This window comes from Bradyrhizobium sp. Crot121 (assembly GCF_059512385.1).
The window spans coordinates 1-57671 of sequence record NZ_JCAMOR010000050.1; the positions used below are offsets into that span (position 1 = coordinate 1).

The 57671-nt window shown below is 63.2% G+C and carries 41 protein-coding genes (1 of these 41 running past the window's edge); 20 read left to right on the top strand and 21 right to left on the bottom strand.

Annotated elements, in window-relative coordinates; genetic code table 11:
- Window positions 1–71 precede the first annotated feature (71 nt).
- On the bottom strand, window positions 72–1544 hold the full coding sequence (locus tag AC5ZGW_RS31535; protein WP_496114018.1) for a putative Ig domain-containing protein: 1473 nt from the start codon (window positions 1542–1544) through the stop codon (window positions 72–74).
- 347 nt (window positions 1545–1891) lie between these two features.
- Window positions 1892–3916, bottom strand: coding sequence for a sensor histidine kinase (locus AC5ZGW_RS31540; protein WP_130231364.1), 2025 nt, complete (start codon window positions 3914–3916; stop codon window positions 1892–1894).
- A gap of 40 nt (window positions 3917–3956) precedes the next feature.
- Here AC5ZGW_RS31540 and AC5ZGW_RS31545 point away from each other — a divergent pair, with 40 nt between their 5' ends.
- Window positions 3957–4700 (top strand): response regulator transcription factor, encoded by a 744-nt coding sequence (locus tag AC5ZGW_RS31545; protein WP_165435634.1) that lies wholly within the window; start codon window positions 3957–3959, stop codon window positions 4698–4700.
- A 54-nt stretch (window positions 4701–4754) separates the two neighbouring features.
- Here the strand turns inward: AC5ZGW_RS31545 and lipP1 are convergent, their stop codons facing one another.
- Window positions 4755–5705, bottom strand: a complete 951-nt coding sequence (gene lipP1 / locus AC5ZGW_RS31550) for a LipP1 family hormone-sensitive lipase (protein WP_130231360.1) — start codon at window positions 5703–5705, stop codon at window positions 4755–4757.
- Window positions 5706–5949: 244 nt separating this feature from the next.
- Here lipP1 and AC5ZGW_RS31555 point away from each other — a divergent pair, with 244 nt between their 5' ends.
- A complete protein-coding gene (locus AC5ZGW_RS31555) occupies window positions 5950–6957 on the top strand; it encodes a DUF2155 domain-containing protein (RefSeq protein WP_456646148.1) in 1008 nt (335 codons plus the stop codon).
- 97 nt (window positions 6958–7054) lie between these two features.
- Here the strand turns inward: AC5ZGW_RS31555 and aat are convergent, their stop codons facing one another.
- From aat to AC5ZGW_RS31605, 10 genes are all read right to left on the bottom strand, one after another.
- Entirely contained in the window at window positions 7055–7735 is a 681-nt protein-coding gene (gene aat, locus AC5ZGW_RS31560) for a leucyl/phenylalanyl-tRNA--protein transferase (protein WP_130229463.1), read from the bottom strand.
- A 46-nt stretch (window positions 7736–7781) separates the two neighbouring features.
- Window positions 7782–8873: a sensor histidine kinase gene (locus tag AC5ZGW_RS31565; RefSeq protein WP_130229462.1), complete on the bottom strand. Its 1092-nt coding sequence runs from the start codon at window positions 8871–8873 to the stop codon at window positions 7782–7784.
- Window positions 8870–9310 carry a response regulator gene (locus AC5ZGW_RS31570; RefSeq protein ID WP_130229461.1) on the bottom strand — a complete coding sequence of 147 codons (441 nt, stop codon included), beginning with the start codon at window positions 9308–9310 and terminating at the stop codon, window positions 8870–8872. The genes AC5ZGW_RS31565 and AC5ZGW_RS31570 overlap by 4 nt, the downstream gene beginning before the upstream one ends.
- Complete coding sequence (locus AC5ZGW_RS31575; protein ID WP_130229460.1) at window positions 9307–10836, bottom strand: sensor histidine kinase; 1530 nt, start codon at window positions 10834–10836, stop codon at window positions 9307–9309. Before AC5ZGW_RS31575 ends, AC5ZGW_RS31570 begins: the two co-directional genes overlap by 4 nt.
- Window positions 10837–10998: 162 nt before the next feature.
- Window positions 10999–12351 (bottom strand): acetyl-CoA carboxylase biotin carboxylase subunit, encoded by a 1353-nt coding sequence (gene accC, locus AC5ZGW_RS31580; RefSeq protein ID WP_028164174.1) that lies wholly within the window; start codon window positions 12349–12351, stop codon window positions 10999–11001.
- Window positions 12352–12434: 83 nt separating this feature from the next.
- Complete coding sequence (gene accB / locus AC5ZGW_RS31585; protein ID WP_130229459.1) at window positions 12435–12926, bottom strand: acetyl-CoA carboxylase biotin carboxyl carrier protein; 492 nt, start codon at window positions 12924–12926, stop codon at window positions 12435–12437.
- A gap of 41 nt (window positions 12927–12967) precedes the next feature.
- Window positions 12968–13435 carry a type II 3-dehydroquinate dehydratase gene (gene aroQ, locus AC5ZGW_RS31590; RefSeq protein ID WP_130229458.1) on the bottom strand — a complete coding sequence of 156 codons (468 nt, stop codon included), beginning with the start codon at window positions 13433–13435 and terminating at the stop codon, window positions 12968–12970.
- Between the two features lie 309 nt (window positions 13436–13744).
- Window positions 13745–14536, bottom strand: a complete 792-nt coding sequence (locus AC5ZGW_RS31595; RefSeq protein WP_130229457.1) for a DUF1236 domain-containing protein — start codon at window positions 14534–14536, stop codon at window positions 13745–13747.
- Between the two features lie 194 nt (window positions 14537–14730).
- Window positions 14731–15498 carry a DsbA family protein gene (locus AC5ZGW_RS31600; protein WP_130229456.1) on the bottom strand — a complete coding sequence of 256 codons (768 nt, stop codon included), beginning with the start codon at window positions 15496–15498 and terminating at the stop codon, window positions 14731–14733.
- A 68-nt stretch (window positions 15499–15566) separates the two neighbouring features.
- Entirely contained in the window at window positions 15567–16970 is a 1404-nt protein-coding gene (locus tag AC5ZGW_RS31605) for a M48 family metalloprotease (protein WP_456646155.1), read from the bottom strand.
- 135 nt (window positions 16971–17105) lie between these two features.
- Here AC5ZGW_RS31605 and AC5ZGW_RS31610 point away from each other — a divergent pair, with 135 nt between their 5' ends.
- From AC5ZGW_RS31610 to AC5ZGW_RS31640, 7 genes are all read left to right on the top strand, one after another.
- On the top strand, window positions 17106–18293 hold the full coding sequence (locus tag AC5ZGW_RS31610; RefSeq protein WP_028164180.1) for a pyridoxal phosphate-dependent aminotransferase: 1188 nt from the start codon (window positions 17106–17108) through the stop codon (window positions 18291–18293).
- A gap of 91 nt (window positions 18294–18384) precedes the next feature.
- Window positions 18385–18942, top strand: a complete 558-nt coding sequence (locus AC5ZGW_RS31615; RefSeq protein WP_130229464.1) for a biotin transporter BioY — start codon at window positions 18385–18387, stop codon at window positions 18940–18942.
- Between the two features lie 103 nt (window positions 18943–19045).
- Complete coding sequence (locus tag AC5ZGW_RS31620; RefSeq protein WP_130229455.1) at window positions 19046–20383, top strand: dicarboxylate/amino acid:cation symporter; 1338 nt, start codon at window positions 19046–19048, stop codon at window positions 20381–20383.
- Window positions 20384–20689: 306 nt separating this feature from the next.
- Complete coding sequence (locus tag AC5ZGW_RS31625) at window positions 20690–21727, top strand: 2-keto-3-deoxygluconate permease (RefSeq protein WP_130229454.1); 1038 nt, start codon at window positions 20690–20692, stop codon at window positions 21725–21727.
- Between the two features lie 2 nt (window positions 21728–21729).
- Window positions 21730–23037: a four-carbon acid sugar kinase family protein gene (locus tag AC5ZGW_RS31630; RefSeq protein ID WP_130229453.1), complete on the top strand. Its 1308-nt coding sequence runs from the start codon at window positions 21730–21732 to the stop codon at window positions 23035–23037.
- Window positions 23034–24032 (top strand): 4-hydroxythreonine-4-phosphate dehydrogenase PdxA, encoded by a 999-nt coding sequence (gene pdxA / locus AC5ZGW_RS31635; RefSeq protein ID WP_130229452.1) that lies wholly within the window; start codon window positions 23034–23036, stop codon window positions 24030–24032. The genes AC5ZGW_RS31630 and pdxA overlap by 4 nt, the downstream gene beginning before the upstream one ends.
- A gap of 176 nt (window positions 24033–24208) precedes the next feature.
- Window positions 24209–24976 carry a DeoR/GlpR family DNA-binding transcription regulator gene (locus tag AC5ZGW_RS31640; protein WP_130229451.1) on the top strand — a complete coding sequence of 256 codons (768 nt, stop codon included), beginning with the start codon at window positions 24209–24211 and terminating at the stop codon, window positions 24974–24976.
- 162 nt (window positions 24977–25138) lie between these two features.
- Here the strand turns inward: AC5ZGW_RS31640 and AC5ZGW_RS31645 are convergent, their stop codons facing one another.
- On the bottom strand, window positions 25139–27655 hold the full coding sequence (locus AC5ZGW_RS31645) for an Rne/Rng family ribonuclease (RefSeq protein ID WP_463328049.1): 2517 nt from the start codon (window positions 27653–27655) through the stop codon (window positions 25139–25141).
- A gap of 33 nt (window positions 27656–27688) precedes the next feature.
- On the opposite strand from AC5ZGW_RS31645, the gene AC5ZGW_RS31650 reads away from it, so the two are divergent.
- The 4 genes from AC5ZGW_RS31650 (at window position 27689) to prfB (ending at window position 34306) form a co-directional block, all read left to right on the top strand.
- A complete protein-coding gene (locus AC5ZGW_RS31650; RefSeq protein WP_283813293.1) occupies window positions 27689–28390 on the top strand; it encodes a hypothetical protein in 702 nt (233 codons plus the stop codon).
- Between the two features lie 664 nt (window positions 28391–29054).
- On the top strand, window positions 29055–30350 hold the full coding sequence (locus AC5ZGW_RS31655; protein WP_130227887.1) for an N-acetylmuramoyl-L-alanine amidase: 1296 nt from the start codon (window positions 29055–29057) through the stop codon (window positions 30348–30350).
- A gap of 229 nt (window positions 30351–30579) precedes the next feature.
- Entirely contained in the window at window positions 30580–33066 is a 2487-nt protein-coding gene (locus AC5ZGW_RS31660) for a penicillin-binding protein 1A (RefSeq protein ID WP_130227886.1), read from the top strand.
- Window positions 33067–33174: 108 nt separating this feature from the next.
- A protein-coding gene (gene prfB, locus AC5ZGW_RS31665; protein ID WP_130227885.1) for a peptide chain release factor 2 occupies window positions 33175–34306 on the top strand; the annotation gives its coding sequence in 2 pieces (ribosomal slippage) (window positions 33175–33243 and window positions 33245–34306; 1131 coding nt in all).
- Window positions 34307–34323: 17 nt separating this feature from the next.
- On the opposite strand, the gene AC5ZGW_RS31670 is transcribed toward prfB, so the two are convergent.
- From AC5ZGW_RS31670 to AC5ZGW_RS31680, 3 genes are all read right to left on the bottom strand, one after another.
- The gene (locus AC5ZGW_RS31670; RefSeq protein ID WP_245474885.1) at window positions 34324–36480 is read right to left on the bottom strand and encodes a carbamoyltransferase C-terminal domain-containing protein; all 2157 of its coding nucleotides are present in this window, start codon (window positions 36478–36480) and stop codon (window positions 34324–34326) included.
- A gap of 204 nt (window positions 36481–36684) precedes the next feature.
- Window positions 36685–38046, bottom strand: a complete 1362-nt coding sequence (locus AC5ZGW_RS31675; protein ID WP_130227884.1) for a M23 family metallopeptidase — start codon at window positions 38044–38046, stop codon at window positions 36685–36687.
- A gap of 99 nt (window positions 38047–38145) precedes the next feature.
- On the bottom strand, window positions 38146–38850 hold the full coding sequence (locus AC5ZGW_RS31680) for a peroxiredoxin (RefSeq protein WP_130227883.1): 705 nt from the start codon (window positions 38848–38850) through the stop codon (window positions 38146–38148).
- Between the two features lie 227 nt (window positions 38851–39077).
- Here AC5ZGW_RS31680 and AC5ZGW_RS31685 point away from each other — a divergent pair, with 227 nt between their 5' ends.
- From AC5ZGW_RS31685 to AC5ZGW_RS31700, 4 genes are all read left to right on the top strand, one after another.
- Complete coding sequence (locus tag AC5ZGW_RS31685; protein ID WP_130227882.1) at window positions 39078–42812, top strand: hypothetical protein; 3735 nt, start codon at window positions 39078–39080, stop codon at window positions 42810–42812.
- 387 nt (window positions 42813–43199) lie between these two features.
- The gene (locus AC5ZGW_RS31690) at window positions 43200–45605 is read left to right on the top strand and encodes a phosphoketolase family protein (protein WP_130227881.1); all 2406 of its coding nucleotides are present in this window, start codon (window positions 43200–43202) and stop codon (window positions 45603–45605) included.
- A 104-nt stretch (window positions 45606–45709) separates the two neighbouring features.
- A complete protein-coding gene (locus AC5ZGW_RS31695) occupies window positions 45710–46465 on the top strand; it encodes an HAD family hydrolase (RefSeq protein WP_130227880.1) in 756 nt (251 codons plus the stop codon).
- Between the two features lie 35 nt (window positions 46466–46500).
- Complete coding sequence (locus tag AC5ZGW_RS31700; protein ID WP_130227879.1) at window positions 46501–48882, top strand: glycoside hydrolase family 65 protein; 2382 nt, start codon at window positions 46501–46503, stop codon at window positions 48880–48882.
- Between the two features lie 79 nt (window positions 48883–48961).
- On the opposite strand, the gene AC5ZGW_RS31705 is transcribed toward AC5ZGW_RS31700, so the two are convergent.
- A complete protein-coding gene (locus tag AC5ZGW_RS31705; RefSeq protein ID WP_130227889.1) occupies window positions 48962–50734 on the bottom strand; it encodes a CYTH and CHAD domain-containing protein in 1773 nt (590 codons plus the stop codon).
- Between the two features lie 581 nt (window positions 50735–51315).
- On the opposite strand from AC5ZGW_RS31705, the gene AC5ZGW_RS31710 reads away from it, so the two are divergent.
- Window positions 51316–51711 carry a nuclear transport factor 2 family protein gene (locus AC5ZGW_RS31710; RefSeq protein ID WP_130227878.1) on the top strand — a complete coding sequence of 132 codons (396 nt, stop codon included), beginning with the start codon at window positions 51316–51318 and terminating at the stop codon, window positions 51709–51711.
- A 40-nt stretch (window positions 51712–51751) separates the two neighbouring features.
- On the opposite strand, the gene AC5ZGW_RS31715 is transcribed toward AC5ZGW_RS31710, so the two are convergent.
- The 3 genes from AC5ZGW_RS31715 to tyrS form a co-directional block, all read right to left on the bottom strand.
- Complete coding sequence (locus tag AC5ZGW_RS31715) at window positions 51752–53446, bottom strand: methyl-accepting chemotaxis protein (RefSeq protein WP_130227877.1); 1695 nt, start codon at window positions 53444–53446, stop codon at window positions 51752–51754.
- Between the two features lie 102 nt (window positions 53447–53548).
- A complete protein-coding gene (locus AC5ZGW_RS31720) occupies window positions 53549–54790 on the bottom strand; it encodes an MFS transporter (protein WP_130227876.1) in 1242 nt (413 codons plus the stop codon).
- A gap of 55 nt (window positions 54791–54845) precedes the next feature.
- Window positions 54846–56102, bottom strand: coding sequence for a tyrosine--tRNA ligase (gene tyrS / locus AC5ZGW_RS31725; protein ID WP_130227875.1), 1257 nt, complete (start codon window positions 56100–56102; stop codon window positions 54846–54848).
- Window positions 56103–56266: 164 nt separating this feature from the next.
- Between tyrS and AC5ZGW_RS31730 the strand changes: the two genes are divergently transcribed.
- Both AC5ZGW_RS31730 and AC5ZGW_RS31735 read left to right on the top strand, forming a co-directional pair.
- Window positions 56267–57370, top strand: coding sequence for an anhydro-N-acetylmuramic acid kinase (locus tag AC5ZGW_RS31730; RefSeq protein ID WP_130227874.1), 1104 nt, complete (start codon window positions 56267–56269; stop codon window positions 57368–57370).
- Between the two features lie 90 nt (window positions 57371–57460).
- Window positions 57461–57671: the 5' portion of a glutathione S-transferase family protein gene (locus tag AC5ZGW_RS31735; RefSeq protein WP_130227873.1), read on the top strand. 464 nt of this gene lie beyond the right edge of the window; the window shows 211 of its 675 coding nt (coding positions 1–211); its start codon is at window positions 57461–57463; its stop codon lies beyond the right edge, outside the window.

Here is a 57671-nt window from a genome sequence, read left to right on the forward strand (position 1 = left end):
GTGATCTTCGCAATCACCGGACTTACCATGACCGCTCCAGCCTCTCAGCCTTTTGCAGAACCTTCCGCACACTACCTGTAGATGAGTGGCGCCGCGCCACCCTTGGCGGATAGTGACTGCCTGTATTCCTCGCCCGCCATGGCTTCCGGCAGGCTGCCGGCCGGAGGCGTAAAAGTGAACGACGCAGCGGAGGCCGAAATCGCGATTGTGTAACCTGCCGACCCCGTAGTCCTGTTGGCATCCGTAGCTGTAACGGTGAAGCTGGAATTGCTTGCCGCCGTCGGAGTACCGCTGATCTTTCCGGTGGACGGATCGAGCGACAGGCCGGCCGGAAGCGAACCGGACGTGACGGCGTAGCCATAGGGCGCTGTTCCGCCGGATGCGGTGACGGTCTGGTTGTAGGCAACGCCAATCGTACCGCCGCCCAGTGCGCCTGCCACAGGCGAGAGCGAAAGGGCGCCGGGAGCAGAGATCGTCAGCGTGTAGGCCGCCGAGCCGGTAGCTCTATTGGCGTCGGTCGCGGTGATGGTGAAGCCAGAGTTGCTCGGGGTCGTCGGAGTACTGCTGATCTTTCCGGTAGACGGATCGAGCAGCAAACCGCTCGGTAACGAGCCGGAGGTGACCGCATAGGTATAGGGGGCGGTCCCGCCCGAGGCTGTTACCGTCTGGCTATAGGCGATCCCGGTCGTGCCGCCTGTCAGCGCTCCCGCGGCAGGAGAGAGCGTCAGAATAGCAGGCGGGTTCACAACGATCGTGTAGCGAGCCCCGTTCGAGAAGGTGAAAACGTAGGTCCCGGCCCGTTGCGGAGTACCGCCCAGAACGACCCTCACCCCCGTCACTTGCGTTAGCGTCATCCCCGGAGGGATGCTCCCCGAGGTCGGAGTGGTTTCGGCAACCACACGGACAGGATCGTAGGCTACGCCGACGGTCGCAGGCGGCAGCGTGGTATCGGCGCCGACCAGGATTTGATAGGTCGCAGATGCGGTACTAGCAGCGCTGTCGGTGACGGTTACCGTAAAAGGCTCGATGCCGGCTATTGCGCGTGTCAGCATCCCGGTGATGGCGCCGGAAGCTGCGTTGAGCGTCAAGCCATCCGGGAGTGATCCCGAGGTGACCGCGAACGTGTACGAGCCGGTACCACCCGAGGCACTCAGGGTTAGACTGTAAACGTCTCCCACAGTTCCTGCGGTTAACCTGCCAGCAGCAGGAGAGAGGGTGAGCAGGGGCGAAGCCGGTCCGCTGCACGTGGCACGAACGTCAATTATAGCGGGCCCCACACTGACGCCCGTGTACAAATTGAATTTCTGACTCCCTGAGGAGTTGATAGCCAAACTTCCCGTAGTCGATGGCGTATTTATTGAATTGCCCGTCGTGAGGTTCGCTAGAATTGTGTTGGTGTAGAGAGTTGAGTTGTTGACAAACGATATTGTTTCTCCCGCTTCGAACGTAGCTGGGCCGTATGTCATGCTCTGACTGCTTCCGCTCAGCGCACCACCTGCAACAGCGATACATCCCGCCGACAGTGCATGAGCCTGCCCGCACATGGCGAAAACCGTAAGAATGAGCGCGACGAATAATGCGAGCGCACCAACCCCAGCAGGCCTTGCCCGCAACGCGCGATCGTCGCGCAATTTTGCCGGATACTTTGCGCCCACTCATTGCCCCCAAGTCCCACGCCTGAGCTGGCTCTCGTGCGCAACGCGCAAGCCCGAGCCGCATGGGGGAAAATAGCGGAAGCCCCAGGAAAACCTTAGAAACCAATCGTAACGTTCATAACGCAACGAAACGGAACGCAACGAAAACCGTAGCGAATTCACAACACTCGCGATGGCGTAGATTCAGACCAACGCAATGGTCAGGTGGCATCGGGTTTGAGATGCGTGAATCTTGCTCAGGCCTCGCGAGCGGGCAAATTGATTCGTACCGTGGTGCCTTCGCCTTCTCGGCTTTGTACGGTGGCCGAACCGCCATGCGCAGTCGCAATCTTGGCAACGAGGAAGAGGCCAAGCCCTGAACCATCAGCCCCTTTCGCATTCGAGCCGCGCACGGAATTCTCGAACACATGAGGGAGATCACGCTCCGGAATACCTATGCCATGATCGGTTACGATTATCGCGATGCCCTCCGTTGTCTTGTCGAGGGATAACGCGATCGGGGAGGCGCCCTTCAGGGCGGCATATTTGACGGCATTCTCCAACACGTTGAGGATCGCGAGTTCGAGCATATCCGTATCGGCAGCGAGTTTGATGTCGGCGGCATCGGGCGCAATACGAAGGTTGATCTCCGGACCTGTCAGCAGATCGCGGCTGCGTTGATGTGCGGCGACGACAATGGACCCGGCAGTTGCTGGCGCGAGGCGAACTCGAAAGGCGGGCCCTTGCAGGCGGCTGCGTGCGAGATTGGTCTCAAGAACTTCCACCAGTTGCGCTACGGAACGTCGTATGCGCGTGATGCGGTCATGGTTCGCCTGATCACTCTTTGCCAGTGAAAGGCCGATGCTGTCGATGCTGGAGCGGATCGCCGCGAGCGACGCGCGATATTGGTGTGATACGACTTCCAGAAAGCGGACCTGCCGCAATTGCGATTGCATTTCAGCTTGCAGGGCTTCCTCCGCGACGCGCCTCTCGGTCGCCTGCGCAAGTGAGAGGACTTCGGCCTTTCGAAGCCACGCCGCCAGCGAGCCGGTGAGCAGAATCGTCATGATCAGACCCGAAACGCCGTAGGCGTGATAACTCCATTCCGGCAACAGGTCGAAGCCCAATCGGTCCCCAAGTGAGATGAGAACGCCTATGGCGACGGCCGCGAATGCGGCAGCTCGAAGTCGACTGACCGCTCCGTCTTCGTTCAAGTACCGCAAGCCCAAGAGCAAGTTGACGATTGCGGCCAGCATACTCACCGACGAGCCGATAGGACCGAAGACGACGTTACCTCCCGAGAGCGCGAAGCCCGTGCCCACTATCCCTGTGGCGGCGAAAGCGAGGTAAAGCCCGTGAAGCCAGGTCGATTTTTTTCGCAGATCAAGCAGGCTCGAACAGGCGAGAACGCTAAATGCCAACCCCATCCAGGCGTTGAAGCCCAGAAAGAGATCGTTGGCCCACCCGGTGCCACGGAACAATAACACATGACTAAGCCCGAGATTGCCCGCGTAGACCAACATCACACCAAGTGTGCTGAGGGCCACGAGCAGATACTGCCTTTTGCGGTCGAAGCAAAAGAACACGAGGTGAATGACGAACAACACGCTCATGCCACCGAACCAGACGCCATAGATGCCGCCGATGACGGCGGCCGACCGCGTATGGCCCTGGACCGTTTCGAGTCTCAGATTCATTTGGGTGAACGAATTGAGATTCAGCAGGCGGATATTGACAACAGTCTTTTCGCCCGCGGCAAACTCGAGACGTACCGCATTGTCCAGCCCGGAAAAGCTATCGTGCGGGAGTGGCCGATGGTCTCCCGCCTGATGGAGGGTAAAGTCCTCCTTGGAGGATCCATCACCTGGCTTGGCCACATAGATGTCGATCGTGTCAACAAAGTTCGGTGTGAGGGATAGAAGGCCTTCGGCATTGGCCGGGGCGGGTAGGGTCAGTCGGAGCCATACGGCATGAGTGATGTAGCCAAAGTTGATGTTCTGGCCAGGAGCGGACCGAAACGCCGTTTGGCGGGCCGGCGTCAGGACGTCCTGCAGCGTGAGAGTCGATGAAGGATCAGTGAGCACGGCCACGTTCCCCCGGATAGATGGAAGGTGGGAGGCAGCTTCCGCGTTGACGGAGAGAATGCAAAACGTCAGCAATGACAGGGAGAGGTAATAGGGCGTGCCGCGCCGAACGTGAGCCATCCGCCGCTCTCGTGCAGCATCCGTTAAAATTGTTATTGTTTTGGCTGGGACAAATCGCAAGAGCACTGCTGCAAACATCGTAGAATCTTCTTCACCACTCCTGGTCTAATTCTTTATGATGACTGAGAATTCATTCATACGGGAATCAGAGGGGCCGATCGTCTCGCAGAACATCAGCATCCTGCTTGTGGAAGACCACAGCGATTTTCGCCAGAGTATCGCGGATTATCTGCGGCTTCGCGGTATGCGGGTGACCGAGGCGGCGTCCGGCATCGAATTTTACAGAGCGTTACGTCAAGCCCGCTTTGACGTCGCCGTGCTTGACATCAACTTGCCGGACACAAGTGGATTTGATCTCGCGGCCGAACTTTCGGCGCGCGAGGACATGGGCATCATTATGCTGACCGCGCGCAAGGACCGAGAGGACCGCTTGCGCGGATACGGCGATGGCGCGCATCTCTACTTCACCAAGCCCGTCGATAGCGAGGAATTGGCGCTGGCCATCGAGAATCTCGCACGACGCGGCAGACAGCAGGTCAATCGTGCCGTTGGGAATTCCAGCAGCACGTTGCGTCTCGATCGAGCCCGCCAGACGCTTCATGATCCAGCGGGACGATTCGTCAGGCTGTCCGGCCGAGAGCTGGTGCTGCTTGACTACTTGGCAACCCGCCCGAATATCACGGTGTCGCGCGAAGAAATCGCCGGACTCTTTGGACATATAGAGCCAGACCCCGAGAGCCGTGCCCTGGACGCCGCCCTCACTCGGCTCCGCGCCAAGCTCAAGGCCAAGGATATTGAGTTGCCGTTCCGGGTCATCAAAGGTGTTGGCTTGCGACTGATGGTGAACATTAAAGTAGAATGATCATCGACCAGTTTCCCTGCGTGAACTTAGTTGCCTTGACCGTCGCCCGCCCGGTTACGCGTTCAGTCGTTTCAGCCACGCGCCGATATCGGTCGCCGCGACATTGGCCTGGTTGAGCAATTTGCCCATGGTGAAAAAGCCGTGGAATTGGCCGGGAAAGTGCTTGTAGGTCACGGGCACGCCGGCTGCCTTCAGGCGTTCGGCATATTCGTCGCTTTCATCGCGCAGGGGATCCGCGCCGGCGGTCAGCACATAGGCCGGCGGCAGGCCGATCAGGGTCGTCGCACGCGCCGGCGACGCGCGCCAATCATGCGCGTCCGCGGCGCTGCTGAGATAGTGATCGCGAAACCAGCGGATGACGGAGTGGGTGAGGAGGATGCTGGTCTCCGGCTCGCTGTGCGAGGGATGCGTCATCGCGAAATCGACCGCCGGATAGATCAGCGCTTGTCCCGCGATCGCAGGACCATTGCCGTCGCGCGCAGCGATCGCCACGACCGCGGCGAGATTGCCGCCGGCGCTGTCACCGCCGACGCAAAGGCGCGCGGCATCGATGCCGAGCTGCTTCGCGTTTGCCGCCACCCATTTCGTCGCCGCGATGGCATCGTCGACGGCCGCAGGGAATTTGTGCTCTGGCGCAAGACGGTAGTCGACGGAGATCGCGATCAGCTCGCCTTCATCGGCAAGCTTCCGGCAGACCACATCATGGGTGTCGAGATCGCCGATCACCCAGCCACCGCCGTGGAAGAACACCAGCGCCGGTGACAGGCCGTCCTTCTGGCGCAGCTTCTTGGGCCTGTAGACCCGCGCCGGGATCGTGCCGTGGGGCGCGGGGATCGACAGCGGTTCGACCTGTGCCAGCTCCGGCGGCTCAGGATTGCTGACAAAGCGCGCCTGCGAATAATACGCACGCGCTTCCGGGGCGGTCAGCGTTTCGTAAGCGGGGCGGCCAGCCTCCTGAAAGGCCTTGAAGACGGCGGCGGCATCGGGATCGAGAACGATAGGCATATTGAACGGGCTTCCTCTGGATCATCCGGTCCGGTTTTCCGGATTTTTTGCTGTTTTCCGCGTGGCGTCCGCAGACCTCGGCGAGTGCCGGAACTATCTCATGGGGCAGGGAGCCTGACCAGTGGCGGAGGCCCGCCCTTTCCCCGCCGTATTCGGCGTGTTAACCGGTGAACCTGCGAGCGGCATGTAGCCAATAATTGATTAGTATGTTCAAAGCCCGATTCGTTCCTTGAAGCCGCGCGAGATGCTCCGAACCGTTGCCCTGACTGGCTTTGCGGCCCTGATCGCCGCCTCAACCCTCCCGCTTGCGCAGCCTGCGCGCGCGCAGATCGGTACTATTTTCTCCGATCCCGCCCCGCGCCCGCCGGGCGCGATTCCGCGTGGCGGCCAGCAGGCGGCTCCCGACGATGAAGAGGAAGTGCCGGAATTGCCGCGCGGCCGATTGTTGCCGACACCGAACCGGCCGCCGCCGGGGCAGGGGGTGCCGCCACCGGGCAGCTTCCAGTCGCAGCCTCTGGCGCCGCCGCCGGGCACCCAGGGGCCTCCTCCGAATGCGCCGCCCGCGGTCGCCGTGCAGCCGCCATCGCCCGGGGCGCCTCCTAATGTCGCCAATGCGCCGCCCGGTGCCAATCCGTTGCCGGGATTGCCGCCCGGACAGCGTCAGCCCAAGAGCGTGCCGCAGACGCCGGCAACGCTGCAGCCCGGCGACGAGGTGGTGAGCGAGCCGCCGTCGACCAAGATCGCGAACAAGAAGGCGACCTTCTCCGGGCTCGACAAGATCACCGGGCGCATCATCAATTTCGAGGAGGATATCGGCGAGACCGTGCAGTTCGGTGCGCTGCGTGTGAAGACGGACGCCTGCTACACGCGGCCCTCGACGGAAGCCGCCAACACCGATGCCTTTGTCGAGGTCGACGAGATCACGCTGCAGGGCGAGGTGAAGCGGATTTTTTCGGGCTGGATGTTCGCTGCAAGTCCGGGCCTGCACGGTGTCGAGCATCCGATCTATGATATCTGGCTGACCGACTGCAAAGGGCCGGAGCAGACCATCGTCAACGCGGCGCCCGATCTGCCGAAACAGCCGGCCCCACCGCCGGCGGCGCAGAAGCGGCCGCCCGCGCAAAAGCAGGCGACCCCGCGTCCGCCGCCGCAGCAGCAGCCGCAATACCAGCAGCCGCCGGCGCAGCCCCAACCGCCGCCCCCTCCACCGCAGCAGCGGCCCGGCGGGCTCTTCAGCATATTCGGGAACTGAGTGGAGATGGCTTAGCCCGGATGGAGCGAAGCGCAATCCCGGGTTCGCGCCATTTGAGAGATGTCCCGAGTTGCGTTGCGCTCCGGGCTACGAGGGTTCATGTGCGCGCTGCGATGATCGCGAGCGCATCACCGCCCTTGACTGGTTGATCGGTCGGCAACTTCAGGAAATCAGCGGGCGCACCCGAGATCGCCTGGTCGAGCAGCGCGCGATAGCGGCGGCGCGGGATTTCGAGCGCACCGAAGCTGCGCAGGTGCTCAGTGACATATTGCGTGTCGAGCAGCTGAAAGCCGCCGGCAATCAGCCGCGCCACCAGATGGACCAGGGCGACCTTCGAGGCGTCGCGCGCCGTATGGAACATGCTCTCGCCGAAGAAGGCGCGCCCCAGGCTGACGCCGTAGAGACCGCCGACCAGTTCGCCGTCCTGCCAGGCCTCGACGCTGTGGCAGTGGCCGAGCCGATGCAGCCCGACATAGAGCTCGCGGATGCGGTTATTGATCCAGGTGTCCTCGCGTCCTTCCGCCGGAGCGGCGCAGCCGGCGATGACGGCCTTGAACGCGGTGTTGACCGTCACGGTGAACGCATCGCAACGCACCGTGCGCGCCAGCCGCGAGGTGATGCGAAAGCCGTCGAGCGGGATCACGCCGCGCATTTCCGGCTCGACCCAGAACAGCGTGGGGTCGTCGGCGCTCTCGGCCATCGGAAAGATGCCGCAGGCATAGGCGCGCAGCAGCACGTCGGGTGTGATCTCGGATGCGGCGGAGTCGCGCGATGTCATGGTTGGAGAATAGCAGGCGAGCGAGAGCGGCGCGATAGGGGCCGAGCTAGCTCGCGGCGGCGCTGGCGGATTTCGCCGTTGCGGTGCTGGCACGGGGAAAGCGTACCAGGATGCGCGTGCCACTATGGTCGGGGTCGCGCTCGACGCTGGCCTCGAGCTTGGAGGCCATGGCGCTGACGATCCGCTGGCCGAGGCCCGTGGAGCGCGGGTCGGCCTTGACGTTGAGGCCAACGCCGTCGTCGGAAATCGCCAGCAGCACATCATCGCCCTCGGTCTTGAGCTCGACATGGATCGGGCCGGCGCCGTCAGGATAGGCGTACTTCACCGCATTCATCACCAACTCGTTGACGATGATGCCGATCGCGACAGCACGATCCGGATCGATCTCGATCGGTTCGGCCTTCAAGGTCAGCCGCGACATCCGGTTGCCTTCGGCCGAGCGGCGGAGATCTTCGAGCAAGGATTCCAGATATTGGTTCAGCAGCACGCTCTTCAGGTCGTGCGAGGTGTAGAGCCGACGGTGGACCTGGGCGACGGCAGCGACGCGGCCCATCGCGTTGGTGAGCGCCGCCTTGACGTCGTCCTGTGTCGCCGAACTCGCCTGCAGGTGCAGGAGCGAGGCGATGATCTGCAGCGAGTTGCCGACGCGGTGATTGACCTCACGGAGCAAGACCTCGCGCTCGGCGGCGAGCGCAGCGAAGCGGTCGCGCGAGGCGTGGATCTCGGCTTCCGCCTCGTCGCGCGCCCGCTGCAATTCCGCCTGACGTAGCGCGCCGTTGACGGCGACCTGGAGCAGCGGAATGAATTCGCCGTGGATGTCCTTGACAAGATAGTCCGCCGCGCCGGCCTTCAGCGCGGTGACGGCGATCGCGGAATCCTGTGAGGCCGTGACGAACACGACCGGTGGCGCGTCGGGAATTTTCAGGATCTGCTCGAGCGTCTCGAGCCCGTCGAGACCCGGCATGTACTGGTCGAGCGCGACCACGTCGATGCCGCCTTGTGCGATGCGATCCAGCCCCTGCTGGCCGCTTGCCGCGTGCACCACCTTCAGCCCGAGCCGCGTCAGGCCGCGGTCGACAAGCCGCGCCAGCGCCTCATCGTCGTCGATGTAGAGCAGGGTGGGGCTCGTGGTGCTCATGCTGCTGCTGGCGGAACCTGAATGACCGAGAAGAACAGTCCGAGCTGGCGGATTGCGTTGGCGAAGCTCTCGTAGTTCACCGGCTTCGTGATGTAGACGTTGCAGCCGTACTCGTAGCATCGCTTGATCTCCTGCGAATCGTCCGTGGTGGTCAGCACCACCACCGGGGTCGACTTCAGGTGCTTGTTCTCCTTGACCCGTTTCAGGATATCGATGCCGGTCATGTCGGGTAGGTTGAGATCAAGCAGGATGAGCAGCGCGCGGCCCTTTTGGTCGATGCCGCTTCCATCCGGGCCGAAGAGATAGCCGACCGCATCTGTACCGTTCCTGAACGGCACGATCTCATTGTTGACACCGGATCGGCGAATATTCCGCTCAATCAGCCGCGCGTGGCCTTCATCGTCTTCGATCATGATGATGGTGACTGGATTGCTCATACATCTGCCTTCCGCTTGGCGGCCCAGTTGACTGGAAGTGTTATCGTGAATGTGCTGCCCTTGTGAAGTTCCGAGGCGACCGACATGGTTCCCCCAAGACGCCGCACCAGCGCCCGCACATGCGCGAGCCCGATGCCCTGGCCGGGCTTGTCCTGAGTTCCGGCCCGGCGGAACAGCTCGAAAATGCGCTGGTGATCCTTGGGATCGATACCGCGGCCATTGTCGCTGATTTCGAAGATCGCAAAGCCAAGCTTGGTGCGTCCGCGGATTGCGATGTCGCCGGGAACACCGTCCCTCAGATATTTGAGCGCATTGTCAATGAGATTGGAGAAGATCTGCTCCAGCGCAAGACGGTCGCTGGTGATATCAGGCAATGGCTCGATGCGGATTTGCGCATTCGCCTCGGCCGCCTGATGCGCGACGGTCGCGGCGACGCCCTCGATCAGCTCGCGAGTGTTGATCCGGTCGGGACTGAACTCGCGCCGACCTTCGCGGGTGAGATTGAGGATCGCGGTGATCAGGCGATCCATCTTGGCGATCGAGGATTTGATGAAGCCGAGCGCCTCGGAAAAATCGTCGGAGAGCTGCTTGTCGGCGCTCTCGAGCACAGGCTCGGCGCTGTCGGTGGCGTTCTGCGGCAATGCGGCAGCTTCCGAGGCGCTGTGGCTCAGGGCGGCGATCCGCTTGAAGATGTCGCCGCGCAGCTCCTCGAGCTCGCCGGTAAAGCCCATGATGTTGACGAGCGGCGAGCGCAGGTCGTGGCTGACGATATAGGCAAAGCGCTGGATCTCGTCATTGGCCTCGCGCAGATCGGCGGTGCGCTCCTGCACGCTGGTCTCCAGGGTGACGTTGAGGTCCCGGAGCTTGGTCTCGGCCTCGTCGCGGACGCGCGTGGAGCGGCGCACCTGGAACGCCGCGATCGCGCCAAGCGCAATCACGATGCACGATCCGGCGATGGTGACGGAGGACGCCAGTATCTGCGAGCGGTCGGCATTGGCCGTCCGCAAATCGAACAGCCGCTCTTCCTCGGCGTGCATCTTGTCCGTCACGTCGCGGATGATGGCATTGGTGTTGCCGGCGGCCGCCTCGCGGACCAGCGCCGCTGCGCTGGCGGGTTCGTCCCGCTTGATGAAATCCATTTCGCGCCTGAACTGATCGAGCCGGATGTCGATTGCCGCACGCATCTTCTTCACGTTCTCGACCTGAAGCGGATTGTCGACCGTGAGCTGCGCCAGCTTATCCGCATAGGGGACGACGTTGGCCACCGCCTGCTCATGGTCGGTCAGGAATTCCGGCCAGCGGGTCAAGAGATAGGCGCGGGCCGCGCTTTCGGCACGGCGGAGCTCGAGCAGTACGGCATTGATCTGGTTTTCCACCTCGACGGTGTGGACCACCCAGGCGCTATCCTGGCGCGCCTTGTTCACCAGCAGGACCGACCCGGCGCTGATCGCAACCAGCACCAGGAGCCCCGCCGCGAGCAGCAGGATCTGCCCCAATGCGCGCCGGCGCTTGGCGTCAGACGTCACGGGTGCCTCGTGTCATGGATCCAGTGGAATGCAAGCGGTCCTCGGGGATGGGAAATCCCGGTCGCTGCAAACGCACGGTTCCGTGCTTTGTTCCATGCGAAATGGAACTGGCTTAGGATGTCTGACTTGGGCCGTCTGACTTGCGGCGTCTGATTTGGGCCGTCAGCCGATGGTCGGCTGCCCGGCGAGATACTGCTCCAGCCAGTGGATGTGATAGTCGCCATCGATGATGGAGGGCTCGCGCACCAGGGCGCGGAACAGCGGCAGCGTGGTCTCGATTCCGTCGACGACCATCTCGTCCAGCGCCCGGCGCAGCCGCATCAGGCATTCGCCACGGGTCTTGCCGTGCACAATCAGCTTGCCGACCAGCGAGTCGTAATAGGGCGGGATGACATAGCCCTGGTACACGGCGGAATCGATCCGGACGCCCAGGCCGCCGGGCGGGTGGTACTGCGAGATGCGTCCAGGCGAAGGGCGGAAGGTCTGCGGGTTCTCCGCATTGATGCGGCATTCGATGGCGTGGCCGATGATCGCGACCTCGTCCTGCTTCGCGGGCAGGTCGCCGCCGGCGGCAATCCGGATCTGCTCAAGCACGAGGTCGATATCGGTGATGCTCTCGGTGACGGGATGCTCGACCTGGATGCGGGTGTTCATCTCGATGAAATAGAACTCGCCGTCCTCATAGAGGAATTCGATTGTGCCGGCGCCGAGATATTTCAGGTCCCGCATCGCCTTCGCGCAGGTTTCGCCGATCTTTGCGCGCTGGGCGGCCGAGAGGACCGGCGAGGGACCTTCTTCCCAGACCTTCTGGTGGCGCCGCTGCAGCGAGCAGTCGCGCTCGCCGAGATGAATGGCGCCACCGCGGCCGTCGCCGAGCACCTGGATCTCGATGTGGCGCGGCTTCTGCAGGTATTTCTCCAGATACACCGACGCGTCGCCGAAGGCGGATTTCGCTTCGGTTGCGGCGGTGGAGAGCGCCAGCGCCAGATCGGCTTCGCTGTGCGCGACTTTCATGCCGCGCCCGCCGCCGCCGGCGGCGGCCTTCACCAGCACCGGGAAGCCGATCGACCTGGCGATCGCCATTGCATCGTCATCAGAGCTTACGGCGCCGTCGGAGCCGGGAACGACGGGAATGCCCAGTCGCTTGGCGGTCTTCTTGGCCTCGATCTTGTCGCCCATCAGGCGGATGTGCTCGGCCTTCGGACCGATGAAATGCAGATTGTGCTCGGCCAGGATCTCGGCGAAGCGGGCGTTTTCGGAGAGAAAGCCGTAGCCGGGGTGCACCGCCTCGGCGCCCGTGATCTCGCAGGCCGCGAGCAGGGCGGGAATGTTGAGATAGGAGTCCTTCGACGGCGGCGGCCCGATGCAGACGCTCTCGTCCGCAAGCCGCACATGCATGGCATCCGCGTCAGCGGTCGAATGCACGGCCACCGTCGAAATGCCGAGCTCCTTGCAGGCGCGCAGCACGCGAAGCGCGATTTCACCGCGGTTGGCTATGAGGATCTTGTCGAACATGTGCTTCCAGCTCGCGGGCGGCGAATGGCGACTAGCGAGTGGAGTTGTCTCTTCACCATTCGCTATCCGCTACGCGCCATTCGCTATTCGATAATTACCAGCGGCTCGCCGAATTCGACGGGCTGGCCGTCCTCGACGAGGATCTGCGTCACGGTGCCCGCGCGTGGGGACGGAATCTGGTTCATCGTCTTCATCGCTTCGATGATCAGCAGCGTCTGTCCGGCTGATACCTTGCTGCCGACCTCGATGAAGGGCTTTGCGCCCGGCTCCGGCGCCCAATAGGCGGTGCCGACCATGGGCGAGGGCACTACGCCCGGATGTTTGGCGAGGTCGGTCGCGGCAGCGGCAGCCACGGGTGCAGCCACCGACAGGGCCGGCGCGACGGCCGCCGGCACGGCCGCGGCAATGCTGACATTGCGCGCGACACGCAGGCGGACGCCCGCACGCTCGATCTCGATCTCGGTCAAGTGGGTCTCGTCGAGCAGGAGCGCGAGTTCGCGGATGAGCGCGGCGTCATCCTTGTCGTTGTCTTTGCCGGGCTTTGCGGCGGATTTGTCGTCTGGCTGGCGCGCCATGATCTTGGTCCGAAACTCTCTGTCTGATGACGGGGAATGCGTCAGGCTGTCGCCTTGGCGCCGATCCTGGCGGCGAGGCCTGATATCGCGAGGCGATAGCCATCGATACCGAAGCCGCAAAGCGACGCAAAGGCGGCTTTAGCAGTGAAGGAATGATGCCGGAAGCTCTCGCGGGTATAAATGTTGCTGATATGCACTTCGACGGTCGGAATTTTTACCCCGATCAGCGCGTCATGCAGCGCGATCGAGGTATGGGAATAGGCCCCCGCATTGATGATGATGCCGACCGCCTGCTTCGCCCGCGCCTCATGGATGAAGTCGACCAACTCGCCCTCGCGATTGGACTGCCGGCAGTCCGCGGTCAGGCCAAACTGGGCCGCGGTATCCCTGCAGAGCTTCTCGACGTCGGCGAGCGTGGCATGGCCATAGGTCTCGGGTTCACGGGTCCCGAGCAGATTGAGGTTCGGGCCGTTGAGCACATAGATCGTCGCGGCAGGGGCCTGGGCCATCCGGAGTTCCAAGAAACAGCGCTAAATCGTTCTGGGCAGGATCGTTTCGGAAACGGGGTTCCGGATCTCGCTCCAAGTCGCGGGTTTATAGGTAACAACGGACCAGAGGGAAAGCTTAGGTTTGTCGCAAACCGGTTCAAACGGCTCATTTGGACCGTCAGGTTGCCTGGCTAACCCACGGAAAACGCTAATTAACCAACTTTTGTGGAAAAGCGACATGGGTGCGCCCGCCGTTCGGCGGTGACCTGCGTACGGCGAAGGGGATAAAAACGAGGGCGGGTTGGACCCGCCCTCGCGTGAGGGCTGCCGTTAGCCCTCAATGATGTAGACGATCTGGTGCGTCTCGGGTTGGACGATCACGTAGCGGCCGTTGACGAGGATGAAATCATAGCCGCGCCATTCCGGATAGATTTCGACGATCCGGGATGGAAGCGGATGGAAGCGCACGCTCGTTGGCACGGTGGTGCCGACCGCAACGTTGAAGTTCACGTTCTTGACCTCTTCAACCCGCTCCGACTTGATCGCGGAGACGATCTGGGTCCGCTTCTCGGCCGGCGGGGCGGCTGTTGCCGAGGTCCCGGCGTTGCCGGTCGTGGTCTGCGAGCGGCTGGTGTCGGTCGCGCCCTTCTGCTTTTCCATGGTGCCGCTCTTGTCGCGGCTTTCGGCGGCGGTGCCGCCGCTCTTGTCGCGAGTCTCGGCATTCATGCGGTCACGATCACGGCCTTCGCGCCCTTCAGCCTTCATGTCCTTCTCGCCCTTGGTCCTCTCGTTCTCCGAGTTCATGCTCTTCGACTTCTGACCCGGGGCGTTGGTGTCCTGGGCGTTCCTGTCGGCCGCGCCACTTCTATCGGACTCCGACTTCATGCCGGAAGAGCCCGAGCTCTTGCCGGACTGCTCGGCGCCATTCATGCCTGTGGTGCCGCCGTGTTCACGGTTCATCGTGCCTGAAGACGCGCCGCCACTGGATGGCGCGCTGTGCTGCGTCGTCGCGCCGCCACCGGACGGCGACTCGCGGCTCATGCCGGTGCCCTGCGCGTTCGCAAAGCCGGTTCCGGCGATCAAGGCCGCAGTCGCGACTGAAATCAACAAGCGGTTCGTCATTTCGATTCCTCCTCAAGAAGTCCTGCATTGCCCACGCCAACAACGAAAGGAGGAGAGCGGCGTTCCGAACTGAGAGCGGTTCCACGCGGTTTGTTTTGTGAATGCGCGATGAACGGAAGCGTGCAGAAACGCTCAAACAAAAAGGCCGGCTACGAAGCCGGCCTTTGCGCATCCGAGATTGTCTCGCAGTGATGTCAGCACGTCGCCTTGCCGCAACGGGCGATGCCGATCTTTTCCTTCAGGTTCTCCAGCCCGACTGCGCCGATCACGACCTGCTTGCCGATCACGTAGCTTGGCGTGCCGTTCATGCCCATGGCTTCCGCGAGCTTGAAGTTCTCCTCGATGGTCGCTTTCGCTTCCGGGCCCGCCATGTCCTTCTCGAGCCTGGCCATGTCGAGGCCGACTTCCTTGGCGACCGCCATCGCGCGTGCCTTGTCGGCGGCGCCACGGCCGCCGAGCAGCTTCTGGTGGAAGTCGAGATATTTCTTGCCCGTCGGATCCTGCATGCGCACGGCGACGGCGACTTGCGCCGCTTCCACCGAGCCCTGGCTCAGCACCGGAAATTCCTTCAGCACGACTTTCAGCTTGGGATCGGCCTTCATGAGGTCGATCATGTCGACCATCGCGCGTTTGCAGTAGCCGCAGTTGTAGTCGAAGAATTCCACGAAGGTGACGTCGCCGTCCTTGTTGCCGAGCGTCACGCCGCGCGGCGAGTTGAAGATCACATCCGCATTCTTCGCGATGCTCGCCTGATGCTTCTCGGCCTCGGCCGCGGCCTGGCGCTTGGTCAGCTCGGTCATCGCCTCCTCGAGCACCTCGGGATGCGTGATCAGGTAGTTGCGCACGATGCTCTCGATGTCGCTGCGTTGCGTATCGGAGAAGCCCTGCGCGGATGCGGGCAGCGGGGCGCCAGCGAGCGCTGCGGCGAGCAGGGCGGGAGCGAGAAAACGGAGCGGGCGCATGGGCAAATCCTTGTACGGCTTGGGTTTAGTGCCGGTTGGCAATCGTTGTAGACGATTTACGTTGATGGCTAGTTGTTTTTCTGACCCGGCAGCGGCTTAGCGCTCACAATATCGTCAGCCTTGACCCAGCCGGGGGTTCCGATGGCAAAGCGCGTCTTGGCACGCGAGGCCAGCTCGCGCGCGGTCTTGCTGTCGCCGCGCAGATAGGCGGCCTGGGCAGAAGCGAGGTCCGCTTGCGCATAATCGCCCTTGCGGCCATAGGCCATGGCAAGCTGGGTATAGCCGATCGGCGCCTCGCTCTCGCGCGCCACCGCGGCGCGCAGGATGTTGATGGCTTCATCGGTGTAGGCGTTGTTGCTGGTCGCGACCAGCGCCTGGCCCAGCAGCATCTCGATCAGGGGCGCGTTGCCCGAGAGCTGCACCGCCCTTCGCAATGGCGCGATCGCCTCCGCCGGCCTGCCGCCCTCGAGCAGCGCCTGGCCGCGCAATTCGTAGAAATAGGCGTTGTTGGGCTGCGCCTGAATCAGGCCGTCGATTTGGGCCAGCGCACTGCGGAGATCGCCGTGCAGATAGGTCGAGATCGCCCGCGCATAGCGGGCGGGCAGGCCGTTGTTGGACGAAGGATAGCGGCGATAGACGGTGTCCTGCCGCTCCATGAAAGCGGAGATCTTGGCGCGCACCATGTCGTGGCGCATTTGCAGCGCGGGATCGTCCTTCTTGTCCCAATAGGGGCTGGAGCGCGCGATCTCCGCCAGCGCGGCCACGCGATCAGCGGGCATTGGATGCGACATCAGATACGGATCGGCGCCGCGAGCTGCGAACAGGCTTTCGTCGGTGAAGCGCTTGAACGTTTCGTACATGCCCTTGGCGGACTGGCCAGTCGCGTTCAGGAATTTCACGCCGGCGCGGTCGGCGTTCTCTTCCTGCTGGCGCTGATAGGAGAGTAGCGTTCGGCGGATCACTTCCTGCGGCGCCGCGACCGCCGCGGCACCGGCATTGGCGAGGCCGTTGCTGCTGCCACCGCGTGCGCCTGCGACCATCGCGCCGGCGCCGAGCAGCATGGCGATGATCATCTGGGTCTGCGCCTGCGCCAGTTGCTCGCGGAGCTTTGCGAGATGGCCGCCGGCAAGATGTCCTGTCTCGTGCGCGAGCACGCCGATGATCTGGTTCGGCGTCTCCGACTGCATGAGCGCGCCGTAATTGACGAAGATACGCCGGCCGTCCGCAACGAAAGCGTTGAACGTGCCATCGTTGATGATGACCATCTGGATGTTCTGCTTCTCCAGTCCCGCAGCGCGCAGGATCGGCCTCGTATAGTCGCGCAGCAATTGCTCGGACTCGGTGTCGCGAAGGATCGGCGGGCCCTTGTTCTCCTGCGCCAGCGCCATCGTCGGCGCGACCGCCAGCGCGATCGCGGTGGCGAGTGCGGTCAATTTCAGGGTCTTCTTGCGAAGCGCGAAACGGAGCAGCATGGAGCGGTCTTAGCGATTGGCGGCGGGCCACGGACAATATATGCCCTAACAAACCGCCGAATGCGGCCAGTCTGGGGCGCAACCGGTCGTTACGGAACCCGAAACCGGCGACGCCGGCCCAAATAGCAGATATCCATGCCCGAAGCGACATTTAGAGACCGCGTGAATCACCTTTTGACCGCTTCGGGAAGGAGCGAGGTTCCGCCCTTCATGGTGATGGACGTGATGGCGGCGGCGGCGCGAATCGAGGCGGCCGGCGGGCATGTGATCCACATGGAGGTCGGCCAACCGGCGGCGCCAGCGCCGAAAGCGGCGATCGCGGCAGCTCACGCGGCGCTCGACGATGGACGCATCGACTACACCTCCGCGCTCGGTATTCCCTCGCTGCGTGCGCGCATCGCGCGGCATTATCGCGAGACGTATGGATGCGAGGTCGATGCCGAGCGCGTCGTGATCACGACGGGCTCGTCGGGCGGCTTCATCCTGGCGTTTCTCGCAATGTTCGAGCCGGGCGATCGCGTTGCGGTGACCGTGCCCGGCTATCCGCCGTACCGGCATATCCTGAGTGCGCTCGGCTGCGAGCCGGTGCTGATCGAGACGACGAACGAAACGCGGCATGCGCTGACCGGCGAGGCCCTGCTCGACGCGCATCGCAAGGCGCCGCTCAAAGGCGTTCTGGTGGGCAGCCCCGCCAATCCGACCGGCACGATGATGTCGCGCGAGGCTCTTGCAAGCCTGATGGCGGCGGCCGAGAGCGCCGGCATCCGCTTTATCTCGGACGAGATCTATCACGGGCTCGACTACGCCTTTCCGGCGGTGACTGCAGCCGAATTGTCCCCACACGCCCTCGTGATCAACTCGTTCTCGAAATATTTCTGCATGACCGGTTGGCGGGTCGGCTGGATGGTCGTGCCCGAGCCGCTGGTGCGCCCGATCGAGCGGCTGCAGCAGAACCTCTCGATTTCGGTGCCGACGCTGTCGCAGATTGCAGCCGAAGCCGCCTTCGATGGCCGCGAGGAGATGGAAGCGATCAAGCGCGGCTATCAGGAGAACCGGCGTATCCTGATCGAGGGGCTGCCGAAAGCGGGGCTGACCAAGTTCCTGCCCGCGGATGGCGCATTCTACCTTTATGCCGATGTGTCGGACTTTACGTCCGACAGCTTCGAATTCGCCCGCCAGATGTTGGAAAAGGCCCATGTCGCGGCGACGCCGGGTGTCGATTTCGACCCGATCCATGGCCGCGCCTTCATCCGTTTTTCCTATGCGCGGTCCGCAGAGGAGATGCAGGAAGCGGTTGCGCGGATCGCTGGTTGGCTTAAATAGCGCGCCAGTTTGTCACACCCCGGAGTTGGCCTTGTCCGTCAGATCGGTATCTGTTTCCGCCGCCGCCAGGCATTTTCCTCTTGCTTCGGTGCTGTGGCCGAACCGGTCGGGTGATTTCTCGGGATTGTTGCGCGGGATCGTCCTGGTATTCCTGGGCACGGCGCTGCTGACGCTGTCGGCCAAGGTCAATCTGCCGCTGCCCTATGTGCCGATGACGCTGCAGACGCTGGTGGTGCTGATGATCGGCGCTGCCTACGGCTCATGGCTCGGAACTGCGACCGTGATCGCCTATCTGGCGGAAGGCGCGATCGGCTTTCCGGTGTTTGCCGGACCGGTCGGCGGCCTCGCACCGCTGATGGGGCCGACGGCCGGCTATCTGTTCGGCTTCGTGGCCGCGGCGTTCGTCGCCGGCTGGCTCGCCGAGCGCGGCTTTGACCGAAGCGTCGTCCGGCTGTTTGCAGCGATGGCGCTCGGCCACATCATCATCCTCGCGGCCGGTTTTAGCTGGCTCGCCTTCGGTGTCGGCCTGGGGGCCGAGAAGGCATGGCTGGTCGGGATCGTGCCGTTCATCGCGGGCACGCTCGTCAAGACCGCGCTCGGGGCCGCGCTGCTGCCGGCCGCACGGCGGCTCGCCGATCGCCGCCTGTAAGCGAGCCTCGGGCGAGGCGGCTGCCAATCTGATTTTCCGAGATGGTCATCGCCGCATCGCTCGGCCGATCGACCTTGCGCATCTTCGAGTAGGAGTGAGACCCATGGCAACGATTGCGACGAGCGAGCCTGCCGAGGCCAGCACATCAAAACCGTGGTACCGAATCCTCTATGTCCAGGTGCTGATCGCGATCGTGCTCGGCGTCGTGGTCGGCTGGTTGTGGCCGGCGCTCGCGACAAATGACTGGATCAAGGCGCTCGGCGACGGCTTCATCAAGCTGATCAAGATGGTGATCGCTCCGATCATCTTCTGCACAGTGGTCTCGGGCATCTCCCATATCCAGGACGCCAGCAAGGTAGGGCGCGTCGGCATCAAGGCGCTGCTCTATTTCGAGATCGTCTCCACCTTTGCGCTGATCCTCGGCCTGATCATGGGCAACCTGTTCCAGATCGGCCATGGGCTCGCAGCAAAACCCGGGGCGGCGGACGTCGCGAACGCCACCAAATACGCGGATCAAGCGCACGCTCAGAAGTCGGTCGATTTCGTCCTCAACATCATCCCCGACAGCGTGTTCGGCGCGTTCGCGCGCGGCGACATCCTGCAGGTGCTGCTGTTCGCGATCCTCTTTGGCTTCGCGCTGATGGCGATGGGCAAACGCGGCGAGCGGCTGCGCGATATCATCGACGATAGCGCACATGCGGTATTCGGCGTGATCAGCATCGTCATGAAAGCGGCGCCTGTCGGCGCGTTCGGCGCGATGGCCTTCACCATCGGCAAGTTCGGTCCTGCGGCGCTCGGTAACCTGATCGGCCTGATCGCGCTGTTCTACGGCACCGCCGCGCTCTTTGTGGTGCTCGTGCTCGGCCTGATCGCTCGGGTGATGGGCTTCAGCATCTTCAAGTTCATCGCCTACATCAAGGATGAGCTGTTGATCGTGCTTGGCACCAGCTCGTCCGAGAGCGCGCTGCCGCAATTGATGGAAAAGCTGGAGCGGCTCGGCTGCTCCAAGCCGGTGGTGGGGCTGGTGGTGCCGACCGGCTACTCCTTCAATCTCGACGGCACCAACATCTACATGACTCTGGCGACGCTGTTCATCGCGCAGGCACTTGGTGTCGATCTCTCCTTCGGCCAGCAATTGACCATCCTGGTCGTCGCGATGCTGACCTCGAAGGGGGCGAGCGGCGTCACCGGGGCGGGTTTCATCACGCTCGCGGCGACGCTGAGCGTGGTCAATCCGGCGCTGGTGCCGGGCATGGCCATCGTGTTCTCGATCGACAAGTTCATGAGCGAGGTGCGCGCACTGACCAACATCACCGGCAACGGCGTCGCCGCGGTGTTCGTCTCATGGTGGGAGGGCGAGCTCGACCACAAGAAGCTGCACGCCAACCTGAACAAGCAGATCGATCCGTCCGACGTCGAGACGGCGATCACCACGGACTGACCTGCCAGCGAGCTTCTCGGCGCGGCAAACGCAACGATAGCGGGGCGCACCATTTCCATGGTGCGCCCCGTTCCGCATGGAGCAAATCGTTCTGAAGGAAGCTAGCTAGGACTGGCGGTAGATGGCACGCCCGAAGATCAGGCCCGCCGACACTGCGTCCAAGATCATAACAGCCCGTTTTGCGCGAAATGCGCAATAAGCCTTGAATGTCGCGTGATGTGAGCATATACGGCGGCCGTTTGCTCGTTTCTCTGGCGGAAATGCGCAAAATGATCGGATGAGCGCTTTGCGCGGGAGAAAACAGAAATGCAGGTTCCAATTAAGCGGGCGATCGAAAAGGTGCCTGGCGGGATGATGGTGGTCCCGCTGCTGGTTGGGGCGCTTATTGCGACCTTCTTTCCCGATACTCCGAAGTTCTTCGGCTCCTTCACCGGCGCGCTGTTCTCTGGCGCACTGACGATTCTCGCCGTGTTTTACGTTTGCATGGGCGCGGGCATCGACTTCCGCGCGACCCCCTACATTGTGAAGAAGGGCGGCACCCTGCTGATCGTGAAGGTTGGCGTTGCCGTTGTCCTCGGTCTGATCTTCGGCCGCATTTTGGGAGAAGCGCCGGTCGCTGCTGGCATGTTCGCGGGTGTGTCGACTCTCGCGATCGTCGCCGCCATGAACGACACCAATGGCGGCCTCTATATGGCGTTGATGGGTCAATATGGACGTCCGCGTGACGTCGGCGCCTATACCATCATGTCGCTGGAGAGCGGTCCTTTCCTCACCATGATCACCTTGGGCGTCGCCGGCCTCTCGGCATTTCCATGGCAGACCCTCGTGGGCGCTATCTTGCCTCTGATGGTGGGCATGATCATCGGCAATCTCGATCGCGAGATGCGCGACTTCCTGAGCCGCGCGGTGCCTGTGATGATCCCGTTCTTCGCCTTCGCGCTCGGCGCCGGCCTCGATCTGTCGAAGGTCTGGCACGCCGGTCTACTCGGCCTCGGCATGGGAGTGGCCGTGGTGGTTCTGACCGGCGTCCCGCTGTTCTTGGCCGATCGCATCACTGGCGGGAATGGTGTCGCGGGTGTTGCGGCGGCCTCGACAGCCGGTAATGCGGCGGCAGTCCCGGCGATTGTCGCCGCGGCCAATCCGGCCTATGCAGACGCGGCGCGGCCTGCGACCATTCTCGTCGCGGCATGCGTCGTGGTTACCGCAATCCTCGTGCCTATCGTTACGGCCTGGACGGCCCGCGTTGTTGGTCGCGACGTCGAGGAGCCTGCAGAAAAGGACCAGGCTTCTGCCGGCAACATGACCCCCGCGGTGCGCTCGGCTGTCACTGAGGCAGGTCACTGAAGATGGCCCTTAAAGCGTTTTCGAGCGAAGTGGATACCGGTTCGCGTCAAGAAAATGCGCCATGCCAGAGCTGGCTGATCGTCGCTGACGATCTCACCGGTGCCGCGGATTGTGCGATCGCCTTCGGCAGAAGGGGGCGTGCGGCTGCGGTGACGTGGGGTGAGGTGACCGACGCGTCGGGTTACCAGCTGTCCGTCCTGGCCTACGATGCAGCGAGTCGCGGCCTTTCGGGCGGAGCCGCTGCAGCCCGCCATGCCGATGTGCTGGCGCGCCTCTGCGAACCCGGACGTATTCTTTTCAAGAAAATTGACTCGACGCTGCGGGGGCAACCTGCAGCGGAGACTGCCGCCGCGCTTGCGCATCTCAAGTCGCGGTCGGGTCCGGCCTTCGGCGTGTTCGCGCCGGCCTTTCCGGCCACCGGCCGCGCCACAATCGACGGGCGCATCCTGGTCAAAGGCCGCCCCCTCGAGGAGGCCGAGGTCTGGCGGCGCGACCACACCTATACGAATGCCGATCTTGTCGACGTTCTCGCGACCGCGGGCATTCGCGGTGCGAAGGTCAAGCTCGCTGCCGTGCGCGGTGGCGATCTCAAAGCCACATTCGCGAGACTGGCCGGGGAGGGCGATGTGGTCGCGGCCTGCGACGCCGAGACCGAACACGATCTGCATTTGATAGCGGAGGCGAGCCTGCATGCATCGCCCGCAACTTTCTTCATCGGCAGCGCCGGCCTCGCGCATGCGCTGGCCGGCCTCGAAGACAGCCATGTCGTCGAGCCGCTGCGCATTCCGACGAGCGCATCCGGCACCCTGATCGTGGTGGGCTCGCTCGCCGGCGCGTCTCGCACTGCCGCGCGCGAGCTGGAGGCGACCGGCACCGTGGCGCATTTCCCGGTCGCGCCGGAGACGCTGCTCAACGATGGTGCCGGCCGGGCGGCGCTCGCCGCGGACGTGATGAAGCGACTTGCCTGCGGCGGCGATGCACTGGTTGAGATCATGATGGATGATCATCCCGACATGTCGCTCGGCCCACAGCTCGCCAACGGTCTCGCCGAGGCCCTGGAGGCCGTTGCACCCGCGATCGGCGCCTTTGCTGCGACGGGTGGCGAAACTGCCGCGGCGCTGCTGTCGCGCTTCGGCGTCAACGGCATCCGTCTTGCCGACGAAATCGAGCCGGGCGTGTCGCTCGGCCTCACTCTTGGCCGATTATCCGTCCCGATCGCCACCAAAGCGGGCGCGTTCGGTGACGAGCACAGCCTCATCCGCATCAGCGAGCGCCTTCGCGCCGTCCGAACCAGAGGAAGTTTCATATGACCAGTCCGACCATTGCGATCACCATGGGAGATCCGGCCGGTATCGGGCCCGAGGTGATCATGAAGGCGCTGGCGCAGCCGGAGGTGCAGGCGATCTGCAATGCGCTGGTGATCGGCGATGCCAACCGTTTGCGCAAGGCCGGTCAGATCGTCGGCCTCTCGCTTGAGGTCGATGCGTTGAGCGACGCGAACGAGGCGAATTTTGCGTCGAAGGCGGTGCAGTGCGTTGACCTGAAGCTGGTGCCGGACGATCTGCCGTTCGGCAAGGTTTCGGCAACGGCAGGTGAGGCGGCTTATCGCTATATCGAGAAAGCCGTGCAGGTGGTGCAGGCAGGGCTCGCTCAGGGCATCTGCACCGCGCCGCTCTCCAAGGAAGCGCTGCATGCGGCCGGCCACAAATATCCCGGCCATACCGAGCTCCTGGCGCATCTGACCGGCACGCCGGAAGTGTCGATGATGCTGGTGTCGCCGAAACTCCGCGTCATTCACGTGACCACGCATATCGGCCTGCTCGATGCGATCGAGAAGATCGAGCCCGGCCTCGTCGAGCGTGTCATCGCACGCGGACATGACGTGCTGGTGCGCGCCGGCATCGCCAATCCGAAGATCGGCGTCTGCGCCATCAATCCGCATGCCGGCGAGAACGGGTTGTTCGGTCGCGGCGAGGAAGCCGCCAAGATCACGCCGGCCGTGGAAGCCTGTCAGCGCAAGGGCTGGGACGTGCGCGGCCCCCTGCCTGCCGACACGCTGTTCTTCCTGGCCGGCCGCGGCGACTACGACATGGTGGTCGCGATGTATCACGATCAGGGCCATGGACCCATCAAGGTGCTGGGGCTGGAAGCCGGTGTGAACATCACTGTTGGCCTGCCGGTGATCCGCACCTCGGTCGATCACGGGACCGCCTTCGACATCGCGGGCAAGGGCATCGCCGACGAACGCAGCCTGATCGAGGCGCTGCGGCAGGCGGTCGATCTCGCGCCGAAGAAGGCGGCTTGAGGGGCTGGGCCTTATCGTTCGAGACGCCCGGTACGCGGGCTCCTCAGGATGAGGAGCTCGATGTGGGTTAAGCGCTTGTATTGCGCGGCCGATGCATCGTGGTATCCATCGGCCGTGCCGCGGAGCCGATACGGTCGAGCTCGGCTGACGGCAATGAATCTGTGGGCTGAGGTTCGATGTCGATGCGCAGCAAGGAGCGTCACGCTCGTCTGTTGGAGGCACTGAACGCGGGAGAGATCGATGTCGACGATCTCGCGCGGCGCTTCGACGTCTCCGCCTCCACCGTGCGGCGCGACCTGCAGCATCTCTCCAAGAACAATGCCGTGCGCCGCACCTATGGCGGCGCCATTCTCACCGCCCACGCCAACGAGACGACGCTCGAGCAGCGCCTTGCGGTTCAGGGCAAACAGAAGCAGGCGATCGCGCACGCAGCGATCGATCTGATTGAGGACGGCGACACGCTGATTCTCGATGCCGGCTCGACGGTCGCAGCCTTCGGCCGACTGCTGCAGCAGCGGCGGCTGCGCATCATCACCAACAATCTCGCGCTGCTGCCCTTCCTCGCCAAGGCTCCGACCATAGAGCTTGTGGTGCTGGGCGGCGCGCTGCGCACCACCAGCATGAGCACCATGGGGCCGCTCGCCAACGAGGCGCTGCGCCGCATGACCGCGGACCGCGCCGTCATGAGCGCCGACGGCGTGGTGGATGGCCGTGGCCTGTGCGAAGCGGATCTCGAGCAGGTCGCACTGAAGTCGCTGATGATGCAGCAGTCGAAAGAAGTCATCGTTCTCGCCGACGCCAGCAAGCTCGGCCGCGCCGAACAAATGGCCTGGGCGCCGCTGCCGCCGCGCTGGACGCTGGTGACTGATCTCGGCGCATCTGACGAGCAGTGCAAGCGCCTCGCCGATGCGGGAGCGCGCTTGATCGTTGCTGGCGTTCGCTAGAGCATTTTTCGGTTCTGATGGAATCAGAACCGAACTCTAGATTCTAATTTTGACCCGTTTTCTGCGCAGATAAGTCTACGCAATCTGCGTAAACTTGATTGCTATGCGAACCGGTGTCCACCCTCGGATCAAGTCCGAGGGCACGCTTCGCTCGAAAACGCCCTAGCCCCCGCCACCAAAGCGGCGCGACCACCAGCCGGCCTTGCGGGGCGCCGGAGCCTCGGTCGCCGCTGCAGGCGCAGGTTCCGCGATGGCCGCAGGCGCAGGTTCGGCGACCGGCGCGGGAGCGGGCTCTGCCGGCGGAATCGGCTCGGATTCGCTTTGCACCACGACGGGCACGGGCTCGGGCTGCGAGGCGAAGCTCACTTTCTCGCGCACGGTCGAGCGGCGACGCATCGCGCGATCATTCTCCTGCGCAGGCTCCTCGGCCTCGGGCGCGGCGACGCTCACCGGCTCCGGCTGAGGGGGCGGGCTCTTGGCCGGCTCGAGCTCGAACTCGGGCTCGGCGACCGGTTCGGGCTGAACCAATGTCTGTGCAGGCTCGGGCGAGCTGCCGTCGAAATCGGCGACGGCGTCCGCGGCTTCCGGCTCCGCGCGCGGGCCGAGCTCGTCGGCAATCGAGGCGGCAAGACCCTCATCCGCACCATGGCCGCCACGGCGGCGGCGTCCGCCGCGCCGTCCACGCCGGCGCGGACGGCGTTCGCCGTTCTGGCCTTCACCACGAGCCGACTGCTCTTCGCTCTCGTCCTCGTCGGTCTCGACTTCCTCGGCGGCAATGCCGTCGTCGGTCTCGGGCGCTAGCGGCAACGCCTCGCCATCCTCGCGCGGCACACCGCCCTCGCGGACTTCGCCGCCGCCACCGCGGCCGCGACGCCGCCGGCGCCGCCTTCGGCGCGGACCGTCGGCCTCTTCGCCGGCGCTCGTTTCGTCGCTCAGGCCTTCCGTTTCCTCGGTCTCGATCTCCGCCTCGATGTCGAACGGTTCCTCGTCGTCATAGGCCTCTTCGAGCTGAGGCGGCGCGGACGCGGCCTGCGCCGCGAGCAGCGCCTTGGCGGCTTCCAGCGTGTGCACCTGCTCGCCGCGGTCGATGATGTAGGACTGCTGGCCGCTCACGGTCGCATCCGCCGCCACCGAGATCTGGACCTTGAAGGCGGTTTCGAGATCGCGCAGATGGCCGCGCTTGTGGTTGAGGACGTAGAGCGCGACGTCCGTGCGGGTGCGCACCACGAGATTGTGAGTCGCGCCCTTCATCAGGATTTCCTCGATGCCGCGCAGGAGCTGCAGCGCCACCGACGAGACCGAGCGGACATGCCCGGAGCCGCCGCAATGCGGGCAGGGCTCGGTCGAGCTCTCAAGCACGCTGGCGCGGATGCGCTGGCGCGACATCTCGAGCAGGCCGAAATGCGAGATGCGCCCGACCTGGATGCGTGCGCGGTCCTGCCGCAAGCAATCGGAGAGCTTGCGCTCGACCGCGCGGTTGTTGCGCTTCTCGTCCATGTCGATGAAGTCGATGACGATCAGGCCCGCGAGGTCGCGCAGGCGGAGCTGTCGCGCGACTTCCTCCGCCGCCTCGAGATTGGTCTTGAGCGCGGTGTCCTCGATGTGATGCTCGCGCGTGGCGCGGCCGGAGTTGACGTCGATCGAGACCAGCGCCTCGGTCTGGTTGATGACAATGTAGCCGCCAGAGCGTAGCTGCACAGTCGGGGAGAACATCGCGTCGAGCTGGCTTTCGACGCCCATCCGAGAGAACAAAGGCTGGCCGTCGCGGTACTGCTTCACCGCGCGGACATTCTCCGGCATCAGCATCTTCATGAAATCGCGCGCTTCGCGGTAGCCGGCTTCGCCCGCCACCATGATCTCGTCGATCTCCTTGTTGTAGAGGTCGCGCAGCGAGCGCTTGATCAGCGAGCCTTCCTCGTAGACGAGGGTGGGGGCCTGCGACTTCAGGGTCAGGTCGCGCACGGTTTCCCACATGCGGATCAGATATTCGAAATCGCGCTTGATCTCCTGCTTCGAACGCGAGGCCCCGGCCGTGCGCAGGATGATGCCCATACCCTCGGGCACGTCGAGATCCTGCACCACTTCCTTGAGCCGCGAGCGATCCTGGGCCGAGGTGATCTTGCGGCTGATGCCTCCGCCGCGCGCGGTGTTCGGCATCAGCACCGCATAACGGCCGGCGAGCGAAAGATACGTGGTTAGCGCCGCGCCCTTGTTGCCGCGTTCTTCCTTGACGACCTGCACCAGCATCACCTGCCGGCGCTTGATGACTTCCTGGATCTTGTACTGGCGTCGCGGGCGGAAGGGGCGCTCCGGCACCTCCTCGAGCACGTCGTCGCCGCCAACGGATTCGACGACTTCCTCTTCTTCTTCTTCTTCGCCGTCTTCGCCTTCCTCGTCGTCCTCATCGTCATGCGCTTCGTCGCCGAGCGGCTCGGCGCCATGCTCGTCATGCGGCGCAGCCTCCGCGACGAGTTCCGCGGGGGCATGCGCATCGGACGCTGGATGCTCCGCGCCGGGCTCCGCGGTCGGTTGCGCATCCTCGGCGTGGGCGGCGTTTTCCTCGACCTGCTCCTCACGGGCGCGCTCGGGCTCGTGGTTAACCTCGATCTCGGCCCCGACATCCGGAGCGGCAGCGGCGGCCGATGCCTCGACCGCGGCGACAACCGGGTCGGCTTGCACTTCCGCTGCAGCGGTTTCGCTCAGAGCAGGCGCATGATCATGGTCGTCATGAGCATGACGGTCGTCACGGGCATGTTCGTGTTCGCCGTGCTCGTGCCCATCATGATCGTGCTCGTCATGACGGTCGTGCTCGTCAGCATGCTCGTGTGCTTCGTGCTCATGCGCATCGGCGCCGAGCTCGTGCTGCTCGGCTTCCGCATGAAGCGCGTGATCCTCATCGGCCTGCGGATCGAGCGGCTCGGCACCCTCGACGACCTCGCTCTGAACGCGCTCGCCATGACCGCGGCGGCGGGCATTGCGGTGCCGGGAGCGGCGGCGGTGAGGCCGGCTTTCGCTCTCCTCCTCGGCCTCGCGATGGGCGCGTTCTTCGGCCTCGATCAGCGCCTGACGGTCGGCGACCGGGATCTGGTAATAGTCTGGATGGATTTCGCTGAACGCAAGGAAGCCATGGCGGTTGCCGCCATACTCGATGAACGCCGCCTGCAGCGACGGCTCTACGCGCGTCACCTTGGCGAGGTAAATATTGCCGCGCAGTTGCTTGCGTTGGGCAGTCTCGAAATCAAATTCTTCGACGCGATTGCCGCGGACCACGACGACCCGGGTCTCTTCCGGGTGGGTGGCATCGATCAACATCTTGTTGGGCATTCTGGAGCTCTTGAAGGCGGCGGGCGCGTAGCATGGCGCGCGCAGATTGCGCCGCCCGGTGACGCGACGGTCCACCTGATTCGGGGGTGAGGGGAAGGCCAAAACGCAAATCGGAGCGCCGTGCGAAGCCCGGCCCGACCGGAACAAACCGACGTGCGGAGCTTTCGCCTCGCGTGGTCGCGATCGTCTCGGGGGTGTTGGTCGGCAACACAGTCTGGCGCATCAAGCGGTTGGCCCGTCTGAACATATTCTGGCGGCAAACAATACCGCCGCATCTTTCGCTGAAGGCCCGGCGCGGCGCCAAAGCGCTCGCCGGCCAATCGCATATTGGGCCCCTTCTTTGACCATGAACCTTTCGGAAAACTGGTGTCCAGTTTTCCGGATCATGCTCTGGGGCCGAATAATCAGTTCTGCCGTGTCTCGCCCCATGCCACACAGAATGTGTCTGGGGCTGGACGCCGCTCGGGCTCAAACCGCCACTCCATGTCAGCCGCGCGCAGCGCTGGCTGGGGAGGGACCGGGAAAAACGCTGGCGCCTTCAGGCTCGAAGGTTCCACCGCTGCACCGGGAGGCTGAACGCGACACAACTGGGAGTATTAGCCGTCAGCACTCCGTACATACGTGGATTGGTCGCTGCACGCAAGGGAGCGTCGCGGCGAGGCAACAGTCGAACCATTTCGCCCGTGCGGTATTAGGGTCTCGTTAACCCTGTGGGTCTAATGCGGTATGACGACGGCTCGGAGGGCGCCGAATCGTGGCGGACGGCGCAAATCGATGGGTTTTGCTGGGGTGCGGGCTATTTTGCGCCGCAGCGTTGGCGTGCGGCCCGATTACTGTTTCCAGGGCAGCTGAAGCAACGCCGCCAAGTCCCTCTGCCGGCAGCGATTTTCCTGTCGTTTCTGAAGCCCGGCTTGCCGGAGACGCCAAGCAGACCCGGTTCATTGTCGACCTCGACAAGAAGATTCAGTTCCGCGCCTTCACACTCGCCGATCCCTACCGGGTGGTCGTGGATATTCCCCAGGTGACGTTCCAGCTCCCCGCCGGAACCGGAAATTCCGGGCGCGGGCTGGTGAAGGCATTCCGCTACGGGCTGGTGATGCCGGGCGGGTCGCGAATCGTCTTCGACCTCATGGGGCCAGCGAAGATCGCCAATTCCTACGTGCTGGACGCGGCCAACGGCCAGCCGCCGCGCCTGGTTCTGGAACTGGAGCAGGTTGACCGCAACGCGTTCACCCAGCAGCTTGCGCCGGACGACCGGCCGGAGCTGAAGCCGACCATTGCGGAAGCCAAGGCGGCGATGCCGGCCGAGGGAACGCCCAATGCAAAGCCAGGCGAGCCGGCGGATTCGCGACCCCTGATCGTGATCGATCCCGGCCATGGCGGCATCGACAACGGCACCCAGTCGAACGGCGAGTTGGAAAAGACCCTCGTGCTCGGCTTCGGGCTCGCATTGCGCGACCGGATCGAGAAGTCGGGCAAATACCGGGTCGTCATGACCCGCACCGATGACACGTTCATCCCGCTGAACGACCGGGTCAAAATCGCCCGCAGCCAATCGGCGGCGCTGTTCGTCTCGATCCATGCGGATGCGCTGCCGCGCCGGGAAGGCGACGCACAGGGCGCGACCATCTATACGCTGTCGGACAAGGCCTCGGACGCCGAAGCGGAGCGGCTGGCGGAAGCCGAGAACAAGGCGGACGCCATCGCCGGCGTGAACCTGTCCGATGAGCCGACCGAGGTCGCCGATATCCTGATTGATCTCGCCCGCCGCGAGACCAAGACATTCTCCAACCGTTTTGCACGGCTGTTGGTGTCCGAGATGAAGACGACCGCGCGGATGCACAAGCACCCGCTGAAATCGGCGGGCTTTCGGGTCCTGAAGGCGCCCGACGTGCCCTCGGTCCTGGTCGAACTCGGCTATGTCTCCAACAAGGGCGACCTCGAACACCTGGTATCGGAGAACTGGCGCAACAAGGCGGTGGGATCGATGCTGCAGGCCATTGACGCCTTTTTTGCCAAGCGACTCGCGACGGCCACGCCGGACAAGTGACAGTGCCGGGACTAGAAAAGGCGCCGCTCGGAACCGGGAGGCCCTAGTTTGGCCACAGCGGCAACGGTATAGGACGTTGTCGGGGGCCTCGTGGAATCGGCCGATTTTGTCCGCGGAGCGCTGTATTGTTCGCCTCAAGCACCGGCAGGCTGTTAGGGCCGGGAGCATTCGCAACGAGGAAGTGTCGCCGGCTGGTCCGGCGCAATAGGGTTGGAACGGAACTTCGATAATGCGCTTGCTCGTGCGGTTCATGGGTTTCTTGTTCGCCGCGGGGACCGTCGTGTTCCTGGTTGGCGTGGCCGGCGTCGCGGGCGCGATCTGGCATTTCTCCAAGGACCTGCCGGATTATTCGCAGCTTCAGGACTATGAGCCGCCGGTAATGACGCGCGTGCATGCGTCCGACGGCTCGCTGCTCGGCGAATATTCGAAGGAGCGGCGGCTCTATCTGCCGATCCAGGCGGTGCCCAAGCTGGTCATCAACGCGTTCCTCGCGGCTGAAGACAAGAATTTCTACGAGCACGGCGGCATCGACTTCTCCGGCATGGCGCGCGCGGCGATCCTGTACGCGCAGAACTATGGCTCGGGCCGCCGGCCGCAGGGTGCGTCGACGATCACCCAGCAGGTCGCCAAGAACTTCCTGCTCACCAACGAGGTCTCGTTCGCGCGCAAGATCAAGGAAGCGCTGCTCGCGATGCGCATCGAGCGCGCTTACTCCAAGGATCGTATCCTCGAGCTCTATCTGAACGAAATCTATCTCGGCCTTGGTGCCTATGGCATCGCCGCCGCTTCGCTGGTTTATTTCGACAAGTCGGTGAATGAACTGACCGTCGCCGAAGCCGCCTATCTCGCCTCGCTGCCGAAGGCGCCGGCGGCGCTGCATCCGGTGCGCAACCGCGACCGCGCGATCGAGCGCCGCAATTACGTGATTGACCGCCTGCTCGAAAATGGCTGGATCAAGCAAGCCGACGCCGACAAGGCGCGCAAGGAGCAACTGGTCGTCACCAACCGCAGCAACGGCTCACATACCTTCGCTGGCGAATATTTTGCCGAGGAAGTCCGCCGCGACATCTTCGAGCGCTACGGCGAGAAGAAGCTTTACGAGGGCGGCTTGTCGGTGCGCACCACGCTCGATCCGAAGATCCAGGTGATGGCGCGCAAGACCATGGCCGCCGGCCTCGTCAACTACGACGAAGGGCAGGGCTGGAGGGGCCCGATCACCAAGCTCGATGTTTCCGGCGACTGGGGCGTGAAACTCGCCGACGTCAAATCGCTCTCGGACATCTCGCCATGGCGAATGGCGGTCGTGCTCGAAACCAGTGACCAGTCGGCGCGCATCGGATTCCAGCCCGGCCGCGAACTCGGCGGCGCCGTCAGCAAGCAGCGGCAGACCGGCCTTATCACGCTCGATGGCGTGCGTTGGGCAAGGCCCACGTCCGGCGCGGCGCGCGGGCGGTCGCCAACGGCGGTGTCGCAGGTGCTCGCGCCCGGTGACGTCATCTATGCCGATCCCCTGGTGACCAAGGAGGGCACGGCGATCGAAGGCCAGTACCGGCTGCGGCAATTGCCGGAAATCTCCGGTGCCATGGTCGCGATGGATCCCTGGACCGGCCGCGTGCTGGCCATGGTCGGCGGCTTCTCGTTCGACCAGAGCCAGTTCAACCGCGCCACCCAGGCCTATCGGCAGCCGGGATCGTCGTTCAAGCCGATCGTGTATTCGACGGCGCTGGATAATGGCTACACGCCGTCCACAGTGGTGGTCGATGCGCCGATTGAAATCGACCAGGGGCAGGGCGCCGGTGTCTGGCGTCCGGAGAACTATTCGACCGGCAAGTATTACGGTCCGACCACGCTGCGCAATGCGCTGGCGCGCTCGCTGAACACCGTCACGGTGCGGCTGGCGCAGGACATCGGCATGCCTCTGATCGGTGAATACGCCAAGCGTTTCGGTGTCTATGACGAATTGCCGAACTATCTCTCCTACGCGCTCGGCGCTGGCGAGACCACGGTGATGCGGATGGTCACCGCCTATTCGATGTTCGCCAATGGCGGCCGCCGCGTGAAGCCGACGCTGATCGATCGCATCCAGGACCGTTACGGGCACACCATCTACCGGCACGACCAGCGCGAATGCCGCGGCTGTGACGTACCTGGAGGCTGGAAGAACCAGCCCGAACCGCAGCTCGTGGACCGACGCGAGCAGGTGCTCGATCCGATGACGGCCTACCAGATCACCTCGATGATGGAAGGCGTGGTCCAGTACGGAACCGCCACGGCGGTGAAGGAGGTCGGCAAGCCGATCGCCGGCAAGACCGGCACCACCAACGACGAGAAGGACGTCTGGTTCATCGGCTTCTCGCCGGATCTCGTGGTTGGCGTCTATCTGGGCTACGACAAGCCGCGCAATCTCGGTCGTAAAGCCACCGGTGGCGCGTTGGCCGCGCCGGTCGCACGCGATTTCCTGAAGCTAGCGCTGGCGGAGAAGCCGGCGACGCCGTTCAAGATCCCGGCCGGCATCAAGCTCGTGCGCGTCGATTCCAAGAGCGGCATGCGCGCTGGCCCGGGCGAGGGTGGACGCACCATCCTGGAAGCCTTCAAGCCGGGCACGGCGCCGCCGGATAGCTACTCCGCCATCGGCGTGGCCGATGCCGAGGGCCGGCTGCCGCCGGCCGTTGCGCCCGACGCGGGCGCGATCATGCGTCCCGGCGGATTGTATTAGCGCCTTGAGGATCCAAATCATCGGGAAACAGGCCCGCGGCCGATTGCGCTTCCGCGCTTCGGCCGCTACATCCCTCACAAGACATTCATAATTCAGACCAGAAAGACCATGCGCGCGGAAGTCGAACGCCTAGTTGAAGAGATCAAGCAGTCAGTCGGGCTGCTGAGGAGGCATCTTTGACGTCGAGAAATCGACGGCACGGCTGGCCGAGCTGAACAAGCTCGCCGAAGATCCCGATCTCTGGAACGATCCCCAGAAAGCCCAGAAGCTGATGCAGGAGCGCACCTCGCTGGAGGATGCGCTGTCCGGCATCAGCAAGGTCGAGCGTGAGCTCGAGGACAATGTCGGCATGATCGAGCTCGGCGAGGCCGAGAACGATGAGGGCGTCGTCGCGGAAGCCGAGAAGGCGCTCAAGGACCTCAAGAAGGAAGTCGCCCGGCGCGAGCTGGAGGCGCTGCTGTCAGGCGAGGCCGACAAGTTCGACTCCTATCTCGAAGTCCATGCCGGCGCCGGCGGCACCGAGAGCCAGGACTGGGCGCAGATGCTGCTGCGGATGTACACGCGCTGGGCGGAGAACCATGGCTTCAAGGTCGAGTATCTTGAGGAATCCCAGGGCGAAGAAGCGGGCATCAAGTCCGCCACCATCCAGATCAGCGGCCATAACGCGTATGGCTGGCTGAAGACGGAGGCCGGCGTGCACCGGCTGGTCCGAATCTCGCCATTCGATTCCAACGCGCGCCGGCATACCTCGTTCTCGAGCGTGACGATCTTTCCGGTTGTCGACGACAGCATCAAGATCGACATCAAGGAGTCGGATGTGCGCACCGACACCATGCGCTCCGGCGGCGCCGGCGGCCAGCACGTCAACAAGACCGAATCCGCGGTGCGTCTGACCCATATCCCGACCGGGATCGCCGTGGTCTGCCAGGCCGGCCGCTCCCAGCACAAGAACCGCGCGCAGGCGTGGGACATGCTGCGCGCCCGGCTCTACGAGATCGAATTGAAGAAGCGCGAGGAGCAGGCCGCCGCCGATCAAGCCGCCAAGACCGATATCGGCTGGGGCCACCAGATCCGCTCCTACGTGCTGCAACCCTACCAGATGGTGAAGGACCTGCGCACGGGCGTGCAGACCTCCGATACCGCAGGCGTGCTCGACGGTGACCTCGATGAGTTCATGGCGGCCACCTTGGCGCAAAAGGCATTCGGCACGACCGCTGGCGCGATCGAGGACGTCGATTAAAGGAGCGCGCGGCTCGGTCACGCAACCGGCTGCGCGCTCTTCCATTCCGAGAACCATTGTGTGAACCGGCCGCTGTCGCGCTCGCCGCCGTGCCACACGGCGTACACGGTCCCATCGCCTGCGACCATGATCACCGCGTCCAGTCCCTTGGAGCGGCGCAGCGTCTCGATGGCCTGGCTTGGCGTCTGCGCGATCGGGCCTGCGACATTGAACGACGTGTTGACCGACAGCTCGACGCCGATGCGGCGGCCCAGCGCCTTGAGATAGGCGTAGGTGAGGGGATCGTCCTGCTCGCGCACGATCTGGATGCGCCCGGTGCCGTCGGCGTGGATGACTGCCGGGATCTTGTCGCGCGCGTGCGGCTTCGAGCGGGCGGTCAGCACCATATAGTTATAGGCGTTGTAGCCGTCGTCGGAAGCGCCGGGCAGCAGTTCGAAATAGTACTGCGCCGCCTCCAGCGTCGCCATCGGCGCCAAGGGTCGGATCGCCTCGCGATATTTGACGCGTTCGTTCAGGCGTTCGCGCGTGGCGGGATCGCAGGGATTGGCGAGGATCGAACGATGGCCGAGCGCGCGTGGCCCGGTCTCGGCCGCGCCCTGATAGATCGCGATGACGCCGTTCTGCGCCACCATTGATGCCATCAGGTCGGCGACGGCGTCGCGTCCCTCGGGAGTCGAAATGTCGCCGATCCGCTCTGAGGCGATGTCGTCCGCCTTCAGCGCAGCGATGATCTCGTCAGAAGCCGGCGGTGTGCCGCAGTAGAACGCATGCGTCATCGGCGCGCCGCGCGGAGCACCGGCGAGATGGGCGAACAGCCAGGCGGCGCCGATGGTGACGCCGGGATCGCCGGGCACCGGCGGCACCCACAGATGCAATTGCGCGCGCCGGCCCTGCGCATTGGCAAACCAGCTCTCATCGAAATGCTCGATCAGCCGCATGTTGCCGACGGCGTTGAGCGCGACGCCGCCGGTCAGCACCAGCCGACGGGCACCGGTCACCCGCAACAGGTGATCCACGACATGAATCATTGCGTCCTCGAACACGAGCTGCGTCGCGGCGGCCTTGTCGAGGCGATCCTGCGTGTCGGGACGGTGCTTGATATCCTCGACGCGCAGCATCGCGTCGGGATTCCAGAGTTGATCCGGCTTGAGCGGTTCGCCAAGAATCTCGGTCAACGCGGCCTTGTAGGGATTATCGAACGGGTCGCAGTACCAGTTCGCCATCGCGCGATTGAGCCAGACTTCGCCGTCCGCGCTGAGATGCAGCACCTTGCGGAGCCGCCGATAATAGGGATTGCCCGATCGGCTCATGTCGCCCCAGGCGGCTGCGCCCATGTAGCGCCCCTCGCTGGACAGCCAGGTCCAGCCGCCCTGGGTCGAGGAGATCACGCTGTAGAACGCGCCGAGTGAATCGAACATGCTCTCGTTGCAGTAGAGCCGGCGCATCGCGCCTTTCTCGACGACATAAAGCGAGACCGAGCCGAGATCGCCGGTGCCGTCGAGTACGGCGATGGCGACCGACTCGCTGTCGTCCCTGAAGGGAGAAGCTGCAAAGGAGAACCAGGCATGGTTGTCATGGTGTGGCAGGCAAATCAAAGGCACGCGCTCGGCAAGCTTGAGCTGGCGCGCGATGATCTTCGGCATCCGCGTCATCTGCTCGAGGCGGCGGCTGTCGAAACCGGCGGCCTGCGTGGTGCGGAGCAGTTTCAGGCTTTGCGGCAATTCTTCCAGCACCGAACGCGCCAGCGTGCCGGCGAGCGTCGGATAGTCCCAGCTTGTCAGCCAGGCGTCGATCGCGCCGACGTCGCGTCCCGTGCTGCGTAACGTCGCGACAACCGCGTCGATCGATTCTTGCGGATACTCCGTAGTGTGCTTGTTGCCGGAAAACCGTTCTTCTTCGTTGTTGACGATCAGGCGCGGACCGTCCCGCTGCGTCACTTCGACGAGCGCGATGCCTGAATTGTGCGTGCCGGGAGCACCTAAGCCCGCAAGATAAGCGGTCTCACCGCGTGCGAGCTTGTCGCGCACGGCTGTGATCCGCGCGTTCGCAAAGTTGGAGCCGAGCTGATGGAAGCCAGCCGCTCCCATCGTCTTCGCCGCCAGCCACCGCGCGGCGCGAAAGCCTGCGGCGGCGAGCCTGCGATGTCGCGGACCAATTCGCGTGGTCGGTTCCAAGTCCAGCGCCTCTGTCAGTGCGATTGCCGATGCATCAATCACACTTGCCAGCGCACAACAATGCTGTTTCGTTGAGGCGGCTTGAACCGAGATGCCGCCGCTGGAGTCCCCGCCAGCCCGGGCATGACGATGGAGTATCGCCAGAGATTAGATTTCCCGTTCTGCCGCTTTCGCAATGGCGAGCGGGTCGGAGCGAGCGGCTGCCTAGCCCGCACTCAGGCGCACGCCGGCGCGCAGGAATTTTTGCGGGTCGACTGCGTCACCGTCGATGCGTGTCTCGTAGTGGAGATGCGGGCCGGTCGAACGGCCGGTCGAGCCGACGGCGCCGATCACCTGGCCGATCTTGACGGTTTCGCCGACCTTGACGTTGATCTCGGACAGGTGGCCGTAGCGGGTGGAAAGGCCGTTGCCGTGATCGACCTCGACCATGCGGCCGTAACCACCGGCCCAGCCCGATGACACCACCTTGCCATTGGCGGTGGCGCGGACGGGATCGCCCATCGCGGCGCGGAAATCGAGGCCGGTATGCATCGCCGGACGGCCGAGGAATGGATCGGTACGGACGCCGAAGCCTGAGGTGAACTCGACTTCACCGATCACGGGCTTGCGGTAGGGCACCAGCGTCAGCGTGGCGTTCAAGCGCTGCATCTGCGCGCGGGTGATGTTGATGCGGTTGAGTTGTCGCTCGAACGGACCGGCGTCGGCGGGGAGCTTGACGGGCACGAAGGGACCGCCGATCGCCGAGCGCGGGGTGGCGGCTTCGAGTTGTGACATGTTGAGACCGAGGTCGGTGATCACGCCGCGCATCCGGCGCACGCGCGATTCCATCGTCTCCTCGGCCGAGCTTAGCGCTGCCATCTGGCGTCGCTCGACCTGGTCGAGCGAGGTCTGGAGGCGGACCAGGACATTGTCAAAACCCTGGAGCTTGGCGAACTGGTTTACCGGCGGCGCCGTTTTGATCGGGGCGCGGGATTCCAACCGCGCCTCACGATCCGGTGGCGCCACGAAGATCACGGTGTCGCTGATCGGCGAGGGCTTTGGCGTCGCGGTCGTTTCCGGCGCGGCATTGCGCGCGGGCGGCCGGATCGAGCCGGTTGTTGCGACATCCGGCATCGAGCCCAGCGCGGTGGCGCGGGCTTCGAGCGCCGTCTGCCGGCGCATGATCTGCTCGAGCTTCTGATCAAACTGCTCCTGGTCCAGCAGCTGCCGGCTGGTGGTGCGGTCGACCTTGGCGCGCAATTCCGCGATCCGGTCCTCATAGGAAAATTGCATCTCGGCCTGGCGGGCGAGCAGCCGGGTCAGGACGTCGTCGCGAAACGCAAAATAGGTCGCGGTTGCGGCCGACCATATGCCGAGCAGGACTACCGAGCCGACCGCAGCCCAGAACAGGACCGGGCCAATGCGGACCTGCTTGCCGGCATGGACGAGGGTGTAGTCGTTCGCGGGCTGCGCGGCTGCTGACGCCGCGGCATGGGGGGCAGGGCGGCGAGGGGAGGTCCGCCCGTGCTCTCGTGGATGATGGTGCTGCTGGTGATGGTCGAAATGGTGACCGGAACGATAGGACATCGGCACTCCCGCGCCGGTCGGATCAAGTTCCGTACGGCCTCAGTTCGGGAGCGATTTGAGCCGGTCATGGTTAATTTTCTGGAAACGGAGCCTGTTGGATCAGACCGACCTCGCGGCGGCCAGGACCTCGTCGGCATGGCCGTCGACCCGCACATTGCGCCAGATCCTGGCGATCCGGCCGTCGGCGCCGAGCAGAACCGTGGTGCGAAGAATCCCAAGGAAAGTCCTGCCATACATGGATTTCTCGCCCCAGGCCCCATAGGCCTCCAGCATCTCGTGCTGCTCATCCGAGCCCAAGGGAATGGCGAGCTGATGCTTGTTCCTGAACGATTCCTGCGCCTTCACGGTGTCCCCGGAGACGCCGAGGATCTCGGTGCCGCTCTCGGCAAACGCATCCTTCAGTCGGGTGAAATCGATCGCCTCCTTGGTGCAGCCGGGCGTATCCGCGCGCGGGTAGAAGAACAGCACCAGCTTCTTGCCGGCGAAGTCGGTGAGTGAGACCTCACTTCCTCCGTCGCGGGGCAGGCGGAAGTCGGGCGCCTTGGCACCCTCAAGCAGAGTGGTCGATTTGGTCGCAGCCGACGCCGCGGATTTTAACGATTTCGATGCAGCCTTGTGGGACGGTTTGGTGGATGCGGCTTTGGCCGCTTTGCTGGATTTCTTTGCGACCGCCGTGCGGGCCTTTGCCGCGGGCGGCTTGACCGATGCGACGGCCTTACTGCGGACTGCCGTGGCCCGAGACGATTTGGCCGGAGACGATTTGGCTGTGGTCTTGGAGGATTTCTTGCGCGTTTTCTTGGACATACGCCTTCCTTTCGTCGCTTTCCGGAGCTCAACCATTGTATCAGTGCGGCGCTTGTCGGCGGCGATCGGATTTCTGCCGACTGCTGGGCAAGTGTGATGGCGCGGAAGTATGGTCACAAGGATTTCGATGCGTCATCCGTCCGCTCGCCTAACCTGCTTTGAATGTTCGCTCAAATGTTCACTTGGGGCTGAGGGCGACTAACAGTATTAAGCGAGGATTGGCAGCGATGCCGGCACAGGAGCGCTCGATACAGATCGATGGGCGTGCCTTGGGCGGCGATCAACCTCAGCGCCTGCACCGAGAGGCAATGGCAAAGAATACGTCGTCCCAAGGATCGAGCTCCCAAGGATCGCTCCAAGGTCACAGCCCGAATCCGCGTGCCGACGCCCAGTATCGCGGCTGGGGCGACGATGTCGGCTGGGAGGAGCATGACGAGGCTGCCGGCCATCGCGCGCGGCGGCTGTTGTCGCGCTCAGATTCCGGCCTGCACCGGATCGGTGACTTCTTCGGCCCCAGGCGGCGATCGACTCACGGCGGGCGCTGGGTCAAGCGCATCGCCCTGGTGCTGGGCGTGCTGGCGGCGATTTTCATGAGCTGCTTCGGCGCGCTGTGGTGGCGGCTGGGGGCAGGGCCGATCAATCTCGATATGGCGACACCGTGGCTCGCGGCTGCGATCGAGGACAATATCGGCCACGGCAACACGGTTGAGGTCGGCGGCACCCAGATCGAGCGCGCCGGTCCAATTCGAATCGCGGTGCGCATCCGCGACATCATCGTACGCGACCGCGACCATGCGATCGTCGCGAGCGCGCCGAAAGCCGAGGTCAAACTGTCCGGCACCGCGCTGCTGATGGGCCAGCTCCGCGCTGAAAGCCTCAACCTCGTTGATGCCGAACTCGCGATCCGGATCACGCCGGACGGCTATGTGACCGTTTCCGCCGGCGATACCGCCAAGCCGCTCGCGACCGGTGTCGCTTCCAAGCATGAGGCGGGCCTGCCTCCGACATTCCCCCGTCCGGTGCCCCCACCGCCGCCGTTATCGCCACCTTCGTCGCCGTCCGTCAGCGTCCCGGCGCCGTCTGAGAGCGCGCAGAGCGGTTTGCTCGCCGGCCTCGACTGGCTCGACAGCCTCAGCCTGACCGGTCTCGACGGCCAGAACCTCAACGAGATCGGCCTGAAGAACGGCAACCTTGTCGTCGACGATCAGCAGCGCGGCGGCAAATGGACCTTCGAAAATATCAGCCTGAGCCTGCGGCGGCCGAGCGGCGGCGGCGTGGCGCTGAGCGTCGGCGAAGAGGGCGCCCGTCCATGGTCGCTGCGCGTCGCGGTCGGACCGCTGAGGGATGGCGTGCGGGCGGTCGACCTGCGCGCCGACAAGCTGCCGTCCGCCAATATCCTGCTGGCGCTCAGGGTGAAGGATCTCACCTACGATGCCGAGCTGCCGCTGTCCGGCGACCTGAAGGGTGAACTCGGGCGCGACGGCCTGCCGACCTATTTCCGCGGCAAGATCACCGCCGGCCCCGGCAACCTGATCGACACCGATACACCGGACTATCCGATGGCGATCGATTCGGCCGACGTGAATGTCGAATGGGACGCTGGACGCCGCGTGCTGCTGGCGCCGTTCAAGATCGTCTCCGGCGCCAACCGCGTCACGCTGCTCGCTCATCTCGAGCCGCCGAATGACGACATCAACGACTGGCAGCTTGGCCTGAGCGGCGGCACCATCCTGCTCGCGGGCATCGACAACGAGCCGCCGCTGATCTTCAACCGCATCGCCGTTGGCTTCCGTTTCGACACCGACAAGAAGCGTGTGCTGCTGACGCAGGCCGATATCAGCAATGGCGAGATCGGCATCGCCGGCACCGGCAGCATCGACTATTCCGGCGAACCGCGGCTGCAGCTCGGTTTTGCGGGCACGCCGATGTCGGCCTCCGCGCTGAAGCGAGTCTGGCCCGCGCTAGTCGTGCCGGAACTGCGCGAATGGGTGATCGAGCGGATCGAGCGCGGCACGCTCCAGCGCATCGAGATCGGCGTCAACTCGCCGGTGCGCAACCTGTCGCGCAAGGGGCCTCCGATCCCGGATGACGGGCTTGCCGTCAACATCGTCGCGAGCGGTGTAGCGGTGCGTCCGGTGGACGAGATGCCCGTGGTTCATGACGCGGATTTGCGGGCGCGGGTGACGGGCCGCACCGCCACCGTCAATATCGCCCAGGGCATCGTCGACACGCCGGGTGGGCGCAAGATCACGCTGTCCGACTTCTCTTTCGAAGTCCCGGACATGGTGCCGAAACCCTCGCCGGCGAAGATCCGGTTCCGCGTCGATTGTTCGGTGCCGGCTTGCGCTGAAATCCTCGCCTCCGATCGCCTCAGCGATGTCTCGGGGACGACATTTGTCGATCCCAATGCGAGCAAGGGAACGGTCTCGGCCACGATCAATCTCGGCCTGCCGGTCAAGGGCGTGCTGACCAAGGAGGACACCACTTACGCCGTCACCGCCGATCTCGGCAGCGTCGCGATCGACAGGCTGGTGATGAACCAGAAGCTCGAGGCCAACGCGCTGAAGGTCGTTGCCAACAATGCGGGCTATCAGGTCAAGGGCGACGTCAAGATCAACGGCCAGCCGGCTTCGCTGGATTACCGCAAGCCGAGCGAGGGCGATGCCGATATCAAGCTGCAGTCAACGCTTGACGATGCCGGCCGCGCGCGACTCGGGCTCGACCTCGGATCCGCGGTGAGCGGCGCAATCCCGGTGAAGGTCGTGGGCAAAATTGCGAGCAGCAGCGATCACGACACCAAGCTCGGCGTCGAGGCGGATCTGACCCAGCTCCGGCTCGACAACATCCTACCGGGTTGGGTGAAGAGTCCCGGCAAGTCGGGCAAGGTCACCTTCAACGTGGTGCAGAAGCCGCAATCGACGCGCTTTGAGGACATCGTCGTCGATGGCGCGGGCGCGTCGATCAAGGGATCGGTGGAGGTCGACCAGAACGGCGATCTGATGAACGTCAACTTCCCGACCTATTCGCCCTCGGAAGGTGACAAGACCACGCTGCGCGCCGACCGCGGGCCCGACGGCGTCTTGAAGGTCTCCATGCGCGGCGACGTGTTCGATGGCCGCGGCTTCCTGCGCACGGCGATTTCGGGCCGCGATGACCCGAAGAACAAGACCAAGAATATCGATTACGACATCGACCTCAAGCTCGGCGCGGTTGCCGGCTTCAATGGCGAAGCGTTGCGCAGCGTCGATGCGAAGGTGTCCAAGCGCAACGGCGCCTTCAAGAGTTTTGCGCTGACAGGCAAGATCGGGCGCGATACGCCCGTGACCGCCGATCTGCGCGGCCGCCAGCAGGGGCGCGAGGTGGTCTACCTGCAGACCAATGACGCCGGCGCGTTCTTCCGCTTCACCGATTTCTATTCGAAGATCGTGGGTGGCCAGCTCACGCTCGCGATGGAGCCGCCGGCGGCGGAGCCGAGCCCCAAGGAAGGACTGATCAACATCCGTGACTTCTCCGTCAAAGGTCAACCCGAGCTCGACCGGATTGCAGCCGGCGGTGCGCCTGGCACGACGAGCGGTGTCGCGTTCAGCGCCTTGCGCGCCGAGTTCACGCGGCAGAGCGGACTGCTCACGATCCGCGACGGCGTCGTGAAGGGGCCGGCGATCGGCGCGACCATCGAAGGCAGCATCGACAACAACGCCAACCAGGTGCGCATGAGCGGCACCTTCGTGCCGATGTACGGGCTGAACAACATGTTCGGCCAGTTGCCGGTGATCGGCCTGGTCCTCGGCGGCGGGAGCAATGAGGGCTTGATCGGCGTGACCTACGAGGTCGTGGGCACACCGGCGCAACCGGTGTTGCGGGTCAATCCCATCTCGGCGATCTTTCCCGGCGTGACGCGGAAGATCATGGAATTCAATACCGGCAAGCAGAACAACCAGATAGAATTCCCGCCGAACAACTGAGCGGCTTGCGGCCTCCCGTTCCTGGCGCGCCGAGCTCAAGCCGCGCGTTTCGTCGCTTAAGCCAGAATGTCCGGAATCCACACGCCCAACCGGGGCGTGCGGCGGATATGCCTGCATCGAGCAGATGTCCCTAAGCGGACATGCGTTGATCTGGATCAATGAAGGCCATGCCGCGCGGTTCTCTCTCTTGGGCAGCCCCTCAGGATCCGGCGCCGGCCCTGCGCCTTGGCGGGAAGAGAACCTAGTTTCCAGCGAGAAGGCTCTCTATCGCCCCTGCGGATTTGCGCGCGGCGGCGAACGCCGGGCGACAATGCTGCGCTACAGCAGCGAGACTGCCGCGCCGATTGATAATCGGCTCACTCGATAAGACGGAGTTAGGAGGAAACGATGGCAAACACGTTGTCTGATAAAGAGCGGGCAATGATGGATGCGTATTGGCGAGCGTCCAACTATCTTTCGGTCGGTCAGATCTATCTCTACGACAACCCGCTGCTTAAGCAGCCGCTCACGAAGGAACACATCAAGCCGCGGCTTCTCGGTCACTGGGGGACCTCACCCGGTTTGAACTTCATCTACGTTCACTTGAATCGCATCATCAAGAAACACGACTTCGACATGATCTACATCACGGGCCCCGGGCACGGCGGCCCCAGTCTGGTCGCGCATGCCTATCTCGAGGGAACCTACAGCGAGGTCTACCCGAACATCTCGCCCGACGAGCAGGGCATGAAGCGGCTGTTCACCCAGTTCTCGTTCCCTGGCGGTATTCCTAGTCATGTGGCGCCGGAGACCCCGGGTTCAATTCACGAAGGCGGCGAGCTCGGGTACGCGCTGTCGCATGCCTATGGGGCTGCCTTCGACAATCCAGATCTGATTGTTGCCTGCGTTGTCGGCGACGGCGAAGCGGAGACGGGACCGCTGGCAACGAGCTGGCATTCCAACAAGTTCTTGAATCCGGCGACCGACGGGGTGGTTTTGCCGATCCTCCATTTGAACGGCTACAAGATTGCCAATCCCTGCATTCTCGCCCGCATCAGCCATGAAGAGCTGGATCAGTTGTTTCGCGGCTACGGCTACACGCCCTATTTCGTCGAGGGGGATGAGCCGGAAAAAATGCACGAACTGATGGCCTCCACGCTCGACAAGATCACCGACGAAATTCAGCGGATAAAGGCGGATGCGCGACGCAGCGGCTTTAGGGAGCGGCCACGCTGGCCGATGATCGTGCTGCGCACCCCCAAGGGCTGGACTTGTCCGAAGGAAATCGATGGCAAGCGGACCGAGGGCTACTGGCGCTCCCATCAAGTGCCGATGGGCGCGATGCACGAGAACAACGCCCATGTCCGCCTGCTTGAAGAGTGGATGAAGAGCTACCGACCCGCGGAGCTTTTCGACGACGGCGGGCGGCTTCGCCCCGAGTTGGCTGACCTTGCTCCTCGAGGAACGCGTCGCATGAGCGCCAATCCGCACACCAATGGCGGATTACTGCTGCGTGAACTGCGACTGCCGGATTTCCGCGAATATGCAGTCGAGGTGCGCGAGCCCGGCGCCGCTATCGCAGAGTCCACGCGGATCATGGGGCGGTTTCTGCGCGACGTGATGAAGCTCAATATGGAGCATCGGAATTTCCGGCTTTTCAGTCCGGATGAGAACAACTCCAACCGATGGCAAGACGTGCTGGAGGTCACCAACCGTGCCTGGGTCGCGGAAACCTATCCGTGGGACGACCATCTGGCGCCGGATGGGCGCGTAATGGAAATGCTCAGCGAGCACCAGTGTCAGGGGTGGCTCGAGGGCTATCTGCTGACCGGTCGGCACGGCTTCTTCTCGTGCTATGAGGCGTTCATCCATATCATCGATTCCATGTTCAACCAGCACGCCAAGTGGTTGAAGGTCTGCAGCCACATCCCCTGGCGACGCCCTATCGGTTCCCTGAACTATCTTTTGTCCAGCCATGTCTGGCGCCAGGACCACAACGGTTTCAGCCATCAAGACCCCGGGTTCATCGATCATGTCGTGAACAAGAAAGCTGAAGTCATCCGGGTGTATCTGCCACCCGACGCGAATTGTCTGCTCTCTGTCACTGACCATTGCCTGCGCAGCCGGAACTACGTCAACGTCGTCGTCGCGGGCAAGCAGCCTGCTCCTCAGTGGCTGACAATGAACGAGGCGGTCAAGCACTGCGAAGCTGGATTAGGCATCTGGCAGTGGGCCAGCAACGACAAGGGTGGCGAGCCCGATGTCGTGATGGCTTGTTGTGGTGACGTGCCGACACTGGAGACGCTTGCCGCCGTCGACCTGCTTAGACGGCATGCGCCCGATCTCAAGGTGCGCGTCATCAACATTGTCAATCTGATGAAACTGCAGCCACCGAGCGAACACCCGCACGGTCTCTCGGATCAGGATTTCGATGCGTTGTTCACCACGGACAAGCCGATCATCTTTGCCTTCCATGGTTATCCCTGGCTGATTCACCGATTGACCTACCGGCGCACCGGCCATCACAATCTCCATGTGCGCGGCTACAGGGAGGAGGGTACCACCACGACCCCGTTCGACATGTGCGTGCTCAACGATCTCGATCGCTTCCACCTCGTGGCTGACGTCATTGACCGTGTGCCAAAGCTCGGATCGCGGGCGGCTTATGCCAAGCAGGCCATTCGCGACAAGCTCATCGATCACAAGGCCTACATTGCCCGGTATGGGGACGATATGCCCGAGATCACGGGCTGGAGATGGGGGAACGAGGCAGCGTCCACCGCGGTTCGTTCCACAGAGGCGGATAACGTCTAACCCGGTCGGCGGGAGACGAACGTGAAGGTGTTCGCGATGTCGTCTCACAAGACCCGCCGGGCGGTTCCGGCGGGTAGGTCCTTGGGTCAAGAGGAGGGTGATCCATGCCGCAACCCGAGAGCAAACGCATCAACCGCGACCAGTACGACGCCGTCCTTTTTGACCTCGATGGTGTATTGACGGATACAGCCAATCTCCACGCGACCTGTTGGAAGCAGATGTTCGATGAGTATCTGCTGGAGCGTGCGAGGCAGACGGGGACAGCATTTCGTCCGTTCGACATCGACGCCGACTACCGGCTGCACGTGGATGGCAAACCCCGTTACGATGGCGTGCGTGATTTCCTGAGATCGCGCGGCATCGAACTTCCCGAGGGAGACCCAGGGGACCCTGCACAAGTCGAGACAGTGTACGGGCTCGGAAACCGCAAGGACGACCTGGTGGACCGCGCGATCGTGGAGGTTGGCGTAGAGCCTTACGCCGGAAGTCTGCAATTCATCCATCAGCTCCGCCGCAATGGCTTCAAGATTGCTGTAGTCACCTCGAGTCAAAACTGCGCGTCTGTCCTGAGGGCGGCTGGGCTGGACGAGTTCTTCGAGGTGCGGGTCGACGGCAACGTGATCCTGGAGCAAGGTCTCTCCGGAAAGCCGGCTCCGGACACATTCCTGCTCGCGGCAAGGCTCCTCGGCGTTGAACCGATACGGACGATCGTGATCGAGGATGCCATTTCGGGAGTCCAAGCCGGATCCAATGGAAACTTTGGGCTGGTGATCGGTGTCGCTCGCAAGGGAAATGCGGATGAGCTGAAGCATCATGGTGCTCATCTGGTAGTCGGCGACTTGGCCGAACTAACCGATTGATCAATGCCAAATGCTGCCTTGGGAGAAACAGCCCGATGCTACACCATGAACGGCTCCGGCCCCCATCGCGCGATTATCCGGCCGATGAGTGGAACGTTATCGAAAGGTCCTTTCGACCGGATTTTCTGGCCCAGCTCGAAACGATGCTGGCTCTCGGCAATGGATATGTTGGCCTGCGCGGCGGCCCGGAGGAAGGCGGCCCGAACGTCGAGAACGGCACATTTATCAACGGGTTTTATGAAACCTGGCCTATCGTCTACGGAGAAGACGCTTTTGGCTTCGCCAAAACTGGCCAGACGATCTGCAACGTGACGGACAGCAAGATCATCAAGCTCTTCGTGGACGACGAACCGTTCTGGTTACCCAATGCACAGCTCCTGGCTTACGACCGGCGTCTCAACATGAAGGCCGGCACACTCGATCGGACCGTGCTCTGGGAGACACCCTCCGGCAAGCAGGTGTCGATCACGTCCCGGCGTCTGGTCTCCTTCGCGAACAGGCATGTGGTCGCTATCTCGTATCGTGTGACACTCGTCGATGCTCAGGCATTTGTCGTAATCTCCTCGGAGATGGCTACCAATAAACCAAGCGACGGCGGCAATCGCGATGATCCGCGCCTGGCAAGAGCGTTTTCCGGGCGAGTACTTCATCCACAAACCAACTACTCCAAAGATCAGCGCATCGTGTTGTGCCATGCGACGGAAAAGAGCCGCTGTATGTTGGCATGTGCGACGGACCACACGATGGAGAGTTGCTGCTCGCACTCGCATAAGGCCGCCTGCACCCCTGACTTCGGCCAGGTTGCTTACACGGTCGATGCCAAGCCCGGCTGTCCGATCCAGCTCACCAAGTACATGGTCTATCACACCTCCCAGACGGCATCCGCCGAAGAGCTCTGCGGCCGCGCTGAATGGACATTGGATCGGGTCGTGACCCAGGGATTCCAGCCGCTGCTGGCCTCTCAAGGGCAGTACATGGACGATTTTTGGCGCCGAAGCGATGTTCATATCAAGGACATCAGTGAACACCGAGCAAAGCGCAGCACCGTAGAGATCCAGCAAGCGATCCGCTTCAATCTATTTCATATTCTGCAAGCCTCCGCTCGCGCGGAGGGAGCGGGCGTGCCGGCGAAAGGACTTACCGGACAGGCTTATGAAGGACACTACTTCTGGGATGCGGAAATCTACGTGTTGCCGTTTCTGATCTATACGTCCCCCCGGATCGCAAGGAACCTTCTGGCGTTTCGTTACAAAATGCTCCCTCAGGCGCGGGCACGCGCGAGAGAATTGGGCCATCGAGGGGCGATGTACCCCTGGCGCACGATCAGCGGAGAGGAAGCATCCGCATACTACGCCGCGGGCACCGCGCAATATCACATCAACGCCGACATTATGTACGCAGTGCGCAAGTACGTGCAGGCGACGGGTGACGACGCGTTCTTGCGAAAGTATGGAGCCGAAATGCTCGTTGAAACAGCCCGACTGTGGCTGGACCTCGGCTTCTATTCGGACGCAAAGGGGGGACAGTTTTGCATCAACGGTGTCACTGGGCCTGATGAATACAACGCGGTCGTAAACAACAACGCCTATACGAACTTGATGGCTCGCGAAAACCTTCGTTACGCCGCCGAGGTTGTCGAAGTTCTACGTGCAGCAGAACCAGACGCATACGACGAGCTTGCGCGAAAAACCGCGCTCGATCTCTCCGAGGTGAGCGCATGGATGCGAGCGGCGGAGAACATGTATGTGCCGTCGGACGAAACGCTGAAGGTTATTCTTCAGGATGACAACTTTCTCGACAGGGAGCCGTGGGATTTCCACAACACACCGCGCGAGCACTATCCGCTGCTGCTGTTTTATCACCCGCTGAACATCTACCGAAAGCAGGTGATCAAGCAGGCAGATGTGGTGCTGGCGATGTTCCTGTTGGGCGACGCCTTCTCGTCAGAAGTCAAGAAGCGCAACTTCGATTTCTACGATCCATTGACGACAGGCGACTCGTCACTGTCCTCCTGCGTCGAGGCAATCATTGCCGCCCAAGTCGGCGACATGGACAAAGCAATCCGGTACGGCATGGCGGCCCTGCTGATGGACCTGGCCGATGTGGGAGGCAACGTGAAGGATGGTTGCCATATCGCCTCTATGGGCGGCACGTGGATGATGCTCACCTACGGTTTTGGCGGGATGCGGGACGATGATGGAACGTTATCGTTCTGGCCACGCCGTGCGCCCGAGGAAAACGCAATCCTTCGATTCCCCATAACCTACCGTGACCAGTTGCTGGAGGTCGAAATTGGCCTGGAGACGGTGGAGTACGCGTTACGTGAAGGTGAACGCCTCGTGATCCGCCACGAGAAGCAAGAGGTGGAGCTGACACGGGAGCATCCGGTGGCCGTTCGGCCGGTTTCGAGAAGGTGAGCGAGCCTGGATGACGGAGATAGGCCACAGCAACCGGAAACGGACGCGGCCTAAACGCCCGGGCGGAGGTGAGAAGCAATCACGCCTCTGCTGCCCTCAACCACGGTGCTTTTGTTTTCCTGAAATCCTGCCACGCGTTTCGCAGGCGCGCCTCAACGCCGATCGATGCGTGTGCCTGCCAGCCGGTTATGGCGGCTGCAGCGGTGCCGCTTTGGGAGAACTCGTCACCGAGCTCAGCGAAAAGACCGTCTGTGATCGCCATGTCGTTAAAGGAACCAAGTTCCTCCTGCAGGTCGGCCAGCCCGCGAGAGAATCGCCTGACGGACTTTCGCTCTCCATAGAGCGGTAACAGGAAGTCGGCGACGTAGCGCAGTCGCTTCGCAGCGAGCCTCAACCGGTGCAGTTTTTCCGCCGGAAGCGATTTGAAGCGGCGGCCGCGCTTGAGCACTTTCGCATGCTGCTCCGACAGGATGCGTCCGGCAAAGTTGATGGCGGGCTCGACCAGTCGTCCAAGGTCTTCGGGTGAGACGTCGCTACGCCAACCCCTGGCCTCAATCCAGCCGCCGAGGGCGATCAGGAAACTTGAGCAGCGGCGGTCAGCCAGCGCGAGACGTACCTTCTGGTAGGCGGCAGATCGGCGTTTCTCTGCGAGCTGTTCCAGGGCATCAAAGCCCGCGACCGAGGGACAGGCCTGCGCGATGGTCGGCAGCGTGCCCCGTTGAAACATATCCCAATCGCGTGCAGGGGAAAGGTTTCGTGCCAGCCACCTTGCTTCCGACCGGAACGAGTCGAGGTTGCTCAACGGCCCAACGGATCGCATCAAGTCCAGAGCCGCGCGCAGGCGGCGCAGCGACACGCGAAGCTGATGGACTCCCTCAGGATCGCGACCGTCCTCGGCGGCCGCGACAGACCCAAGAAGATGGTGGAGGCAGGAGCGCAGTATCTTTGCGAAGGCCTCATCGAGCGATATTGACGGATCGAGGCGAAGCTTTCGTGGCTTCCGCAGGGCGGGGGACGCGTTGGCCGCGAGCTCAAAGCCGCGCGCCGACTTGCTGCGGATTGACGGTCGCACGGACCCATGGTCCGCGAGCCGAAGTGCGAGGTCGTAAATCGCGCTGGCGCTTCCAGCCTTGAGCTCCAATTCGATTTCGCTCACAGGCATCGATTGATCGCCCGACTTCAGCACTCCCTGGTCGAAAGCGACCTCGATCGTTCCGGATGGCAGCTCAACGATGCGCGTGTGCCGGTGGATATCCGCGGTGAAGATTGCCTCGAGCTGATGACGTCTAAGGTCCGAGCGAAGTTTGGGTGGGATGAAGGGGATCGCCAGTTCGACATCGGGAGCAATGGAAGGGATATTTGCCTCCCACTCGCCGTGCCGGAGCGGATCGTCTCCGAGTTCGGCTTTCACGGTCTGCACGAACCGTGCGCCGTTCTGACGAACCCGCAGGCTTAATCCATTTCGTCTCAGCGTCTGCTCGGGCGTATCGTAATAGACGGACTTGAGGTGTTTTCGTGTGCCCTTGTTGCGCGCGTTCGTCGCGATGATCGGAGCGGCGTTGAAATCCGCCATGCGATCAGCATCAACCAGAAGCTTGAGCTCGATCTCGCTGCCGCCAAGCGTAGCACCGTTTTGCGCAGGGATTTCTGACGTTGCGTCATTCCTCTGATATTGCGCCTGATGAAGTGGATCGTTCGGCGGTTCCTGCGAACGAAGCTCCGCGACGCCATGTTGCCGGCCGGCAACAGAGTCGTTCGGCCTTTTGTTGTCCTGTGTGGCAAGGGTGCCATCAAGCCCGTGGGCGGCGCGTGCACTTTCCCGGGCGGGCTCTGGCGTATCAGTTTCTGACATGTACGATTGTGTGACGGTTGGATGACGATTCGATAACACATCGCGGCGCGATCCAAAAGGAGAACGACATCAATCTACCCCGGGGAGCTCATCCGTTTGGGTGAGCCAGATCAAGCTGGTTTTTTCGCCTCGAAATCCAGTCCGGTCCTCCCGATGGAACCGACGCATCGTCACAAAGGTCAGCGAGGTTTACGCTATGCTTGCCGAAGTTCTTTCTGGTATTGGAGACGCTGAGAAGCCACGCATGCGATGGTGAACCCCAGATCGTGATCAGCACCACGCAACATGTTCCAATCTCTGTGCTGCGCAGGAAGCCAGTCAAAGGCTGAGTGACGTCGCTATCTGGAGAAATGAGACCAAGTCTTGCGGGGGGCGCTGACATCAGCACTCGTGCTTTCACAATGTCTGATGCAGGCTGGATATTGCTGCGTTTACCGTGACGGTCGCTCTTGAGCCCACAAACTCAGTTGCGCCTGTAATTGAGCATTCGAGAAAGATGGCAGCGGCCTAGTTTCTGCAGAGATCCAGGTCAGGTGTGTGCTGGATCAACTCGACGTGCGTCGCGCAGGTGGGAGATTGAGATGGATGATCGAACCATGCGGGTGGCGCTGGAGCGCCATTGGGATGCTTCAGACGCGAGCGATTTCCAGGTCGAGCATGAAATCTATCACGAGGACGCCGTGCTTGATTATCCGCAATCGGGCGAGCGGATCCGCGGACGGCACAACATTCAAGAGAGCCGATTCCTTCAGCCAAACAAGAAGCGTTTTACGGTCCGTCGAATTGTCGGCAGCGGCGATCTCTGGATCACAGAATTCGTACTTACCTATGACGGCATACCGTCCTACACGGTGAGTATCATGGAATTCCGCGAAGGGCTGGTGGCCCACGAAACACAATATTTCGCCGATCGATTTGACCCTGCACCCTCGCGTGCGCATCTTGTCGAGCGAGTAGGCGAAGTCACATCATTCTAGATGTCTGGACTTCGCTCTAGCTCCTCGCAACGAGACTGGCTCACGCGGCGCGAACGCCGGCGAGGAAGGTCGAGACTTCGCCGGAGAGCTGCTCAGCCTGCTTGGACAGGTTGCTGGCTGCGGTCAGAACGAGGCCCGCGGCGTTGCCGGTCTCGTTGGCGGCAGCGCTGACGCCGCCGATATTGGTCGTGACCTCCTTGGTCGCTTCCGCCGTCTGCGACACGCTGCGCGCGATTTCGGCGGTTGCCGCGCCCTGTTGCTCGATCGCGGAGCCGATCGATGTCGCAATCGTGCTGACTTCCTCGATCGTGGCGGTGATGCCGTCGATCGCCTCGACGGCTTCCGTGGTCGCGCCCTGGATCTGCGCGATGCGCGTGCCGATCTCCTTGGTGGCTTCCGCGGTCTGGCTTGCGAGGCTCTTGACCTCGGAGGCGACCACGGCAAAGCCGCGGCCGGCCTCGCCGGCACGCGCGGCTTCGATGGTGGCGTTGAGCGCCAGCAGGTTGGTCTGTTCGGCAATGCTGGAGATCAACTCGGCGACATGCTCGATCTGCTGGGCGCCATCGGCGAGCGCCCGCACGATGGTATCGGTGCGGCGCGCGCTTGCGACGGCGCGGCCGGTGACATTGGCCGACTGGGCGACCTGGCGGCTGATCTCGGAGATCGAGGAGGACAATTCCTCGGCCGCCGAGGCCACGGTCTGCACGCGGGAGCTTGCCTCCGTTGCCGCCGAGCCGACCACCGAGGCCCGGTGATTGGTGCCCTCGGCGGTCGCGGACATCGACTTTGCGGTGGCTTCAAGCTCGCTGGATCCCGACGCCATCAGTCCGACGAGCTGGCCGACCGATGCATCGAAGCGATCGGCGAGCGCGATCAAGGCGTCGCGCTTTTCCTTCTCGCTCCGCTCCTTGGTTGCATCCTGTTCCGCTTCCAGCGCCCGTGCGGTGATCGCGGTCTGCCGCAGCACCTCGAGCGTTTCCGCCATGCGCCCGATCTCGTCACGGCGGCTCGTCTCCTCGACCGCTTCGTCGAGCGAGCCTTCGGCAATGCGCTGCATCCGGTTCTTCTGGCGATCGAGGGCTCCGACCACGTCGCGGGCAATCAGCCACGACAACAGCCCCATCAGCAGCATCAGACCGCCGCCGACCGCGCCGAGCTCCAGCAGCAGCGCATTCACATCGGCGTCGATATCATCGACATAGAGCCCGTAGCTCAAGAAGACGTTCCATGGCTCGAAGCTGCGGGCAAAGACCATTTTCCGCAGCGCCACGGTCTGCCCGGGGCGTGGATAAAGATAGGATGTGGTGCCGCCTTCCAGTTTCTGCCGGGCGGCGCCTATAATGGCGTCGGCAATCAGGACGCCATTGGAATCGATTGCACCGGTGATTTTGCCTTCGAGCTGGGGATTGGCGGCGTTCAACAAGATCGAAGTGTCGGCATTGTAAGTGACGGAATAGCCTTGGCCGTTGTTGAAGGTCATTTTCCGGCCGCGCTGGCGAAACTGCACCTTCGCTTCGGCGACCGTCATCTTCCCCGCGGCGACCTCGTCCTGCAGCGACTGCGCCACGCCGTAAAGCAGGTCGACCGCCGTCCGCATCTGTACGACGCGATCGTCGAGCATGCGGCTTCGGCTGAGCCAGGCCGATCCCGCGACGATCGCGAACACGGTCAGTGCCGCGAGAGCCACGATGCTGGCGAGTTTGGTGCGGATCGTCAGTCGGCTGAGAATGTTCATTGCGGCCTCTGCGGAAAATCGTGTCCCGAGGCATAACAGGAACTGGCTTACCAATAGTGAATACAGCGCGCCATCAAGGGGATACCTCTGGGACGCGCTCGATCAGCGGCGCAGTGCCGGCACGACCAGGAATGGGATCATTCCGAGGATCACGCTGACCAGCGCGAATGCGATCACCGGGTTGTAGCTGTGGGCGAAGTCGTGAATCAGGCCGCCGGCCCAGGACCCGAACGCGGAGCCGAGCCCGCTGCCGATCGAGATGGTGCCATAGATGGTGCCGACCCGCTTGCCGCGGAAGATCTTCATCGCGGTGGCCGTGATCAGCGGGCCGCGCGAGCCGATCATGCTGCCGAAGGTGACGACGAAGCCGGTGAGCAGCCAGACGTTCGGATACCACTGCAGCAGCCAGAGCAGGATGATGCCGACGATCGAGATTCCATAGCTGAGCAGGACCGACGGTCGGCGGCCGATGATGCTGTCGAGTTCGGACACGCCGAGCATGCCGAACAGCAGCACGACGCCGCTGAACCCCCAGGCGGTCGCGGCCTGCAGCGGTGGAAAGCCCGCGTCGATCAGATAGGCAACGATTTGCGCCGAGATCGCATACATGCCGATCGCGGTGAAGAAGAAGGTCGCAAACAGCGCCCAGAAGGCATGATGACGCATTGCGCCGAGCAGCGTCCAGCCCCGGTCGACGATGTCAGGATCGGCCTTCTTCACTACATGCGGCGAGCCGCGCGAGAACCGCCGCCACGGCAACAGCAATAGCGGCACCAGCAGGCACAACGCCGTGATGCCGAATATCTGGTAGGCGCCGCGCCAGCCGACGCCATCGATCAAAAGCTGCGAGGCCGGGAGCAGCACGAGCACGCCGGCGCCGGCCGCGGAATAGACCACCGCCATCGCGGTCGGCAGGCGAGGTCCGAACCAGCGGCCGAGCAGGATCGAGTTCGGCACATTGCCGATGAAGGCGATCCCGATTCCGACGCAAAGGCCGATGCTGAACTGCAACTGCCAGAGATATTGCGCATACGCCGCGACCAGGAACGAGCCGCCGAGCAGCAGCAGTCCCAGCGCATAGACGGCTCGCGGCCCCGAATGATCGAACAGGCGACCGATCAGTGGCGCGGTCAGGCCGCCGGCAAGCCAGGTCAGCGAATAGACCGAAACGGTCTGCGCGCGATCCCAGCCGAAACTTTCCGAGATCGGTTTCAGGAAGACGGTGAAACTCTCGCCGAGGCCGCGGCCGATCAGCGCGAGCACAAAGCACAGCGCGAGCACATTGAGCGCGACGCGCGTCGGCGGCTTCGCTGCAACTTCCTCCCCGGGCGTATTCTTGTCCATGCGAAGAGGGAGCGCGTTTCCGCAGCTCCCCACAAGTCGCAAAAAGCGAATGCGCCTATGCAGCCTTCAACAGGACGTGCCGTTTCTTGCCGAGCGACAGCTTGATCACGCCTTCCGCGGTGAGGTCGGACGGCGTCAGCATCATCTTCTCGTCGGTGACGGCGACATCGTTGACGCGCAATCCGCCGCCCTTGATCTGGCGGCGCGCCTCGCCGTTAGAGGCGACAAGGCCGGCTTTCACATAGGCAGCCAGCACGCCGATGCCGGCATCCAGCTCGCCGCGCGGAATTTCGACCGTGGGCAGCGTCTCGGCCAGTGCGCCTTCCTCGAAGGTGCGTCGCGCGGTTTCGGCGGCCTCAACCGCGGCATCGCGGCCATGGAGCAGGGCGGTCGCCTCCGTCGCCAGCACCTTCTTGGCCTCGTTGATCTCGGAGCCCTGCAGTGCCTCCAGCTTCCCGATCTCGCTCATTGAAAGCGTCGTGAAGAGTTTCAGGAAGCGTCCGACGTCGGCGTCTTCCGTGTTGCGCCAGTATTGCCAGTAATCGTAGGGGCTGAACTGGTCGGCGTTCAGCCAGACCGCGCCGGCGGCGGTCTTGCCCATCTTGGCGCCGGAAGCCGTGGTCAACAGCGGTGTCGTCAATGCGTAGAGCTGATGAGTGCCCATGCGGCGGCCAAGGTCGACACCGGTGACGATGTTTCCCCATTGATCGGAGCCGCCCATCTGTAGATTGCAACCGTAGCGACGTGCCAGTTCCACGAAGTCGTAGGACTGCAGGATCATGTAGTTGAATTCGATGAAGCTCATTTCCTGGTCGCGATCGAGACGGAGCTTGACCGAGTCCATGGAAAGCATGCGGTTCACGGAAAAGTGCCGACCGATATCCCGCAGCATTTCGATGTAATTGAGCTTGGTCAGCCACTCCGCGTTGTCGGCCATCACGGCATCGGTCTTGCCGTCTCCGAACGTCAGGAAGCGTTTGAAGACGTGCTTGATGGATTCCTTGTTGGTGTCGATTTGCTCGATGGAGAGAATTTGACGCGTTTCGTCCTTGCCCGAGGGGTCGCCGACGCGCGTGGTGCCGCCGCCCATCAACGTGATCGGTTTGCCGCCTTTGGTTTCCTGCAGCCAGTGCAGCATCATGGCCGACAACAAATGGCCGATATGCAGGGATGGGGCCGTGCAGTCGTAGCCGACATAGGCCACGATGTCTCCCTTGGCGGCGAGCGCGTCGATGCCCGCCGCGTCCGACACCTGATGAATGAAGCCGCGCCACTGCAGCTCATTCATAAAATCCGATTTAAATGTAGTCATTTGTCGGCGACTCTGATCATGCTTGTTTTACGGTATTTGCATCCAGTTGGGGAACCCCGACCGAACGGACTGCCGCCGCAGGGGGCGCTGTGGCATTATAAGATGTGCTTGTTTGATACAAGCCGGGCGTCAGGGCAGGACAAGAGGCGTCGAAGGCTGCAGGCATGATGTTGACCGCACTCGGTCTGATGAGCGGGACCTCGCTCGACGGGGTTGACGTCGCACTGATCGAAACCGACGGAAAGCAGGTCAAGTCGTTCGGGCCGTCCGGCTACCGGTCCTACACCAATGCCGAGCGCAGCCTGCTGCGCCAAGCACTTACCGAGGCCGTCCATCTAGCGCACCGTGACGCCCGGCCCGGGATCCTGGCCGACGCCGAACGTGCCGTGACGCTGGCGCATGCCGAGGCGGTCGCCGCCTTCACCGCGCAGAATCGCATCATGCCGGAAGATATCGACATTGTCGGTTTCCACGGTCAGACCGTGCTGCACCGGCCGGAGCGCCGATTGACGGTGCAGATCGGCGATGCCGCGGCGCTGGCGAAAATGGTCCACATTCCCGTGATGCATGATTTTCGCGCCGCCGATGTCGAGGCCGGCGGGCAGGGCGCGCCCCTCGTGCCGGTCTATCACCGGGCACTGGTGCAATCCGTGCAGCGCGAGGGGCCGACCGTGGTGGTCAATGTCGGCGGGGTCTCCAACATCACCTATATCGACGGCACTGACACGCTGATCGCCTGCGACACCGGTCCCGGCAACGCGCTGCTCGACGACTACATGTTCCGCGTCATGAGCCAGCCGTTCGATTGCGACGGCCGGTTTGCCGCGCAGGGCAGGGCCGATGAGGCCTGGATTGCGCGCGCGCTGGAATTGCCCTTTTTCGCGCTGCCGCCGCCGAAATCGCTGGACCGTAATGATTTCGCCGCATTGAAGCTCGGGGACGTCACGCCCGCCGACGGCGCGGCGACGCTGACCGCCTTCACTGCGGCCACGATCGCCCGCGTGCTGCCGCTATTGCCGAAGGTGCCGAAGAGCTGGATCGTTGCCGGCGGCGGCGCGCGCAATCTGACCATGCTGCGGATGCTGCGCGAGCGGGTTGCGCCCGCGACCGTCGAAGCAGCCGATGCGCTCGGCTGGTCGCCGGACGCGATCGAGGCGCAGGCCTTCGGCTTCCTTGCCGTGCGCGGGATGAAGGGCCTGCCGCTCAGCTATCCCGCCACGACCGGCGTGCCTATTCCTATGACCGGGGGCATCATCGTGCGACCTTAGGCCGTTAGATGCAATTGCATCCTTTCTTGACTGTTTCATGCAAATGCATTTAGGTGCATGCGAGTGCTTGAAACCAGCGAGGAGTTCGCCATGGCCGCGTTGAAACTGATCAGCCACAAGCTCTGTCCCTATGTGCAGCGCGCGGTGATCGCGCTTAACGAGAAGGGCGTCGCCTTCGAACGGATCGATATCGATCTCGCCAACAAGCCGGACTGGTTCCTGAAGATATCGCCGCTCGGCAAGGTGCCGGTGCTGACGGTTGCGACCGACAAGGGCGAGGTGGCGCTGTTCGAGAGCAACG

Bases quoted from the DNA above. Each gene is read 5' to 3' on its own strand.
- AC5ZGW_RS31605 (WP_456646155.1), bottom strand. From the start codon at position 16,970: ATGCTGCTCCGTTTCGCGCTTCGCAAGAAGACCCTGAAATTGACCGCA.
- AC5ZGW_RS31700 (WP_130227879.1), top strand. From the start codon at position 46,501: ATGCTACACCATGAACGGCTCCGGCCCCCATCGCGCGATTATCCGGCC.
- AC5ZGW_RS31595 (WP_130229457.1), bottom strand. From the start codon at position 14,536: ATGACGAACCGCTTGTTGATTTCAGTCGCGACTGCGGCCTTGATCGCC.
- AC5ZGW_RS31695 (WP_130227880.1), top strand. From the start codon at position 45,710: ATGCCGCAACCCGAGAGCAAACGCATCAACCGCGACCAGTACGACGCC.
- AC5ZGW_RS31685 (WP_130227882.1), top strand. From the start codon at position 39,078: ATGCCGGCACAGGAGCGCTCGATACAGATCGATGGGCGTGCCTTGGGC.
- AC5ZGW_RS31600 (WP_130229456.1), bottom strand. From the start codon at position 15,498: ATGCGCCCGCTCCGTTTTCTCGCTCCCGCCCTGCTCGCCGCAGCGCTC.
- AC5ZGW_RS31620 (WP_130229455.1), top strand. From the start codon at position 19,046: ATGGCAACGATTGCGACGAGCGAGCCTGCCGAGGCCAGCACATCAAAA.
- AC5ZGW_RS31675 (WP_130227884.1), bottom strand. From the start codon at position 38,046: ATGTCCTATCGTTCCGGTCACCATTTCGACCATCACCAGCAGCACCAT.
- AC5ZGW_RS31640 (WP_130229451.1), top strand. From the start codon at position 24,209: ATGTCGATGCGCAGCAAGGAGCGTCACGCTCGTCTGTTGGAGGCACTG.
- accC (WP_028164174.1), bottom strand. From the start codon at position 12,351: ATGTTCGACAAGATCCTCATAGCCAACCGCGGTGAAATCGCGCTTCGC.
- AC5ZGW_RS31705 (WP_130227889.1), bottom strand. From the start codon at position 50,734: ATGTCAGAAACTGATACGCCAGAGCCCGCCCGGGAAAGTGCACGCGCC.
- AC5ZGW_RS31630 (WP_130229453.1), top strand. From the start codon at position 21,730: ATGGCCCTTAAAGCGTTTTCGAGCGAAGTGGATACCGGTTCGCGTCAA.
- tyrS (WP_130227875.1), bottom strand. From the start codon at position 56,102: ATGACTACATTTAAATCGGATTTTATGAATGAGCTGCAGTGGCGCGGC.
- AC5ZGW_RS31650 (WP_283813293.1), top strand. From the start codon at position 27,689: ATGATCATGGTCGTCATGAGCATGACGGTCGTCACGGGCATGTTCGTG.
- AC5ZGW_RS31545 (WP_165435634.1), top strand. From the start codon at position 3,957: ATGACTGAGAATTCATTCATACGGGAATCAGAGGGGCCGATCGTCTCG.
- aat (WP_130229463.1), bottom strand. From the start codon at position 7,735: ATGACATCGCGCGACTCCGCCGCATCCGAGATCACACCCGACGTGCTG.
- AC5ZGW_RS31660 (WP_130227886.1), top strand. From the start codon at position 30,580: ATGCGCTTGCTCGTGCGGTTCATGGGTTTCTTGTTCGCCGCGGGGACC.
- AC5ZGW_RS31535 (WP_496114018.1), bottom strand. From the start codon at position 1,544: ATGTGCGGGCAGGCTCATGCACTGTCGGCGGGATGTATCGCTGTTGCA.
- AC5ZGW_RS31625 (WP_130229454.1), top strand. From the start codon at position 20,690: ATGCAGGTTCCAATTAAGCGGGCGATCGAAAAGGTGCCTGGCGGGATG.
- AC5ZGW_RS31680 (WP_130227883.1), bottom strand. From the start codon at position 38,850: ATGTCCAAGAAAACGCGCAAGAAATCCTCCAAGACCACAGCCAAATCG.
- pdxA (WP_130229452.1), top strand. From the start codon at position 23,034: ATGACCAGTCCGACCATTGCGATCACCATGGGAGATCCGGCCGGTATC.
- AC5ZGW_RS31720 (WP_130227876.1), bottom strand. From the start codon at position 54,790: ATGGACAAGAATACGCCCGGGGAGGAAGTTGCAGCGAAGCCGCCGACG.
- AC5ZGW_RS31540 (WP_130231364.1), bottom strand. From the start codon at position 3,916: ATGTTTGCAGCAGTGCTCTTGCGATTTGTCCCAGCCAAAACAATAACA.
- AC5ZGW_RS31570 (WP_130229461.1), bottom strand. From the start codon at position 9,310: ATGAGCAATCCAGTCACCATCATCATGATCGAAGACGATGAAGGCCAC.
- accB (WP_130229459.1), bottom strand. From the start codon at position 12,926: ATGGCGCGCCAGCCAGACGACAAATCCGCCGCAAAGCCCGGCAAAGAC.
- aroQ (WP_130229458.1), bottom strand. From the start codon at position 13,435: ATGGCCCAGGCCCCTGCCGCGACGATCTATGTGCTCAACGGCCCGAAC.
- AC5ZGW_RS31715 (WP_130227877.1), bottom strand. From the start codon at position 53,446: ATGAACATTCTCAGCCGACTGACGATCCGCACCAAACTCGCCAGCATC.
- AC5ZGW_RS31710 (WP_130227878.1), top strand. From the start codon at position 51,316: ATGGATGATCGAACCATGCGGGTGGCGCTGGAGCGCCATTGGGATGCT.
- AC5ZGW_RS31690 (WP_130227881.1), top strand. From the start codon at position 43,200: ATGGCAAACACGTTGTCTGATAAAGAGCGGGCAATGATGGATGCGTAT.
- AC5ZGW_RS31730 (WP_130227874.1), top strand. From the start codon at position 56,267: ATGATGTTGACCGCACTCGGTCTGATGAGCGGGACCTCGCTCGACGGG.
- AC5ZGW_RS31610 (WP_028164180.1), top strand. From the start codon at position 17,106: ATGCCCGAAGCGACATTTAGAGACCGCGTGAATCACCTTTTGACCGCT.
- AC5ZGW_RS31555 (WP_456646148.1), top strand. From the start codon at position 5,950: ATGCTCCGAACCGTTGCCCTGACTGGCTTTGCGGCCCTGATCGCCGCC.
- lipP1 (WP_130231360.1), bottom strand. From the start codon at position 5,705: ATGCCTATCGTTCTCGATCCCGATGCCGCCGCCGTCTTCAAGGCCTTT.
- AC5ZGW_RS31565 (WP_130229462.1), bottom strand. From the start codon at position 8,873: ATGAGCACCACGAGCCCCACCCTGCTCTACATCGACGACGATGAGGCG.